Source organism: Pseudomonas sp. NY15181, assembly GCF_048068055.1.
In the GTDB taxonomy this organism is placed as follows: Bacteria; Pseudomonadota; Gammaproteobacteria; order Pseudomonadales; family Pseudomonadaceae; genus Pseudomonas.
Map to the genome: position 1 here is coordinate 114,157 of NZ_JBLUPT010000011.1, position 56,763 is coordinate 170,919.

Below are 56,763 nucleotides of genomic sequence, written 5' to 3' on the forward strand. Positions count from 1 at the left end.
AGCGTGCAGTTGCAACTGCAGCGTGCCGGCTTCCCGCTGTCGATGGCCTACCAACAGGCGGTGATCTTCACCGGCAAGGTGGTGGCGCTGGTAGGCGTGACCCTGGCCGCCGGGGTGATCACCTGGGCCTGGTCGCCGATCAAGTTCCAGGCCGACATGGGCATCCTGCTGACCTTCATGTTCCTCTGGAACATGCTCGGGGCGCTGCTGCTGATTCCGGCGCTGTCGCACTTCCTGTTGAACGACAGGAAGCGCTGATCGGGGCGCAGCGGCCGTAGGGCGTACAGCCGTTCGCGGTTGTACGCTGTTTCTCCTAGGGATGGTTGCGATAGCGTTCGGCCAAGGACTGCACGCGGGAGACGTAGGTTTGCGTCTCCGCGTAGGGCGGTACCCCGTTGTACTTGTCCACGGTCATTTCGCCGGCGTTGTAGCCTGCCAACGCCAGCGTCTGATTACCGTTGAAGCGCTTGAGCAGCCAAGCCAGGTAGCGCACTCCGCCGCGAATGTTCTGCCGCGCATCGAACGGATCGTCCACATCAAAGCGCTCTGCGGTTTCGGGCATCAATTGCATCAGCCCCTGGGCGCCGGCTATGGAAATGGCGTTGGGACGAAACGCCGACTCGGCATGAATCACTGCGCGCACCAGCGCCCTGTCGACACCGTAATGGCCCGACGCGGCTTCGATCTCCCGTCGATAGGAGCGGGTATCCAGGCGCAGCGAGGCGACCTTGAAGTCCTTCGGCATCCTGCACAGGTAGCAGCCCTTGATGAAGTTCACCTCAATGACATCGACCCGTGCGGAGATGCCGACAGGGCGTCGACTCACATACTGACGAACTCCGTTGTGAACGAAGGTATACACCTGAATCCGCAATGTGCGTGGATTGTCGCCCCGCTCGATCATCGGCGTGGCCTTTGACCTGGCGCCGATAACCGCACCAGCCTTGCCATTCTGGCCAGCCTTGCTGTTCTGGAGAGTACAGCGGGCGCCGGGGATGGCATGGCTGGTGTGGCTGATGGTTCCGTCCCGTGCCTCGCACTTGAACTGGGCGCTGGCGTATAGCGGAGCGACCAGCAGTGCCAGCCCGATGCAGCCAGGTAGGCTCCTGCGAGCCCATCGCCATGCTCTGGAACTCATCACACCGCTCCGCGCCGTGGGCGCCGATCAGGCTGCGAAACCTGATCCGGACAAAGAAAAAAGGCCAACAGGGGCGGTCGTTGCAGGGGGGATCGTGGGCGGGCCGCCGTTTCGTTCCGCTAGTTATAACCGTTCCTGCCAACCTTTGAGCTTGTGCAGACGTACGGCCTGTTGGTGTTCCAGGACATGGGGCTGGCCGAGATACTCGACGGTAAACCCACCAGGCCGCCTTTGCCCAAAGGTGGATTCCTGTGACGGGTGCGACCCTTTTCGTAGGAGCGGACTCCGTCCGCGATCGGCATCCGCCGTGAAGATATCGCGGATAAATCCGCTCCTACGCCACTCCCACGCCGGGCTCGCGATCATCCGCCATGCCGAATCAACCGAGAATGAAATACACCTTGCGCACCGGCGTGAGGTTTTCCCAGGTGCCCTTGAAACCCGCCGCCACCACGAAGGAGTCCCCCGGTCCGAAGGTCTTCGCCACGCCCTCGGCATCGGTCAGGCGCACCGTGCCTTCGAGGATGTGGCACAGCTCGTCGTAGTCGCACTCGCAGCGTTCGAGGTGCACGCCGGCTTCCCAGATGCCGGCGATGGCGTTCCTTGCAGGCGCCGCGAAGTGCCGCCAGCTGCGGCTCCGGTAGGGCGCATCGACGATGGCGGGGTCGTTGATCTCGCGCTCCTGGGGCACCAGCTCCGGATTGGCGAAGTCGATGACATGGCGGGGCAGGGTGGTGGACATGAGGGTCTCCATCAGGAATCGAAACCGACGCCGAAGGCATCGAAGGTCTTGAGCAGCAGGTCGCGGCGGCCGTTGCGGTCTTCCTTGGCCAGCGAGCGCTGGGCGAGCTTCACGCCGATGTAGCGCAGCGGCTCCGGCGGGAAGGGGAAAGGCTTCTGCGAAGTCATGCGCAGCTGGGTGCGCTCGGTTCGGTCGCCGGCCAATTGGTCGAGCATGTTCAGCGCGGCGAAACGGCTGGCCGATACGCCCTGGCCGGTGAAGCCCAGCGCATAGGCGACGCGCCCGCCGAGCACGCAGCCGGTGAACAGGGTGGTACGCGCCGAGGTATCGATGATGCCGCCCCAGGCATGGCTGAACTGCACCGGGCCGAGCTGGGGGAAGGCCTCGCGGAACTGGTTGGCCAGGCGCTCGAAGCTTTCGGGACGCTGGGTCAGCGCTTCGTCGCGTCGGCTGCCAAAGTGGTAGATGGCATCGAAGCCGGCCCAGAGGATGCGGTTGTCGGCAGTCTTGCGCAGGTAGTGGAACTGGTTGCCGGCATCGGCGATGCCGTAGCGATCGACCCAGCCGATGGCGCGTAGCTGTTCGTCGCTCAGCGGTTGGGTGACCAGCGAGTAGTCGTAGACCGGGATCACGCTGGAGGCCAGGTGGCCGAGCAGCGGTGGGGCGATGTTGGTCGCCAGGGCGATCTGCCCGGCTTCAAGCTGACCGCGGTCGCAGCGCAGCAGCAAACGGTCGCCGCGCTGGTGCAGTTCGTGGACGGGGGTGTTCTCGAACAGTTCGATGCCCTGTTCCAGGCACACGCGACGCAGTTCGGCGGCCATCTTCGCCGGGTTGAGCAGGGCGTAGTTGGGCTCGAAGACGCCGGCCGTGTACACCGGCGAATCCAGCTTCTGCGCCAGTTCCGCGCCTTCGAGCCATTCGCAGTCGATGCCGAAGCGCTGGTAGTTGCGCTGCATGCCGCGCAGGCCGTCGATCTGCCAGGGCTGGGTGGCGACGTTGAGCTTGCCGCGGCGTTCGAACTCTACGCTCATGCCGAAGCGGGCGAGGTCCGCTTCCAGTTCGTCGAGGTTCTGCCGGCCGAGGCGGATCAGGGTCTGCGCTTCCTCCGGCCAGCGCTTCAGGGCATTGCCTACGCCATGGGAAATGCTCGGCGCGCAGAAGCCGCCATTGCGCCCGCTGGCCTCGCCGCCGCAGCGACGCGCCTCGACCACCGCGATGCTCGCGCCGGGCCGGCGCTGGCGGGCGTGCAGGGCGGTCCACAGACCGGTGAAGCCGCCGCCGACCACGACCAGGTCGAAGCTGCGATCGGCCTCCAGCGCAGGGGCAGCAGGAGCGGGATCGAGGGTGTCGAGCCAGAAGGGTCTGGGCGTGGCGCGTGCAAGGGGGGCGGATGTCATCGGAAAACTCCGGCAGAATGTCGGAAGAAAAAGCGGCCAGTGGGCCGCGTCCGAAATCTTGTAACGCTCACGGGGGCCAGGCATACGGTCCGCCGCTCTTTGCGGGCACGCCCGGAGCACTGGAGCCGGCACAGACCGGCAGGGGAAACCGAATGAGTGATGAGCAGGGCTGGAGCGCCACCCTCGAAGGTGCGACCTACCGGCCCGACCCGGCGAGCGCCGCCACCCACGCCGTGGTGATGCGCTTTCACCAGGCCTGGCGCCGCCACGACATCGATGCGCTGATGGCGCTGTTCGATCCGCAGGTCGAGTACAACGACTTCTTTCAGGGCCGGCGCATTGCCCCGGAGGAGTTGCGCGACTTCCTGCAGTCGAGCATGCCGGCGGCGGGGGATGAATCGCAGGTCTATACCGACCGCCTGCGGGTGGATGGCGATACCGCGTTCCTGCAGTACCAGGTGACCTTGCGCGGCACACAGGGGCTGGTGTCCTACCGTGCCACGGAGGCGTACACCGTGCGCGAGGGCCGGATCATCCGCGTCAACGAGCACACGGCCCTCGTCGGCCAGCCGCAGAAACCTGCCAGCGAGGCGCCGGAGCGGATGGCCGGCAGCCGCCTGGGGCTTTCCGCGCGGCAATTGAGCCTGCTCGGCGGCGATATCCAGCAGTATTTCCAGCAGGGCCAGCCGTTCCTCAATCCGGACCTGGACATGCCGCAGGTGGCGGCGGCCACCGGCTATACGCGCAACCAGATTTCCTACTTCCTCAACCAGGTGCTGGGCCTGAGCTTCTACCAGTACCTGAACCAGCTGCGCCTGCGCCACCTGCTGAGCCAGCTGGGCGACGCCACCAGCGTCACCCGCATCGACGAACTGGCGCGGGCGGCGGGGTTCCGCTCGCTGTCGACCTTCTACCGGTGCTTCCGCGAGGAAACGGGGCTGTCGCCCAAGGCGTATCTGGAACAGCGGAGCGCGGTCTTGTAGGAGCAGGCTCCAACCGCCGTCCTTGGGCCCTCCGCGCGTGCCCGCATGCACGGCGCCTGCGTTATCAACCCCGCACCCGTCCCCCTATGCTCGGCCGACAAGCATTCCAATACGCTCAGGAGACCTTCGCATGCGCGACCAGCTCTATATCGACGGCCAATGGCAGGCACCCGCCCAGGGCGGCCGCTTCGAGGTGTACGACCCCTCCAGCGAAGCCGTGCTGACCGAGGTCGCTAGCGCCGCCGGCGAGGATGTCGACCACGCCGTGCAGTCCGCGCGCCGGGCTTTCGATGAGGGCGAGTGGGGACGCAGCACCGGCAAGGAACGCGCCGGCTACCTGCGCGCCATCGCCGACAACCTGCGCGGCCGCCGCGAGGACCTGGCCCGTCTGGAAGTGCAGGACAATGGCAAGCCGCTGCCCGAGGCGCAGTGGGATATCGACGACGCCATCGGCTGCTTCGACTACTACGCCGAACTGGCCGAGGGCCTGAACGACGAGGGCGAAGTGGTGGTGCTGCCGGACGAGCGCTTCGCCTGTCGTGTGCTGCGTGAGCCGGTCGGTGTCGCTGGGCAGATCATCCCGTGGAACTACCCGCTGCTGATGGCTTCGTGGAAGGTTGCGCCGGCGTTGGCGGCGGGCTGTACTGCGGTGCTCAAACCTTCCGAACTGACCCCGCTGACCGCCCTGGAGCTGGCTGCCGCCGCTGACGCCGTGGGCTTGCCCAAGGGCGTGCTCAACGTGGTCACGGGCCTTGGCCGCGACGCCGGCTCGCCGCTCTCGGCGCATCCGGGCGTGGACAAGCTGGCCTTCACCGGCAGCGTGCCGACCGGGCGCTCGATCATGCAGGCGGCGGCCCAGGACATCAAGAACGTCAGCCTGGAGCTGGGCGGCAAGTCGGCCTTCATCGTCTTCGATGACGCCGATGTCGAGGCGGCGGTGGAGTGGATCCTGTTCGGCATCTTCTGGAATCAGGGCCAGGTGTGCAGCGCCACTTCGCGCCTGTTGGTGCAGGACGGCCTGCATGACCGGCTGATCGAGCGCCTGGTGGAGGAAGCCCGCCGTATCACGATCGGCAACGGCCTGGAGTCGGGCGTGTTGCTCGGCCCGCTGGTCAGCGCCGGACAACACGCCAAGGTGCTGCAGGCCATTGAGGCCGGCGTGCGCGATGGGGCGAAGCTGGCCACCGGCGGCAAGCGCCCGACGCATCGGGACAAGGGCTGGTTCGTCGAGCCCACGGTGTTCATCGACTCGCCGCTGGAAAGCGCCCTGTGGCGCGAGGAAATCTTCGGGCCGGTACTTGCCGTGCGCCGCTTCAAGGACGAGGCCGAGGCGCTGCGCCTGGCCAACGACAGCCAGTACGGCCTGGCGGCGGCGGTGATGTCCGCCGACCCGGCGCGTTGCCGGCGGGTGAGCCGTGGCCTGCGCGCCGGCATCGTCTGGGTCAACTGCTCGCAGCCGACCTTCACCCAGGCGCCCTGGGGCGGCTACAAGCAGAGCGGCCTCGGTCGCGAGCTGGGCGTGTGGGGCCTGGAGAACTACCTGGAGACCAAGCAGGTCACCGAGTACCTCAGTGAACAGCCGTGGGGTTGGTACATCAAGTAAGCCGAGGCTCGCCGGCGGCGGTTTCTGTTCGACGACGGTCCGCGGGCTCTTCGTAAGAGCGAGCTTGCTCGCGAACCGATCTGGCGCCGGCCCTGCCGGCGGATCGCGGATAAGATCCGCTCCTACGAAAGCAGTGCGGGCCTTTACCAGTTGGAACGCGCCTGCTCCATTCGCTTCCCCCTCACCCCAACCCTCTCCCCAAGGGAGAGGGAGCAGTGCGTGCCGGCTGACGCTTATGTTTCATCTTGCACTGAACGGTCCCCTCTCCCGCTTGCGGGAGAGGGTTAGGGTGAGGGGCTCTTGACCTCTTTGGAGCGGACTTCGTCCGCGATTGGCGCGCTGCCAGACGGGCGCGGGAGATCAGATCAACCCCTTGCCCTGCAGATGCTCCCGCAGGTACTCGATGAACACCCGCACCTTGCGCGTGTTGCGCCGGTGCGGCAGGTAGAGCACATGCACCCAGGGCCCGAAGGCGCTCTGGTCACGCCAGCAGTCCGGCAGCAGTTCCACCAGCTCGCCCCGCGCGATGTAGGGCAGCGCGCTCCATTGCGGGAGGAACTGCAGCCCCTGGCCGTCCAGCAGGCAGGAGAGCAGGAAGTCGTAGTTGTCGCTGGCGACCCGTGGTGTCGGCTGGCGGATGCGGATGCGCTCGCCATCGCGCTGGACCCACCAGAAGTTCCGGTTCAGCAGGGGGTGGCGGAAGATCAGCCAGTCGTGCTGCTCGTAGTTGTCCAGGGTCACGTCCATGCCCTTGCCGGCCAGGTAGGCCGGGCTTGCGCAGAGCATCAGGCGGTTTTCGATCAATGGCTGGGCGATCACATCGGGCAGGTCGATGGGGCCGTCGCGCAGGGCGAGGTCGTAGCCGCCTTCCACCAGGTCGGCGAATTCGTCGGCCAGGTCCACCTCCAGGCGCACCTGCGGATGTTCGCGCAGGAAGCGGCTGCACACGGCATTGAAGAAGGCCGGGGCGAAGGACGGCGGGGCGGCGATGCGCAGGCTGCCGCGCAGCTCGGTCTGCAATTGCTCGACTTCCTCGCTGGCGCGCTGCAACTGCATCAGCGCCTGGCGCGCTCCCTCCAGGTAGATGTGCCCGGCTTCGGTCAGCGCCATGCGTCGCGTGGTCCGCTCGAACAGGCGCTGGCCCAGTTCGGCTTCCAGCTGCGCCACGCCCTTGGTGATCGCTGAGGGCGTCTTGCCCAGCTGTTCCGCGGCGCGGCTGAAGCCGCCGTGGTCGGCAGTGGCGACGAACATGGTGAGCGCAGTCATCTTGTCCAAGGATTGCTTCCTGATAGGAATAGAAGTTGTGCGGGAAGTCAGTGTTAAAGCCGCCGGGGCTTTTGCTTAACCTTCGTCACAGATCAACAATAACTAAGGATCTGCGATGAAACTACTGATTCCGACGCTGCTGTCCGCGGCTTGCGCTTTTTCCTCGATGGAAAGTATGGCGGCAGCCGATCTCATCCTCCATGGCGGCAAGGTCTATACCGCCGAGCCGGGGCAATCGTTGCAGCAGGCGGTGGCAGTGGAGAACGGCCGCATCCTCGCCGTCGGTTCCGATGCGCAGATCCTCAAGCTCAAGCAAGCCGGCACCCAGGTCATCGACCTGCACGGCAAGGTGCTGATGCCCGGCTTCATCGATTCCCATACCCACCTCGTCAAGGGCGGCCTGCAGATGCTCCAGGCCAACCTGAACAACGAGGATCTGCCGCTCGCCGAGCTGGAGAGCAAGCTGCGCGGGTGGCGTGACGACGGCCGCGCGCGTCGTGGCAAATTCCTCTATATCGGCGGCATTCCGACCCAGTACTGGGACCGGATCGACGAACTGCAGAAGCGTTTCAACCAGGGCGAGTGGGCCAAGCAGCCGATCCTCCTGGCGGGCGGCGACTACCACACCGGTTGGGCCAACAAGGCGCTGCTGGACCTGGCCGGCGTCGACGTCGCCAAGGTCAAGTCGCTGCAGGGCGAGGAGCAGGCCACCATCGGCCACGCTGCCGACGGCACCCCCAACGGCTTCCTGGTGGATGCCGGCCTCTACCCGGTACAGGCGCTGCTGCCGCTGCCGACCAATGACGAACTGCTCGCTGCGCTGAAAGGCGCCCAGCGCTACTACCACGAGTTGGGCATCACCGCCTGGATGGAACCCCTGGCGAACGAAAACCCCGGCGGCGATATCCATAACGACTCCGTCGGCGTGCTACCGGCCTACAAGGCGCTGTCGGAACAAGGCGGGCTGACCGCTCACGTCGCCGCCTTGCTGATGGCCGACTCCAAGGCCACCCCGGCCGACCTCGACGAGCTGGACAAGGTCCGCCAGCAGTTCCAGGGCGTGAACAATCTGACCCTGCCGGGTATCAAGATCTTCGCCGACGGCGTGGCCGAGATGCCGGCGCAGAGCGCGGCGATGCTCGAGCCCTACAGCAACTCGAAGAAATCCGGTGAGCTGCTGATCGACCCGAAACACTTCGGCGAACTGGTCAGCGCCGCCGACGCCCGTGGCTGGCTGGTGCACATCCACGCCATCGGCGACCGCGCGGTGCGCGAATCGCTCAATGGCATCGAGCAGGCGCGCAAGGATCGCCAAAGTGGCATCCCGCACTCCATCACCCACCTGGAGGTGGTCAACCCGAAGGACTACCCGCGCTTCAAGCAACTCGACGTCATCGCTTCGATGCAACTGTTCTGGGCCGCCGCCGACGAAATGAGCGTCGACCTGCTCAAGCCCTACGTCAGCGCCGCGACCTTCAAGACCATGTACCCGGCGCATTCGCTGCTGAAGAACGGCGCGACCATCGCCGGCGCCAGCGACTGGCCGATCACCACTCCCGATCCGTGGAAGGCCATCTACCAGGCGCTGGAACGCGTTGGCCCGAAAGGCGTGCTCAACGCCGGCGAAGAGGTCGACCGCATGACCATGTTCCAGGCCTACACCCTCAACGCCGCGCGCACCATCCGTCTTGAAGACAGCATCGGTTCGCTCAAACCGGGCAAGCAGGCCGACCTGATCCTGCTCGACCGCGACGTGTTCAAGGTCAAGCCTGAAGCGCTGCGTGACACCCAGGTGCTCAAGACCTGGTTCGCCGGCCGCGAGATCTATAGTCGTTCGTAGTCTTCAAGAGCGGACGCCCTTTGATTCACCCGGAGCGCTCCGGCGCTCCAGCCTCGTTAAAAAGTAATTGCAGGAGCTTTGCCGTGATTCTTCACACCTTCACCACCGACATCCGCGACCCGCTGCAGCGTGGCCGGCAGATCGGCGAAACCTTCGCCGAGCAGATCCGCCAGACTGTGGCGCTGTACCTGGACTTCTTCCCGCGCGTAGGTGTGGAACTCGACAAGGTTCGCTCCATTGGCGAAGGCAGCCTCAGTGCGCTGGCCGACTGGTGCCCGGCGCTGGCGCAGGAAGTCGAAGGCCTCGCCCTGGGCGTTGGCCTGCCGCTGTGGCAGCTGGCCGCGCTGAACGCACGCACCGAAGTGCTGGCGGTGATGCCGCAGCAGCCGGTGGAGGGCGAGTGCTCGACCTCCATTCATGCCCCCGCCGGCGCCACCGCGCCGCGCAGCCTGCAGACCTGGGACTGGCACGACAGCCTGGTGCCCCAGGGCCTGCTGCTGCAGTTCCCCGGCGCCACCGGCCTGACCGCCAAGCTGTTCACCGAGTTCGGCATGCTTGGCAAGATCGGCGTGAACAGCGCGGGGCTGGGCGTGCACTTCAACATCCTGCACCACGCCAGCGACAACGGCAGCGCCGGCGTACCGGTCCACGCCATCGCCCGCCGCGTGCTGGAAGAAGCCACCAGCGTCACCGAGGCCATCGACATGGCGCGTTCGGCGCGGGTCAGCGCTTCCACCGTGCTCAGCGTGTTCACCCGTGAAGACGTGCGCGCCCGCGCCGCCAGCATCGAGATGAGCCCGGCGCACACCTCCGTGGTTGTTCCCCGCGAGGACGGCTGGCTGCTGCACACCAACCACTTCCTCGACGGCGAACTGAGCTGGGGCGAGCGCACCGCCGACGTGTCCACCACCTACGCGCGCCTGGACCACCTCAAGGCCGGCACCGCCGGGATGACCGGCGCGGCCCTGCGCGAGCGCGCCGCCGCCTTCTGTGGCGCCGAGGGCGACCAGGCCATCGTGTGCTTCCACCCGGACATGTCCGAGCCGGACACCGAGCGTTGGGAAACCCTGCTGAGCGTCGGCATCGACACCGAGGGCTGCGCCCTGGAGTACGTCGCCGGCACGCCGAAGAAGCTGGCGGACGAAGGTTTCCTGCGCTTCTAAGAACGTGTTTGCGGACGTTCGTCTGGAGTTCGGTGGTATCGGCCCTGAAGCGCCCTCACCCTAACCCTCTCCCGGAGGGAGAGGGGACTGATCGGTGCAGGTTGAAGCAACTGTATCAGCCGGCACGTGGGGCTCCCTCTCCCTCTGGGAGAGGGCTGGGGTGAGGGAGGTATCCGAGCGCCGATATCAACATCGAGGCAGATCAAAAAGGCTCCAACGCAACTTACAAGTTCCAAAACCTACGCCACCGTGGCGGCCGTTGGGCCGCTGCGCGGGTTTCGTGTTGCCACAAAAACAAGAGTGAACCGCCATGATCGATCACACACCCGCCACACCGGGGTCCCGTTCGGCTTTTCGCACCTTCTGCGTCTCCGGCATGGGCACCGCGCTGGAGTTCTACGACTTCATCATCTACGGCTACGCCGCCGCGCTGGTCTTCCCGCAACTGTTCTTCCCCGGCATGGATCGCCTCACCGCCGTACTGATCGCCTTCGCGGCCTTCGGCGCGGGCTTCTTCGCGCGCCCGCTGGGCGGCGTGGTATTCGGCCACCTGGGTGACCGCTACGGCCGGCAGAAGGCGCTGGTCGCCACGCTGCTGTTGATGGGTAGCAGCACCCTGCTGATCGGCTTCCTGCCGACCCATGCGGCGCTCGGCGCCGCCGCACCCGTCCTGCTGGTGCTGCTGCGCCTGGTGCAGGGCTTCGCCGCTGGCGGCGAGTGGGGCGGGGCGGCGTTGTTCGGTATCGAGGTCGCACCCAAGGGCCGTCGCGGCCTGTGGGGCAGCTTCACGAGCATGGGCATCGGCATCGGTGGCATCTTCGGCTCGGCCGTGTTCGCCATCGTCAGCTTCGCCTTCAACGATGACCTCACCGGTATCGGCTGGCGCATTCCGTTCTGGCTCGGCGGCGTACTGGTGCTGATCGGCCTTTACGCGCGCCTGCAGAATGCAGCGGAGCCGCAGCCCAAGGCCGCGCCCAAGGCCGAAGCGCGCATGCCCCTGATGGAAGCCTTCCGCCGTCGCCCCCGCGAGCTGCTGCTGTGCATCGGCATCGCCTTCGGCTACGTCACCATCGCCTACATCGGCAGCACCTTCTTCCTCGCCTACGCGACCGATATCGGTTACAGCAGCAGCGAAGCCCTGCTGTTCGACTTCTCCCTGTCGGTGGCCATCGTCGTCTCGGCGCCGTTCTTCGGGCACCTGTCGGACCGCTTCGGCCGTCGTGCCGTGATGATTTTCGGCGCGGCCATCATGGCGCTGGGGCTGTTCGCCTTCTTCCCGATGATCGGCGTGCACAACCTGGCGCTGGCCCTGCTGGCCTATATCGCAGTCGGCTTCTTCATGGGTGCGACCCAGGGGCCGATCCCGGCGTTCCTGGCCGAGCAGTTCCCGCGCGAGATGCGTTACTCGGGAATTTCCTTCAGCTACCAGATCGGCGCGGCACTGGGCGGCGGCACGGCGTCGAGCATCGCCACCGCCATCCTCATCGCCACCGGGCGCAATCCCTTCGGCGTGGCGCTGTATGGCGCGGCGGCCCTGACGCTGGTGGCGTTCTGCTCCTGGATGCTGCGTGAAACCTCGCGCCTGCCGATGGAAGTGATCGACCGTGACGACGCCTCGCTAGGTACCGCGCAGGCGCCGGCGGTCTGAATCAGCCAGCTCAACTGACCGCGCGTGTCCGGGTGCCCGGTACGATCCCGAGCACCAGGGCACAGCCGGCCAGGATGGTCAGCGCGCCCAGGCCCTGGACCAGCGACAGGCTTTCGCCCAGCACCAGCGCGCCGACCAGCACGGCCACCACCGTGACCACGAATTCCACGCTGATGGTGCGCGTCGCCCCGATACGCGCCACCAGCTGGAAATACACCACGTAGTTCACCGCGCTCAGCACGCAGCCGCACAGCAGCAGGTAGAGGAAATCCATCGGCTGCGGCGTGCCAGGCACCGGCACCCAGATCAGCAGCGGCAGGGTCAGCAGGCCGCCGACAAGGAAGGCCCCGCAGGTCACTTCCCAGGGGCCGGCCGTGCGCAGGCGCAGGCTCGCATAGTTGCTGCCGAAGGCCGCGCAGATGGCGCCGAACACGGAAGCCGCGCAGCCGAGGATGAAATCGTGGGTCACCGGCACCGCCGGGAAGCCCACCAGCAGCACCATGCCGAAGAAGCCCAGGAGCAGCCCGCCGAGGCCGCTCCAGGTGATCCGCTCCAGCCCCCAGACGCGCCCGATGAGCATGGAGAACAGCGGAATCCCGGCAACGAAGATCGCCGCCATGGCGGTACCGATGCGCGGGGTGGCGTAGGTCAGGCCGATCAGTTGGCCGGCCACCGTGGTGGCGCCCACTACGCACAGCGGTTTCCATAGCCCGTCGAAGTTCATCTTGCGCCCGGACAGCTTCGCCACCGCCAGCAGCGTGAAGCTGGCGATCAAGGCGCGGAAGCTCACCGCACCGACCCAGCCGAACCCGGCAATGGCCTTGAGCAGCACCAGAAAGGACAGCCCCCAGCCGATCGCGAGGAACAGGTAGGCGGCAAGGTCGCGCGGTTGCATGGATTTTCCAGGGCGAGAGGGTGGGCCGTCGAAGCGCGGCGGCGAATCGGGCTATCTTGCCGGTCGCCGACGATCCTTGGGAAGGCGACGCACCGACGTTTTTCTATCTGCCGGCGGCGCGTCCCCAGCGCTCGCGCGGTGGCTCATGGCAGAGCCTTGCGCTGGCGCGCCGCCCAGTTCTGCCATGCCTTTCAACGAACGGATCGCTGCAGTTACACCGTTTCCCGGGGCGCGATCTCCCTGCGCCGCCCCTGTATCCCGCTCACAAAGCCTTCATTTCAGCGATATCACGCACCACCTGATCCGCGGAGTGGTCGAACATCGCCTGCTCCTGTGCGTCCAGAGGCAACTCGATTACCCGCACAAGCCCTTGCTCCGCCAGTACACAGGGGACACCCATGGCGATGTCCGTTCGCCCGTACTCGCCCTCGAGAATCGCGACCGTCGGCAAAATGCTGTTGCGCCCATTGGCGATGGCATCCACCATCTGGGCAATGGCCACGCCCGGCGCATCGCAGGCGCTCCCCAGCTTCTTCAAACCCAGAATCTCGCCGCCGCCCTTGCGGGTGCGCTCCACGATCCGCTCGATCTGCTCGCTGGACAGGAAGTGGGACAGCGGCACCGAACCGACCGCGCAGTAGCGCATCAGCGGCACCATGCTATCGCCATGCCCGCCCAGCACCAGCGCTGTGATATCCCGGGCAGAAAACCCTGTCTCCTCGGCAATGAAACACTTCATGCGCGCGGTATCCAGCACCCCCGCCTGGCCGAACACCCTGTCGCGCCCCAGCCCACTGAGGGACCAGGCCCGATAGGTCAGCACGTCGACCGGGTTCGACACCACCAACACCGTCGCCGTCGGGGCATGGCGATTGACGTCCCGCATGATGCCGTCGAGAATTGGCAGATTGATGCTCAGTACATCCTGGCGCGACTGACCCGGCTTGCGGGGCACGCCCGCGGTAATCACCACCAGGTCGGAGTCCTGCAGCATTTCGGCATCGGACCCGCCATGAACCCGGGTATCGGAACCGGACTCGACAGCCGCCTGCCAGACGTCCAGCGCCTTGCCCTGTGCAAGCTCACCCTGCACATCGATCAACATCAATTCGCGACAGAGCTCTTCCCGGGCGATGATCTGAGCCGCCGCCTCGCCGACCATCCCCGCACCCACAATTGATAGCTTGTTCACCTCACACCTCCGCGTGGCGAGCGCCACCAGAGACACGCCCACCTGTACACAGAAGTATTACCCGCTAACGCTAAAAGGCCACCCGGAGGTGGCCGAAGCCGTGGCTGATGGGCTGTCCTTGGCCCTGGGCATCTTCCAACCCGAGCCAGGCGGCCACCGACTTCCTCGGCCAGCTGCGCCGGCACGTTGCGAGCAGCCTGGGCAGCGGCGGCGCCAGCCTGGAACAGGTGGCCGGCAGCATGAACCTCGGCGTGCGCACCCTGCAGCGGCGCCTTGCCGAACATGAGCTGGACTTCAGCCAGCTGGTCGAGGACGTGCGCCGCTCCCTGGCGGAAGGTTACCTGGCCGGAACCGGTTACAGCCTCACCGAGATCGCCCTGTTGCTGGGCTATTCCGAGTCCAGCTCGTTCAGCCGCGCCTTCCGCCGCTGGCACCAGCTCACTCCGCTGCAGTTCCGCCAACGCGCCCACGCCTGATCCCTGCCGACTGGCAACGGCGAATACTGTCCGGTCATCGGGCATTGCTGTCATTTACGCCTTTGCCAAAGACTAATCCCGATCCATGCGCCGCAGTCTCCTTACGTGCAATCGCTGGGAGAGACCCTTGAACACACTGCCCTCGTGAGGATCGCCAAAATGCAGCAATACCGTGCTGCGCACGCTGGTGGGCAGACAGGGCTGATTTGCATGCAGCGAGCGCATGCCCCAGAAGAAGTAGAGATTGCCGGGAGTCAGAGGCACGATTTTCGCCGATAGCCATTGCTGCACGTTCGGCCTTCGCCATATCTGCTTCAGCAGATTCTCTACCAGCAGTTTTTCAAGGATATTGACGACCGCGAAGCGCCTCGCATCGCGCATATTCGGAAACATCACCAAATGCCCCGGCGGTTCACTCGGGCCGTTGGGGATCAGAACCGGCAGCAGTACGGTGACGACGTAGGAGTCGTAGTGAAAGTTGTGCGCATGTCGCAGTCCGTGCGTGCCAGTCAGCACGCGCAGGACCGGAAAAATCCGGTCGCTGGGCGGCCTCGTGCGCATCTTCCGTTCATAAAGGCAGCGCATCAGCGCGCGCAGGCCCGCCTCCTCGAACAGCGGACGGAGGCAGGTGCCGGCGGTCCATTCCATGCCCTCAAAACTGAAATACTGGCCGTTGTGCTGCTCAATCTGATGGGTAATGAAGCTTCGCAGTTGCGCGAGAATCGCATCCGGCACGATATGGTGCAGGATACCTACCCCTGATTCGTCCATTGAATTGGCCAGGGCTTGCGCGCTGGCCGCGCTGAGCGTTGCGAATCCATCCGGCGGCGTACAGTCGTTCAACTCGGTCATTGAAGTCCCTCCGCCTGGATTCAAAATGAACTATGAACCCAAGCTCCGCGAGAAGAGGATCGTGGCGGAAAACTGTGTTGTCTTCCGTACGAACTCGCTCAGATCGAGGTGTCATCGTGGACCGTGCCCGCCAACGTCTTCGTTCGCGCCAACCCTGTGCTCGATATCGAGCACGGAGAACTTGCCAGCGCTGCCTGCTCGGCAGCCCGCACTACAGCGTCCTATGAACGGATTCCGTGGAACCGGGACGAACCGCAGTACGTAGGGCAACAAGTCCGTGGTACGCGAGACAACCGACAGCACTGTCTGACGTGACGGCCATACTGTGCGGAGTTCCTGCCAGCACGGCACCAGGGCCGCATACTCCGAGCACAATCGGCAGCGCATCACTTGCAGCGCAGGTAACAGACATCAACAGCAGATGGCGGCCTGTCATCGATCGCCTGATGACGAACGAGTATTTCGGGCCAGCCAGATTGAAAAGACCTGTGCAAAGAAGCAAGCCTTCGAAGAAGGCAGCAGAGCTGTCAGCACTGATAGCTGACAACCTCTTAAGCTGAACCTGTGGAAATTGCGATCCTAAGAAAGCTAGTTACCGCGATTCCAGATGTCAACATCGCTCGTCGGCAGGCGAACCTCCAGTTTCAGAGAACATCCAGCCGAAGATCACGCCTGCTTCCGTCGGATAACAGGCGCCGTGCTCACTGGGCCCGCCGAGAATCGCCTGCCGAAATCACGCCTTCCACCCAGGGTCATGCCACGCGCGGTAGTCGTTGCGGCTGAGATCTGTTTGCCGGGTTCCGAATGGCACCGGATGTCAACGACTCTGTCATGACGTGGCAAGCCGTGCTGCGCGCCGTCGAATAATTTCCATCCCAGCGGTGGGTGGGAACTTTCCCAGGGCGTCTGCAGTAGCACCGGGCTTCATTCGTGCCCACCGCCACTCGAACAACAAATACAAAGAGGTGTGGACTCATGGGCACGAACAAGGGTGGCGCCAAGGGCGTCGGTCGTCGTAGTTTTCTGCGTGAAGGCGGGGCATTCAGGCTTTCCCTCCTGAGCAGCGCCCTGGTCGCCCTGTTTGGTGCCAGCAGTCTGCAGGCGGCCACTCCGGCCAGCTCGCTCGGCGCAGAACTCACTCCGTTCGGCGCGGAAAAGGCAGGCAACTCCAGTGGCACCATCCCCGCCTGGGATGGCGGACTGACCAAGGCGCCGGCCGGCTGGAAGCCCGGCCACGGCGATCCCTACGGCGCCGACAAGCCGCTGTACAGCATCGATGCCAGCAACCTGGCCCAGCACGAGGCCGAGCTGCCGCCGGGCCAGGCAGCCCTGGTCAAGACCTATCCGGGCTATCGCCTGGATGTCTATCCGACCCATCGCAGCTGCACCTTCCCCAGCGAGATCGCCCGGCGCACCCGCGAGTTCGCCGGGCAAAGCCGGATCGCCAGCAATGGCTGGCAGCTGGAACAGGCAGCGGGCGCGTCCATTCCCTTCCCGGTGCCGCAGAGCGGTCTCGAGGTGATGTGGAACTACAAGCTGCGCTACATGGGCAAGGGCCGCCGCGCCCAGGTTTCGTTGTTGATCCGGGAGAAGGGCGGGGCGCTGTCGGAGTTCAAGCAGTGGATCTACGAGTACTACCCCTACAACGACCCGGCGGTGAAGACGCCGGCCGATACCGGTGGCTACGACTCCAAGCTGCTCTCCGACGTGCTCTCGCCGTCCTCCCGCGCGGGCGAGATGTACCTCGTGCACAGCTACCTCGACAAGCCGCAGGACTCCTGGATCTATTTCCCCCGGCCAGCGCCGCGTGCGCCGGGCTCCGTCCTTCGCCTATGACAACCCGATCGCCGGCACCGACGGCCTGTACTTCGTCGACCAGGTGGACATGTTCACCGGCGCGCTGGACCGATACGACTTCAAGCTGCTGGGCAAGAAGGAAATGGTGGTGCCGTACAACTCCTACAAGCTGGTGGACAAGTCCAACAAGTATGCCGACCTGATCGGCCAGGACTACCTCAAGCGCGACGCGCAGCGCTATGAACGGCATCGCGTCTGGGTGGTGGAAGCCACGGTCAAGGCGGACAAGCGCCACTCCTTCGCCAAGCGCGTGTTCTTCATCGACGAAGACAGCTGGGCGCTGCTGCACGTGGACATGTACGACGCCAAGGGCAACCTCTGGCGCGTGCAGGAAGGCAGCCTCTGGGCCGATCCGGAGCTCCAGGCCTGTACCGGGTTCGAGTACACCAGCTACGACCTGATCGCCCGGCGCTACATCGCCGACAACTTCACCCAGGAAGGCGAGGTGCTCGACGTGACCGCCGGCCTCGAAGGGCGGGTGGACGACAAGATGTTCAATTCCAACGAGTTGCGCCGTCGCGGCGAACGCTGATCGTTCGAGGACACAGCATGCATGACAACAACAAAGGCGCGGCCCCGACCGCGCCAGGGGCCTCGTGCGCCCGCAATAACCTGGCGGTGGCCGTGATGGCGGCGTCGGCCCTGCTCTGGGCGCAGCCGAGCCATGCGTTCCGTTTCGGCAGTGAAGAGGGCATCTCCGGCAGTTTCGACTCGACGCTTTCCTATGGTTTTGCCCAGCGCCTGCAGTCACCCGACTGCAACCTGCTGGGAGGCGACAACGGCGGCTGCAACAACGGCAGCAATACCGAACTGGGCCGCTACTACAACCTCTCCAAGGGCAACGGCTATGCCAATGCCGACATCAACTACAGCAACGCTGATGACTTCGACGAAACCCTTCGTCCCCGGGCCGGTGGGGCAAATGCCGCGTCCGAGTCCGCCGAGAGTCTTTCGTGACCCACTGCCGTTGATGCTGGAGCAGCACCATGCCGACCAAAGCGTTTCTCAAGGGTTTCAAGCACGAACTGGCCAACCGCTCATTTGCGCTGATGACCGTCAGGCGAATGGCGGGCCGCCTGGAAGGGGATGAGTGGTTTTCCTTCTGGAAGACCTACTGGGATCTGGAGGTCATCAATGCCCGGCGCTATGAAGCGGCAGCCCTGGTCTGGGGGCTGAATCCTGTTCCGGGGATTCCCACGAGGCTCAAGGCCTGGCTGGTTTCTTCCGTTCCACGCTTTCTCATGGTGGCGCTGGTGAGGTTCGTTTACCGGGAAACCCTCGCGTACGCGGACTGGCTACGCGAATTGCGCAAGACGGGTCCGTCGGAGGCGTCGGCCTTCCTGGATTTCATGGTTGAGCAGGAAGAGTTGCAGGTCGAGATGATGCGCATGGCCCTGGCCGGCCGGCATGGGGAGATCGCAGGTTACGCCGAAGACTTCTTCCTGAAGTACGGCCGCTCCATCCCGAAGGTCGGATTTGGCGCCAGCCCCGTGACCGCAGGGAATTGACGAGGGGGAGCCAGGAGTCGAGCTCCTGGCTCCCGCGCCGGTCAGCCGCGCACGAAGGCGAGCAGGTCGGCGTTGATGGTATCGGCCTGGGTAGTCGGCATCCCGTGCGGGAAGCCGGAGTAGGTCTTCAGCGTGCCGTTCTGCAGCAGCTTCGCCGAAAGCAGGCCGGAGTTTTCATAGGGAACGATCTGGTCGTCGTCGCCATGCATCACCAGCACCGGAATGCTGATGCTCTTCAGGTCCTCGGTGAAGTCCGTTTGCGAGAAGGCGACGATGCCGTCGTAATGCGCCTTGGCACACCCCATCATGCCTTGCCGCCACCAGTTCAAGATGATGCCTTCCGAAGGCTTCGCTCCGGGTCGGTTGTAGCCATAGAAGGGGCCGGCGGGGATGTCGTGATAGAACTGCGCGCGGTTGGCCGCGAGCTGGGCCTGGAGGTCGTCGAAGACGTCCTTGGGCAGGCCGCCGGGATTGTTCGCCGTCTTCACCATCAGCGGAGGGACCGCGGCGATGATGGCGGCCTTGGGCACCGGGTCCTCGCGATGCCGGGCGATGTAGTGGACGACCTCGCCGCCCCCCGTGGAGTGGCCGACATGAATGGCCCCCTGGGTGCCGAGATGCTGCACCACCGCGGCCACGTCATCGGCGTAGTGGTCCATGTCGTGGCCGTCCCATACCTGGCTCGACCGACCATGTCCGCGACGGTCGTGTGCGACCACGCGAAAGCCATTGGCCAGGAAAAACAGCATCTGGGCATCCCAATCGTCGGCACTGAGTGGCCAACCATGGTGGAAGTGGATCACCTGGGCATCGCGCGGGCCCCAGTCCTTGTAGAAGATCTCTACGCCGTCCTTTGTCGTGACGTATCCCATGTTTGCATCTCCTGTGTTGGGTGGAGTTCGGCATGCAGCAATCAGCATTGCTGGTCATTGCCGCTCGTTACGGGAGTTCTTCTCCGTTCTCACCGGACAGGTGGTGGTTCGAGCGAGGTGTCGGGCCGCGTTGGCAGTGACACCTGCGCTTCAAACCGCGCTGTCCAGGCTCCCCCGGGAACGGCGCGCTTTCCGGGGCGTGGCCGGTCAGCGCTTGTCGGGGCCTCTTCCATGAGCGGCGTTGGCGTTGTCGCTCGCGCTGCACGAGGCGCCTCAACGCTTGGCCGTTAGATCACTCTAGGATTAAAGTAAACTTTAAGGTCAATGATTTTTTGGGGTGCGGCATGAGGATTGGAGAGCTGGCGAAGCTCAGTGGGTTGGCGCCGTCGCGCATTCGCTTTTACGAGGCGAGCGGGCTGATCCACTCCGTCGAGCGAAAGGCGAACGGTTACCGTGACTACAGCGAGGACGCCGTCTGGATACTGGAGATCATCACCGGTGCCCAGAGCGCAGGGTTCTCCCTGGAGGAAATCCGTCATCTGCTGCCGCTGAACGCAAATGGCTGGCAGCACGGCGAGTTGCTGGCCGGCCTCAAGCGCAAGGTGGCGGAAATCGAGGTACTGCAGCAGCGCTTGAAGCAGAGCAAGGCGCAGTTGCTGGTCGCCATCGAGAGCATCGAGAGCAAGCCCGAGGGAATGCAGTGCGTGGACAATACGCAACGCGTGCTGAACCGGCTGCGTGAAGAAGGGTGCGTTACCGCCAAGGCCCGCAAACAACCCGAAACCGCCAGTGCCGCCCTGGTGGGAGCCGATGAGCAGTAAGAATCGCCCTTGAAAAAGTCAGGCCCATGCATGGGCCTGACGTCAACCGGAACGGCGTGCCCTGCGAGCGTCAGTCCTTCCCGATCAAGGCGGCAAGCGGCTTGGGGGCGTACAGTGCGCTCTGGAATTGCGGAACGTACTCGTACTTCATCATCTTCCCCAGTTTCAGCGGCTTGATGTACGCCGAGAGACTTCCGTCGCCGAGAATCAGTTTCGCCGAGTCACCATCGGTGCTGCTTGCATGGCTGAGTTGTCGCGAAACCGCGTACCCATAGGTCAACTCGCCATTCTTGTCGGTATTGGTGAAGCTGTTGGTCACCAGTTCGTCGTCCTTCGAGAGCCCGGACAGTTTTTCGCCCTTGAAGACGACATCCACTTTGCCGGTCAGGCTATCGATGATGTCGTAGGAGACTGTACGCTCGTCCTCCCTGACGTTGATGCCGGTAAGCCACTTGGGCAGGTTGTAGCCCACAACCCCACGAACCCTTGCCAGTTCGGTGTTCACCGGGAGCTTGAGTACATACCCCCAGTAATCCTTGGACATCGACTGGCCGATCAGCGTAATGGGACCAAGATTGGCGTTGCCGGGCTTGTTGGTGATCACCGAGAGTGCGACTTCGTTATAGCTGTCATTGTCGCAGTAGTGATAGGAGTAGGCGGTGAAGGCGACCAGGCCGCGCCCCGGCCACACCTGCAGTGGCTGCACTTTCTCCAGGACGCTGGCCGGCATCAGTTCCTTCAATTTCTCGATGTCGGCCGTAAAGACCGCCGTCACTTTGCTGTTCTTGTAGTAGAAGTTCGGCGAATAGGATTCGAAGCCGATATCCACCCTGGTCTTGGTCAACCCCTTGAACCAGCTCAGGTCGACATCCGGCGCCTCGGTGGCAATGACCGAGAGGGGTGGGTTTGAACGGTATCGGTCATACAAGCCGCCCTTGACCACGGGCACTTCATGACCGGCGATATTGATGAGCGTACTTTCGGCCTGACTGTTCGTTGCCGGAACTTCAGCCCAGGCGGAAATCGCCAGGGCATTCACGAAAAGTCCGGCTATTGCGGCAACACTTCCGAGTTTCATGGTTCAACTATCTCCAGAGTCATGCGTGGCGCTTGCGGCACGTTGTTGAGCAGCTTGCCGGCGGCACCCTAACCTTGAACTGAGCTTTAAGGTCAAGGGCCATCTGCTGACTCTCCGGGCGTTGGATTTCGGGCGGCAATTGAGGGGAGCGCATCACGCGAGAAACCCTCTTGACATTAAAGTTGGCTTAAAGGTTATGGTGCCGCAGTCGCCAATCCTGGAGCCTGCGATGACAGCGTTCACTCCGTTGACCTTGCCCAATGGGGCCGTTATTTCCAACCGCCTTGCCAAAGCCGCCATGGAAGAAAACATGGCCGACAAGGACCATGCACCCTCGGAGGCCTTGATCCGCCTCTATCGCACCTGGGCCGAGGGAGAGACCGGCCTGATGATTACCGGGAACGTCATGATCGATCACCGCGCCATGACCGGACCGGGTGGCGTGGTGCTGGAGTCCGAGCGATTCGGCGAGCGTTTCCGGGCCTGGGCGGACGCCGCACGCTCCCACGGTGGAGAGGTGTGGATGCAGATCAACCATCCCGGCCGCCAGATGCCCGCCGCCTTGAAGCAGGACACCATCGCACCGTCGGAGGTGCCCATGGACCTGGGGAACTTCTCCAAGCAGTTCATACCGCCGCGGGCGATGACTACAGCGGACATTGCGGAAGTCAAAGCCCGATTCGTCAAAACGGCTCTGCTCGCCGAACGCTTCGGTTTCACCGGCGTGCAGATTCACGCCGCGCACGGCTACCTGATCAGCCAGTTCCTCTCGCCGATCACCAACAAGCGCACCGATCAGTGGGGCGGCTCGATCGAAAACCGGGCTCGACTGTTGCTCGAGGTGGTCAAGGAAGTCCGCGCGGTCGTGGGGCCCAGGTTTGCCGTCGCAGTGAAGCTCAACTCCGCGGACTTCCAGCGCGGCGGGTTCAGCACGGACGATGCGAAGAAGGTCATCGAGCTGCTCAACCCCCTGGGTGTGGACCTGATCGAGCTGTCGGGCGGCAGCTATGAAGCACCCGCCATGCACGGACAGGCCCGCGATGGCCGCACGCTGGCCAGGGAAGCCTACTTCCTGGAGTTCGCCAAGGACCTCTCCGGCGTCGCGCAAATGCCGGTCATGGTGACGGGCGGCGTACGCCGGCTACCGGTGGCGGAGCAGGTCCTGGACAGCGGCATCGACATGGTGGGAATGGGCACGGCGCTGGCCATCAACCCCTACCTACCCAGGGAGTGGCGGGCGGGAATCGCGAGTGCTCCGGCGCTCCGGCCGATCACCTGGAAAAACAAGGTGCTGGCATCGATCGGCTACATGGCGATGGTGAAGCACCAACTGCGCCGCCTGAGCCTCGGGAGGGGCACCAACCCGGATGTCGCGCCGGCACTGGCCCTGCTGGAACAGCAGTTGGATACCCAGGTCCGTACCTGGCGGTATCGGCGTTGGGTCAGGCGTATCGCCGCCTGATCCTTTGCCTGGGGGCGATCACCTGATCGCCCCTTGTCTGCGCCCGTGAGCCATCGGGACTGCTGCCGAAAGTTCTCCCATCGATGGTTTTCCCTGGGGCGCCGGGCTGTCCCCTTTAGCCCCCCTGGCTGTCCGCCAATGCCCTCCGCCACGAAAGGCGCCTGACTTAACGTTGCTCCCTGCCCATCACAACAAGAATCCGTGCCGCCACCCGGCACGGTAGAAGAGGGGAGCAATATGCCCAAACCCGGAACACCGCTGCTGCCGGCTGCCTTGCTGGCCCTGGCCGGACTGCTCGGCGGCTGCGGAGAAGACGCCGCACCACCTACCCCCCGCAACACCGCCACCCTGGCGCCCGCCGATCCCGCCCTGGCGAAGATCTACGACAGCAGTTGCAAGCTGTGCCATGCCAACCCGGCGTCCGGGGCGCCGTTGGTTGGCGATGCCAGGGCCTGGAGCCCCCGGGTCGCCCAGGGCACAGACAGCCTGCTGGATCACAGCATCAACGGCTACAAGGGCATGCCGCCGATGGGGATGTGCATGCAGTGCTCGGAGGACGAATTCCTCGCGCTGATTTCCTTCATGTCCGGCCAACACATCCAATAAGCACAGGGTCCTCTCGATGGCTATTCATCTCACCCGCCGCCAGCTGCTGCAGCGCGCTGGCGTTGCCGGCGCGTTCGCGGCGTTTTCCAGCCTTCCGATGGCGGCCGAGCTGGCTCGCACGCCGCGCCTGATCCCCTGGCGCAACTGGTCCGGCGCGCAGAGCTGCCTGCCGGCGGCACGCCTGGCGCCGCAGAGCCTGGACGAACTGGTGCAGGTCATCCGCCAGGCCGAGGGCAAGGTGCGTCCGGTGGGCTCGGCGCATTCCTTCAGCCCCCTGGTGCCTACCGATGGCACGCTGGTCTCGCTCAGCTACTTCAACGGCCTGCTCGGCCATGACCCGAAGACGCTGCAGGCGGAATTCGCCGCCGGCACGCCGATGTCGCAGATGGGCGCGGCGCTCAAGGCTGTCGGCCAGGCGCTGCCGAACATGGCCGACATCGACTACCAGACCCTGGCCGGGGCGATCTCCACCTCGACCCACGGCACCGGCGTCGGCTTCGGCTCCTATTCCTCCCATGTCACCGGCCTGCAACTGGTGACCGCCAGCGGCGAGGTGCTGGACTGTGACGCGCAGCGCCACCCCGAGGTGTTCAACGCGGCGCGGGTGTCCCTCGGTGCCTTCGGCGTGGCCACCCGCGTGCGCCTGCAGAACCGCGAAGCCTATCGCCTGCGCGAGCGGCAGTGGATCGCGAAGACCGAAGAGCTGCTGGAGGACGTGGAGAAGAACACCTGCGAGAACCAGCACTGGGAAATGATGGTGATCACCCATTCCGACTACGCGCTGTCCGTCGCCCTGAACGAGACCAGCGACCCGGCGACGCCACCGCTGGACCCGGCCGAGGAGGGCGGCAACGGGTTCGTCAGCATCATCGAGGGCCTCGACAAGTACGGTAGCGACTTCCCGGCCGCGCGCCGGGCGCTGCTCAACAACCTGCGCCACATCGCCAGCTTCGACGACCGTGTCGGCGACTCCTACGAGATCTACGCCAACGTGCGCAACGTGCGCTTCAACGAGATGGAGTATTCCGTCCCGGCCGAGCACGGCCCGGCCTGCCTGCGCGAGATTCTCAAGCTGATCAACGACAAGGACCTGCGCACCTGGTTCCCCATCGAATACCGCTACGTGAAGGCCGACGACATTCCTTTGAGCATGTTCGAGGGCCGCGACAGCTGTTCCATCTCCGTACACCAGCACTACAGCATGGACCACCACAACTTCTTCGCGGCCATCGAACCGATCTTCTGGAAGTATGCGGGGCGGCCGCACTGGGGCAAGCTGCACACGCTGAACGCGCGGAGCCTGCAACCGCTCTACCCGCGCTGGAAGGAATTCACCGAGGTACGCCAGTCGCTGGACCCGCAGGGCAAGTTCCTCAATGCCCACCTGGCCTCGATCCTGGGCGTGGCCTGACAAGCAAGGAGAATGCATGAAGCGACGCCACTTCATCGTCGGCGCGGCCGGAGCGGGCGTCCTGCTCGCCGGTGCCGGCGCCTGGCTGCGCCCGAGCGACAAGGGCGCCCCGTACACCGACTACTTCGCCCGGCTGAACCGCGAGCTGCGCGAGCACGGGCCGATGCGCCCGGTGATGCTGATCGACCTGGACCGGCTGGATCACAACGTCGACGTGGTGATGCAGTCGGTGCGGCGCACCGGCAAGCAGCTGCGCCTGGTGGAGAAGTCCCTGCCATCGCCGCAACTGCTCGACTACATCGCCAAACGCGCCGGCACCCGCCGGCTGATGTCATTCCACCAGCCCTTCCTCAATCATGATGCCGAGCGTTTCCCCGATGCTGACCTGCTGCTGGGCAAGCCGTTGCCGGTGCGCTCGGCGCAGGCGTTCTACGAGAACCATCGCGGCCCCTTCGATCCTACGACCCAGCTGCAATGGCTGCTGGACACTCCCGAGCGCCTGCAGCAGTACCTGGCGCTGGCCCAGGGGCTGAATATCCGGATGCGGATCAACATCGAGCTGGATGTCGGATTGCACCGTGGCGGCGTGGCCGATCACGCGACCCTGGGGCGGATGCTCACGCTGATCGGTGCGAATCCGCAGCATCTGGAGTTCGCCGGCTTCATGGGCTACGACCCCTTCGTCGGCATGGGCGTGCCCGGTATCCTCGGCTCGCCGGAGGAGCTCTTCCGCAAGGTCATGAAGCTCTACGACGGCTTCGTCGATTACGCCCGCACGCAGCATGCCGCGCTCTGGAAACCGGGGCTGACGCTCAACACCGCCGGCAGCCCGAGCTACCGCATGCACGAGCACGAACGCACCAGCAGCGAGGTGTCGGTGGGCTCGGCGCTGGTCAAGCCGACCCACTACGACCTGCCGTCGCTGGTGGAGCATCAGCCGGCGGCTTTCATCGCCACGCCGGTGCTCAAGAGCACCGGGGCCGTGAGGATTCCGGCGCTGGACGACAAGTCGGCGTTGCTCTCCTGGTGGGACCCGAACCAGCGCGAGACGTTCTTCATCTACGGCGGCAACTGGATGGCCGAGCCCGAGTCGCCCGCCGGCCTGCAGTTCAACGGCCTGTACGGGCGCAGCTCGAACCAGGAGATGGTCAACGGCTCCGCTGCCGTGGGCCTCAAGGTGGACGACCAGGTGTTCCTGCGGCCAACCCAGTCTGAATCGATCCTGCTGCAGTTCGGCGACCTGCTGGCGGTGCGCGAAGGGCGCATCGTCGAGCACTGGCCGGTCTACAACTGAGCTTCGGTTGAGCGAAACAAAAAACCTCAGGTCGCGACCTGAGGTTTTTTTCTGCCCGCGAACCTGTCAGAGGGTGAAGGGCAGGTTCAGCTTGACCCACAGCATCTCGCCCTCGGGGCGGTTCTCAACGGCGTATTCCTTGGCCCAGCGCGCCTCGATGCTGGCGTACTGGAGAAAGGTCAGGTAGGCGGCGGGGCCGATGGCGAACACCTGGCCGCGCACGCCGTCGTCCACCTTCTCGCCCATGAAGGTCACGGTCTTGCCGTACTGTTCATCGTCGGTGGTCTGCTTGAGGTAGTAGCCATTCACGCCCAGGCGCAGGTTGTCGGTCACCCGGTAGCTGGCCGAGTAGTCGAAGTGGAACAGCTGCCCGGAGCGGTAATCGGTATCGGGGTTTTCCTGGTTGAAGCTGTAGGTGGCCTTGGCCGACAGCTCGGTACGCTCGCTGGGCAGCCAGGTCGCGGAAAGCAGCGGCTTGTAGGTGTAGAAATTGTTGCCGGTATTGGCCAGGCGCATGGGGTCGTAATCACCGGTGGGCAGGGTGATTTCCAGTGCGGCGCCGACGGTCAGGTTCTTGCCCAGGTCCCAGAGGATGATCGGCGCGACCGTGGTATCCCCCTGGCTGTTGCGCTCTCCCTGCATGCCGAACATCTCGACCTGCTGGCGCATGTAGGGCTGCGCGACATAGCCGCCCAGGCGACCGCCGAACACCCGCAGCGGGCTCAGGTAGTCCAGGCGGGGAATGATCGCGTCGGAGGTGATCTTCACCCCCGGCACCTTGCCGCCGAGGGAGCTGATGTCCAGGTTCTTCGCCTCGTAGTGGTTGTAGTAGAGGTTGAAGGCGAACATGTTGTCCGGAAGGTTGTCGACGTCCAGCGGCAGGACGAAGAAGCCGTCGGTGCCGGGGCCGATGTTGTCGACCCCGTTTTCGGTGGCCTGGACCGGCAGCGAGAGGGACGCGGCAATGGAAAGGGAGACCGCCAGCGGCAGCCTGGGGAGACGGATAGTGTTCATGCGTAAGCTCATTGTTCTTGTTGGCGGACGGTTCCGGGGCGTGCCCCGGACCGCGCCATAGAAATAAGCGCTGGTGGCTCGGCGAAGCAGGGCATTGCGGGACAATCAGGGGGGCTTTGCCGGACAGCCTGCAATATTCTGTTACGCCCGTGCCTGGCGGGCGTGGGAACGCGTTATGATCGCGACGCCGCGCGCCACCCCAGAACAAGAACCTCGGGCGCCCGGATTCGGGAATCGCCTTCATGCCCAGCACCCCCCTCGATGCCCAGCTCGACCTGGCCCTGGTTTCCCCCTTCCTGCTGCAGACCCTCGCCGAAGTCGCCAGCGACAAGGGCGTGAGCAGCGAGCGCCTTTGCCTCGGCCTCGGCTTCACCGTCGAGGAACTGCAGGACCCGGCCCAGCGCATCTCCTACCGCCAGGCCGTGAGCATGATCCAGCGCGCGCTGGCGGCGCTGCCGGAGCGCGGCCTTGGCCTGTGGGTGGGCAACCACAACGTGCTCGGCACCCTCGGTCTGCTCGGTCACGTGCTGTCGCTGTGCAAGACCCTGCGCGATGCCTTCGAGATCGGCCGGCGCTTCCAGCACACCACCGGCAGCATGGCGGTCTGCAATCTGCTGGAAGGCCCCAAGGAGAGCTTCGTCGAAGTCGAATGCCGTCTGCCCTACGCCGATGTCCAGGTGTTCGCGGTGGAGGAGTTCTTCGCCAGCCTGCTGGTCTACAACCGCACGCTGATCGGTACCGAGTTCCAGCCCCTGCGCTTCGAGTTCACCCATGCCGCGCCGAGCTACGAGGCCGAGTACGTGCGCCTGCTCGGGCCTAACCTGCGCTTCGGCTGCCTGCACAACCGCATGGTGATCGCCAGCCACTGGCTCGACCTGCAGCTGCCCAGCCACCAGCCGGTCGCCCTGCGCCAGGCGCTCAAACTGCTGGAGGCGGAGTGCGCCCAGGTGCAGGGGAAGATGGGACTGCTGGAGACGGTGGAGCGCGCCATCCTCCGTGACCTGCCCCACGGCAGCCACATCGACAAGGTCGCCGCCGACCTCAACATGAGCAGCCGCACCCTGCGCCGGCGCCTGGGCGAGCACGAGGTGACCTTCGATGCCCTGCAGGAGCAGGTACGCCGGGCGCGGGCCATGAGCCTGCTGGGCAACCCGGACATGCCCATCGAACGCATCGCCGAAGAGCTCGGCTACAGCGACGTGCGCGGCTTCCGCCGCGCCTTCAAGCGCTGGACCGGCCAGAGCCCGTCCGCCTGCCGTGGCGAGGTGGCGGGAACGGCGCACTGAGGCGGCCGGCATCCTCTTGAGATAAATGCTGCGCGTTGCGTCGCCACTGGCAGCCTTGCATCGCGAGGTCATCGCCTATGCTTTGAGCACGTGAAGGACGAGCCGGGAAGGATGCTATGGCTACGGTGCTGCTCGCCGACGCCACGCCCATTGTGCGTAGCGCGCTGCGAGATCTGCTGGAGGATATGGGGCACGAGGTCGTGCAGGAAGCCGCCGACGTGCCGACGGCGCTCACCTTGACGCGCGAGTGCAAGCCGCAACTGGTGATCCTTGAGATCGCGCTGCCGGGCTCCGACGGGCTCGACCTGTTGCGCCGCCTGCGGGCGCGCGATGCCTCGCAGAAGGTGCTGGTCTACAGCCGCCAGAACGCCGCGCACTTCGCCCCCCTGTGTTTCCAGTCGGGCGCCAGCGGCTTCGTCAGCAAGCAGGAGGACATGGCGATCCTGCGCAAGGCGATCGCCGACGTCCTGGCGGGACGCGGCCATTTTGCCCGCGAGCACATGCAGCCGGGCGGAGGCAGCGAACTGGATTGCCTGACGCGGCGCGAGTCCGCCGTGCTGCGGCTGATCGCCGAGGGCAAGACCAATCTGCGTATCGCCGAAGAGCTGCGCATCAGCTTCAAGACGGTCAGCACCTACAAGGCGCACCTGCTGGAAAAACTCCATGTCAGCTCGAACGTCGAGCTGGCCGAAGTGGCTCGGCGCAATGGTCTGGTGGCCGGCCACGAGCCTGCGGCGGGCGCCGTGCTGGCCACTGCGCTCCCGGCGGAGCTGGGCCTGCTGCGCCACCTGGTGGACGCGGCTCCCAACCCGATGTTCGTACGATCGACAGAGGGGCAACTGCTGTTCTGCAACCAGAAATTCCTCGACTACTACCGCATCAGTGCCGAGGAGGCCCTGGGCTCGGGATTTGCCGATGCCCACTGGTTCCCTCCCGCCGTGCGCAAGACGCTTCCCGACGGTTTTGTCCGCGTCGCCCGTGAAGGCGTGCCGATGGCGGTCACCACGCGCGTGGAAATATTCGGCGAGGCCAGGGTCATGCACTACTGGATGGTGCCGTACCGTGATGCCCAGGGGCGGGCAAGCGCAATCCTCGGCGGGTTGCAGGACGTCACCGAGAGTGAAGGGCAACTGGTGACGCTGCGCGATCAGTTGCTTGCCGTCGAGGCGCATGAGCGCCGTCAGGCAGAATTCTACGAGGCCTCGCTGCAGGAGCTGGCCGGGCGCGTCGCCGCGCTCGGGCTGCACCCGGCCACGCCTGGACTCTCCGCGCTGAACGTCCGCCTGGAACGGTTGCGACGCCTGTGCCAGTTGCCGGAGAAGTCGGTCGCCACGGCCACCCAGGCCTGCGACCTGCCAGCCCTCATCGAGCGCTGCCTGGCCGGCCAGCCGGAAACGCTGTTCGGCGTTCAACGCATCGATGCACGGCGCGTCTGGCTGGACACCGGCGCGTTCACCGAATGGATGGCGACCGCGCTCGGTCTGCTGCAACCCGATATCGACCATCTGGCGCTGATCCACCTCGACATGCGCGTCCGAGAACAGGGCCGGGTCCACGCAAGGTTTGAGCTGAGCGGTCAGCCCGCACCGGAAAGCATCATCGATCTCAACCACTGCAGGCGGATGGCGGAGTACCTGGAGGGAAGCTTCGCCCACGGGCGGCATGATGATCGCGTGGAAATCGAGCTCGAACTGATGCTGCCCCAGGCAGGTCCGGCATGAGTGATTGAGGAATAACTCTGATGGCGGTACCCGGAGGACTCTGAGTTCGCTCGCGCCGAGCGCTTAATAGCATGTGTGCAACTCGAAAACTTTCCGGAGTTGCCACCATGACCCGCTTCTCGAACGCCTCCGTTACCCGCCGCCCCTGCGTGCTTTCCTCGCTGGTGCTGGCCCTGTTGCTCGCCAGCGGTTCGGCCCTGGCCGAACCGGCCAGCGCACCGCAGCAAGCCGTCCCGTCGTCCCAGCCCGGCCATGCCCGGGAGGTGATCCAGCCCCTGGTGCTGCTGGCCCATCAGCAACTGCTGGAGGGCGACCTTGCCTCCGCCCAGGCCTTGCTGCGCCAAGCTGGCGCCCAAGGGCAGGGTGGCCCCCGCGCGCTGGCCGAACAGGCCTTCATCGAAGACGCCAGCGGCCGTCACATGCGCGCCCGGCAGTTCTACGACGCCCTCAAGGGCAGCGACCAGGCGGCAGTCATTGCCGTCCCCGCTGCGGTGAACCTGGCCGAGCTCGGCCGCTTCGAGTCATCGCTCAAGGCCTTCGATCAACTGCAACGGCAATCGGCCAATGCGCAGGTGAAGGCCTATGCGGGGCTCTGGAAACTCTGGCTGGCCGCCCGCACCGCCAGTGATGCCGGGGTGAAGCCCGAAACCACCAAGGCACGGGTGCAGAAGCTGGCCCGTGCCATCCAGCCGGCCACCGCGCAACAGCGCGCACTGCTAGCCCTGTATCAGGGCAAGACCGACGTCTCGGCAGTCTTCGCCGAAATCGACGCTCTGCAAGCCCCCGATGCGGTGAAGCGCGACCTGCGCACCGAAGCCGGGCTCTTTGCCGGCGCCTATCTCGATTACGTCCGCCAGGACCATGCCTCTGCGCTGCGCACTTACCAGCGAGCCCTCCAGCAGTCCCGCCTCACGGCGATGGAGCGCCCCCTGCTGATTCAGACCAGCCGCGCCCTGCAGCTGTCCTCGCGCTGATTCATTCCCCCGGATTTTCACTACCCACCCCAGGGTTGCCCCCTGGAAGGAGCCCCTCATGAACAGGATTTATCGTGTCGTCTGGTCCAAAGCCCAGCATTGCTGGCATGTGGCCTCGGAATTCGCTCGCAGCGCCGGCAAGGGAGGGCGCGCACTGGCCGTGCTCAGCCTCGGCGCACTGAGCGGCCTGTATGGCCTGGATTCCGAGGCTGCCGCCGGCTCCGCCACGGAGCGATCCATCGCCGGTAATCCCGGCCTGTACGTCAACGACAGCAACGACTCGGGCTGCGTGTTCGTGCATGACACCGGTGTCAGCGGCGACATGGGTTGGAAGTACGACGGTAACAACAGCAACTGCAAGCCCAACGACAAGGCGACCCAGACCGGTCGGGTGCTGTTCTACGGCACCGGCAGCCAGGCCGACGGCACCAACTCGCTGACCCTCGGCAACGAGCTGTACGTCAACGGTGGCCGCATCGGTCTGAACAACAAGATCGACGGCAGCAACTCCCTGGCAATCGGCAACGTGGGCACTGATGCGCTGGGCAATCCCACCGGTACTCGCGCTACGGGCGTAGATTCAGTCTCCATCGGCAACAACGCAGTGGCCAGCCAGCAGAACGCGTTGGCACTGGGCACCGGTGCTCAGGCGCAAGCCCAGGATGGCGTCGCCATCGGCTCCGGCTCGATTGCCCAGACCAAAGCCGGCGTGGCCGGCTATGTCCCTGTAGGTGCATCCCAGGCTCAGGTCGACGCCATCAATGCCACCGGCAGTACGCTGGGCGCCGTGGCCGTCGGTGATGCCGCCAGCGGCAAATTCCGCCAGATCACCGGCCTAGCCGCCGGTACCCAGGACAGCGATGCGGTCAACGTAGCGCAACTCAAGGGCCTGGTCGGCAGCGCCACCGCCGATGGGGTGATGTACGACGACGGAAGCCACAACACGGTGACCCTGGGCGGCAATACCTACGACAACAGCACACACACGGGTGGCACGACGATCACCAACCTGGCCAATGGTGTGAAGGACAGCGACGCGGTCAACGTTTCGCAACTCAATGAGCTGGCCAATACCCCGCTGACCTTTGTCGGCAACGCCGGCTCGGTGCAGAAGAAGCTGGGCGAAGCCATGGTCATCCAGGGGACTGCCAGCACAGCGGGCAGCTACTCGGGCAACAACCTGCGGACCGAGGTGGATGGCGCCGGCAACCTGCAACTGCTGATGGCCGATGACCCCGTGTTCAACTCGGTGACCACCGGCAATACGCGGATCGATGGCAACGGCCTGACCATCAATGGCGGTCCGAGCGTGACCTTCAACGGCATCGACGCCGGCTACCGGAAGATCATCAATGTCGCCCCGGGTGATATCAGTGCGAACTCGTCCGAAGCGGTCAATGGTTCGCAGCTGTATTCCACCAACCAGCAGGTGGAACAGAACACCACGGACATCAGCAACGTGACCAACACCATCAACAACTACAGCAATGGCACTGCCGGCCCGGTCCAGCGCACGGGCACGGACCAGTTGTCCCTGATCGCCGCTGGCGGCGATGCGTACAACCCGGGGAACGCGCAAGTGCTGACTAACGTGGCCCAGGGTGCCGTCAGCCCGAGCTCTGTCGATGCGGTCAACGGTTCCCAGCTCTATGGCCTGGCCAACTCTACTGCCAACGCCATGGGGGGCGGTTCGACGGTCAACCCGGACGGTTCGATTTCCGCCCCGACCTATTACGTCGATGGCACGACGGTCAACAACGTCGGGGACGCCATTACCCACATCGACGGCCGCGTCACCCAGAACACCACCAACATCACCAGCCTGCAGCAGGATGCGCTGCAATGGAACGATGCACTGGGTGCCTACGATGCCAGCCATGGCTCGGGCGATGCGCAGAAGATCACCCACGTAGCCGCAGGCGACATCAGCGCTGACTCGACCGATGCCGTCAACGGCTCGCAATTGAACGCGACCAACCAGCAGGTGGATGCCAATACCAACAAAATCACCAACCTGGATGGCCGGGTGACCAACGTGGAAGGCGACGTGACCAACCTGCAGGGCGACGTGACCAACCTCGACGGCCGTGTCACCAACATCTACGACACCGGCACCAAGTACTTCCACGCCAACTCCACCGGCACCGACTCGGTCGCCTCGGGCGTGGACTCGGTGGCCATTGGCATGGGCGCGCTGTCCAGCCATGACGGCAGCGTTGCCCTGGGCGCCGGCTCCGTCGCCAACGGCAGCACCCTCGGCCACGAAGCCTACCTGGTGGGTGGCACCGCCACCGGCGAGGTCAACATCGGCGACCGCCGCATCACCGGCGTCTCGGCGGGCGCGGACGATACCGATGCGGTCAACGTGTCGCAGTTGAAGGCGACCACTGCCGCCTCGGTGGCCGACGCGGTGATGTACGACAACAGCACCCACAACAGCATCACCCTGGGTGGGGGCACCTACGACAACAGCACCCACACCGGTGGCACCACCATCACCAATGTGGCCAACGGCGTGAACGACAGCGACGCGGTGAACATGTCTCAGCTCAACGAGACCAACACCAACGTCGCCAACGTAGACAACCGCGTGACCGACGTTAAAGGCGACGTGACCAACCTCGACGGTCGTGTCAGCAACATCTACGACACCGGCACCAAGTACTTCCACGCCAACTCCACCGGCACCGACTCGGTCGCCTCGGGTGTGGATTCGGTGGCCATTGGCATGGGCGCGCTGTCCAGCCATGACGGCAGCGTTGCCCTGGGCGCCGGCTCCGTCGCCAACGGCAGCACCCTCGGCCACGAAGCCTACCTGGTGGGTGGCACCGCCACCGGCGAGGTCAACATCGGCGACCGCCGCGTGACCGGCCTGTCGGCTGGCGCCGACGACACCGACGCGGTCAACGTCGCCCAGCTCAAGGCCATCACCAGCGGAGCTGTCGCTGATGCGGTGATGTACGACAACAGCTCCCACGACAGCATCACCCTGGGTGGCGCGACGTACAACAGCGTGACCAGGACTGGCGGTACCAAGATCACCAATGTCGCACGTGGCGAGAACGACAGCGACGCGGTGAACATGTCCCAGCTCAACGAGACCAACGCCCAGGTCAGCAACATCGACGGCCGCGTCACCACCGTCGAGGGCAGCATCACCAGCATCAACAATGGCGGTGGCATCAAGTACTTCCACGCCAACTCGACCAAGGCCGACTCGGTCGCCAGCGGTGCTGATTCCGTGGCCGTGGGTCCGAACGCCAAGGCCGGCGGCAAGGGCTCCGTCGCCATGGGCGAGAGCGCCAGTGCCACGGCCGATGGCAGTGTGGCCCTGGGGCAGGGGGCCAGCGACAACGGCCGCGGCGCGGAAAGCTACATCGGCAAGTACTCCAACGCGGCCAACGCCAGCGTCGGCACCGTTTCGGTGGGCAATGCCACCACCGGAGAAACCCGCACCCTCAGCAACGTCGCCGATGGCAAGCAAGCCACCGATGCGGTCAACCTGCGCCAGCTCGACGGCGCCGTGGCCGAGTCCAAGCAGTACACCGACGACTCCATCCAGAACGTCAACACCCAGGTCGCCAACGTCACCAGCAATGTCAGCAACCTCGACAACCGGGTGACCCACGTCGAGGGCGATATGAGCAAGGTGCAGAACGGCACTGACGGCATGTTCCAGGTGAACAACACCTCCAACCTGCCGAAGCCGAAACCGACGGGTCGGGATTCGGTTGCCGGTGGGGCAGGGGCGGAGGCGGCAGGGGCCAGCAGTGTCGCCATTGGCACCCAGTCCAAGGCTACGGGTGAAAACTCGGTTGCCATGGGTAATGGCGCCAGTGCCTCGGCGAGTAACTCGGCGGCCGTGGGCGCCGGCTCGGTGGCCGATCGCGCCGGCAGCGTCTCTGTCGGCAGCGCAGGCAACGAACGGCAGATCACCAACGTGGCCGCCGGCACCGCGCCGACCGATGCGGTGAACTTCGGCCAGTTGCAGCAGAGCATGGGGGACATCTCCAACCAGTTCTACGACTACACCGACTCCCGCTACAACGCGCTGCGCCATGACCTGAAGAAGCAGGACGACATCCTCAGCGCCGGCATCGCCGGGGCCATGGCCATGGCGACCTTGCCGCAACCCTACGTACCGGGCGCGAGCATGGCCGCCGTCGGCCTGGGCAACTACCGCGGACAGGGGGCGCTGGCCGTCGGCGTCTCGCGGATATCCGACAACGGCAAGTGGGTGACCAAGCTGCAGGCCACTTCCAGCACTCAAGGTGATGCCGGCGTTGCCGCCGGTGTCGGTTACCAGTGGTGAGTTTTTCCATCCGGGCCCGGCTGCGGCCGGGCCGTCCCCAGGAGGTCAAAATGAACGCTTTCAATTTCCCCGTCGTACGTACCCTCGCCATGGCCTGCGCCGGACTGCTTCTGGCGGCCTGCGGCAACCTCAGCACTGTCGACCAGCAGGGCCACAGCAGCGCACCGAAGTTCCCCGCCATCGGTGATTCCTACCGTCCGCAGGGCAGCTACGTGAACCTGGAAAACCTGTTCAAGGTTCAGCCGGGCATGGCCAAGGCGCAGCTCTACGAGCTGCTCGGCGCCCCGCACTTCAACGAAGGCCTGTTCGGCGTACGGGAGTGGGACTACATCCTGCGTTTCCGCCGTGCCAATCAGGCTGACCTGGTCTGCCAGTACAAGGTGCTGTTCGACAAGGACATGCAGGCGCAGAGCTTCCTGTTTCTGCCCGCCGACTGCCTCACCCAGCTCAAGCCAGCGCCTGTCGCCGAGCCCGCCGTCCTACCGGCGCAGCGCGTCACCCTGGCCGGCGACGCCACTTTCGCCTTCGGCAGCGCCAGCCTGAGCGACGCCGGCCGCGACAGCCTCGGACGCCTGGCCATGCAGTTCAAGGCGCAGCATCCGCAACGGATCAGCATTACCGGCCACACCGACCGTCTCGGATCGCCGGCCTACAACCTCGACCTGTCCCGCCAGCGCGCCGAGGCCGTGCGTGACTACCTGGCCGCCGCCGGCGTGCCGGCGGCGCTGATGCAGGTACGCGGTGTTGGTGCGGCCGAGCCGGTTGCTACGTGCCCGGAAGCACCGCGTGCACAGTTGATCCGTTGCCTGGCGGCGGACCGCCGGGTCGTCGTCGAATCCAGCGCCAGCCTGGCGCAAACCCATCAGGAATGAGGAACGAGCCATGACTACCCACAGCAAATGGCTGACCGCGATGCTCCTGCCGCTCTGCCTTCTGTCCGGCTGCAAGGGCAGCGACCAGACCGCCGCAACCACCGTCACACCCGCCAAGGCCCTCGGCACGCTGGAATACCCGGCGCTGCCGGTGATCCGTAACGCTCTGTTCAGCATGACGCCCCTGGTGGACGGCAAGCGCAATCCGGCGGTGATGCAGCATATCTGCGGCCTGGCCCGCGGCGAGACCAGCCAGGCGGAGGTCGATCGCTTCGTCGCGGCCAGCAGTGAAAACAGCGAGAACCTGAAGAAGAAGGGCGGCGTGACCGCATTGCTGGTCAGCGGCAACCGTACCGGGCAGCAGATCGCCTGTGCCGCCTACCTGGCGACCGCGCCGCTGATCCAGGTCGACGGCAACGAGTTCCTCGCTGATGGCAAGAGTACTGATGGCAAGCTGCGGATCGACCAGGCGCGGCTGGCCGAGGTCATGGCGGTGCGCATCGCCCTGGCCCGCACCGACGCGGAGTACTTCAGCCTGATCGCCGACAAGCTGCAGCAGACCCCGGGCCTGACCGACGCCCAGTACCAGGCGCGCACCCGCGAGCTGTTCTCCGAGCTTGCACCGGCGTTCCTCCAGCGCGTCAAGCAGCAGATGCCCTTGCCGGGTACGCGTTTCGATATCAAGCGCCTGGATAGCCAGCGGTTCGCCTTCGGCACTTCCAATGGCGGGGAGTACGAGTACAGCAACGATGGCATGACCCTGCGCCAGGACAACATCACCTGGTACGGAGAGGGCCAACTGATGGGCCAGCGGCGCATGCTGAAGATCGCCTACTACCCCGAAGCCGTCACCCAGCGCATGGACTAGTCGCCAGCCGCGAACATGCCGTGATCGGCCGCAAACTCACGGCGAGGAGCACCCGCTCCTCGCCGTGAGTCATTTCTTCCTACGGTTTTTGTCATTCGTGTCAGCGGGTTGGCGACGCAAGGGCACCGAGGGAAAAACGCTCGGCAGGAACCGGGCGCACAGCAGCGTGCGGCACGAGCTGGGCCTGGTCTGCAATGACGAGGACTAAGCCTGCGGCCTACTGCTCAGTCGGTACAGATATCCAGGATGGCCCGCGCCGCCGCCGCGGTGCCGCGCGAGGCCTGCATTTGTGCGCGCACGGTGGTCAGGCGTTGGTGCATGGCCTGGTCTGCAAAGAGTTCGGCCAGCGCCTTGGGCAAGGCGGCGATCGGGTCTTCGTAGCGCGGCAGGTAACACGCCACACCGACCTCCTCGGCACGCCGGGCGTTGTCGTGGCCGTCCCAGCAGTAGGGGATGATCACCGACGGTAACCCGTGGTAGAGCGCCTCGCAGAAGCTGTTGTTGCCGCCGTGGTGAATGAACAGCTGGCATTCGCGCAGCACCGCCGGCTGCGGGAACCAGCTGTCGAGGTAGACGTTGTCCGGCACCGTGTCGTAGTGCTCGCGGTAGGCGCCAACGTTGATCAGGAAGCGGTAGGGCAGTTGCGCCACGGCGTCGATCAGCTTCTGCATCATCGCCACGTCGGCGGCGCCGAGGCTGCCGAAGCTCACATAGATCAGCGGTGCGTCATCGTGCCGGGGGAACTGTGGCGGGATGTAGGGCGCCTCGCTGCGCACGCAGCCGTCGAGGTACAGGTAGCGTTCGGCGGGCAGCGGGTTGGCGCGCTTGTAGCGCACCGGCGTGGGCGACAGCAGCAGGTTCAGCCAGGGCGAGTCTTCGAGGAACTGGCCGGGGGGCAGGGCGGGGTGGCCGCACTCGGCGAGGAAGCGGGCGAAACGCTCGTGGGTGGGTTTCACCGCCTGCAGATAGTGCTCGCGGAAGGTTGCGCAGGCCTGCGGATCGCTGCTGCTGGCCCCTGACAGGTAGGGCGGCACGGCTGGGTCCGGCAGTTCGGTCTCGGCGCAGGAGACCATGCGCACCCAGGGGCAGCCGGCGGCGGCGATGGCGGGGAAGGCCACCACGTTGTCCAGCACGATGGCGTCGGGCTTGAGCCGGGCGAGCAGTTGTTGCAGCGGTCGCTCCGACTCGATGGCGGTATCGATGATGGCTTCCCAGGCCGGCGCCACGTAGCTGTCGATCTGCGCCAGTGGCGTCTGGTCGAAGTAGGGCACGTTGCGCTCGATGAAGCGCTCCCAGTAGTGCTGGTGGTCGGCGGCGGACAGCGGCGAGTCCAGTTGCAGCGGGTACTCGGCGAAACCGTACTCGGCGAAGATGCCCTGGAAGTGCGAATGGCAGATGAACACCGGGCGCGCGCCGAGTTCGCGCAGCGCCTGGGCGATGCCGATGCAGTTCAGCGCGGCGCCGAAGCTGGCTTCGGGGAAGAAGGCGATGGTTCTTGTTCTTTGCGTCATGGGCACGTCCATGGACAAACAGGCACTGCGTGAAACTGATACTGCATTTTTTCGCTAAAAAAAACACATGACGCAAAAAATAGTCAGCGACGAGCTCCGGTGAAGGACTGCGGAATCCCTCGATTGGCCGTCTGCGGACGCTGCGCCGCGGACAGCCGCAGGTGCAGGCGCATCAGGTCGGCGGCGACTTCCAGCTGGCCGCGTTCGATCTGCTCGATGATCCGCAGGTGCTCGCGCAGCGCTTCCTGCAGGCGGTGCACGCTGACCATCGGCAGCAGGTTTGGCAGGCGGCGCAGGCGCTGGTGCTGCAGCAGGGCGTCGCCGACGAAGCGGTTGCCGCAGCTCTGGGCGACCAGCTCGTGGAAGCTGATGTCCAGCTCGCGGAATTGCGCGACGTCGAAGCGCTCGATGGGCGCCGCCAGCAGCTCTTCCATGGCGCCACGCAGTAGCGCCAGGCGCGCCAGGTCCGGGTCGAAGCCGGGGGCGAGCAAGGCTTCGGGTTCAAGGATCAGGCGGTAGCGCAGGCTGTCTTCCAGCGCCGCGAGGTTGTTCAGCAACGGGCGGAACGACCAGCTCTGCCCGGCTCCGCGCTCCAGCACCTGGTCTTCGCTGAGCTGCGCCAGCACCTTCTGCGCGGCGGCGCGATTGATGTCGTAGCGGCGCATCAGTTCGCTGGCGCTGAGGCTGTTGCCCAGCCTGCCGGCCATGCGGTCACGCAGCACCGAGGCGGCCAGGGCCTGTTCCTCTGCCTGGGGCAGGGCGGGGCCGAGCACCTGGGCGGACGGGTCGGCGCAGAGTCGATAGCCCTTGCCTGGTTCGTGGGCCACCAGGCGCTGCTCCAGCAGCAGGTCGAGACCGGCGCGGATCAGCGTGCGCGACACCCCGAAGGTGCGCGCCAGTTGCTGCTCGGACAGCGCGGCACCGTCACCCAGGCCGCTGTCCTGGGCGTGCTCGATGATCCGCCGGGCCAGCTCCAGATGATTGGTGCGCGGTTTTTTTTCGGTGTCCTTGCTCAAGCCGTTCTCTCTCCGACAGGGGTTTCGGCGATGCGAGCCCCTTATGCCACAGGGAAGGGGGTGCAACAAGGATGCAAGAAATAGTTGACTTCGCCAGTCGTTCGGTTTTTATTTTGAAAAAAAGACATGTAGTACGCTTTTCGCTCCGCTGCCTTCGAAACAACAACAACCATCGCTAGGTGCGCAAGATGAAGCTGAAGACCATGCTCTACGCGGGGGCTACCCTCGCGCTCACGCTGTCGGCCACCACCGCCAGCGCCAAGGACCTCGTGATCTCCATCTGGGACGGCTACATGGCCCCGGATGCCCTCGAGAAGTTCCAGAAAGCCACCGGCCTCGAGGCCGACAAGTCGCTCCACGCCACCAACGAAGAGATCATGGGCAAGCTCATGGCCTCCGGCGGCGAAGGCTACGACGTGGTGTTCGTCTCCTCGCCCTTCGCCGAGATCCTGCACAAGCAGGGCCTGCTCGCCGACATCGATCCGGCCAAGGTGCCGAATCTCAAGAATCTCTACCCCGAAGCGCAGAAGCTCGAATACGACCCGGGCAACCACTTCTCCGTGCCCTACACCTGGGGCACCACCGGCATCTGCTACCGCTCCGACAAGGTCAGCCCGGCGCCGGCTTCGTGGAGCGACCTGCTCAAGCCGTCCGATGCGCTCAAGGGCAAGACCACCATGCTCGCCACTGACCGCTGGCTGCTCGGCGCGGGCTTCCTGGCCAACGGCTGGTCGGTGAACGACGGCAACCCGGACCAGATCAACGCGGTGCGCGACCAGCTGATCGCCACCAAGAAGCGCCTGCTGTCCTTCGACGACACCACCTTCTACTCCAAGCTGGCTTCGGGCGAGGCGCTGATGGCCCACGCCTGGGACGGCTGGTGCAACTACGGCACCCAGGCCAACGAGTCGATCAAGTTCGTGGTGCCCAAGGAGGGTTCCGACCTCTGGGTGGACACCATGGTCGTGCTCAAGAGCTCGAAGAACCCCGAGGCGGCCTACCGCTTCATCAACTACATGCTCGAACCGGCCAACCATGCGTGGGTCGCGGAGAACATCCTCTACAAGGTGCCCAACCAGGCGGCGATGGCGACACTGAAGCCTGACCTGCTGGCCAAGTACCCCAACCTCACCACCACGCCGGCCGAACTGGTCAAGCAACAGCAACTGCGTGACGTGGGCGGCTCTACGCAGAAGGCGTATACCCGCGCGGTGACGGAAATCATGGCTGCACAGTAGGGCCGGCTGCGCGTCGGCGATGCTGCGTTGAGAACAAGCGCGGGCTTGCTCATTTAGCGGCCTAAACTCCGCGCCCACGCTTGTTCTCGCCTTGCCTCGCTCTAGCTCGCTCGCCCCGCAAGTTCACTGCATTTAATCACCCTGAACCACCCCGCCCGGCGGGGTTGGGGGAACTACGCATGACCGCTTTGTCCGCCGACCGAAAACTGTCGGCCTGGCTGCTCGCGCCCGGTCTGGGCTGGCTGGCCCTGTTCCTGCTGCTGCCGTGCCTGCTGGTACTGCTCTACAGCTTCCTCGAACGCGGTGCCTATGGCGGCATCGACTACGTGTTCACCTGGGAGAACTACCGCCGCGCGGTGGACCCGCTGTACCTCGACATCCTCCTGCGCTCGGCGAAGATCGCCGGCCTGGCCATGCTGTTCGCGGTGCTCATCGGCTACCCGGCGGCCTATGCCATCACCCGCGCCACGCCGCGCCGGCAGGCGGTGTACCTGTTCCTGGTGATGCTGCCGTTCTGGAGCAACTACCTGATCCGCACCTACGCCTGGATCGTGCTGCTTAACCGCGAGGGCCTGCTCAACCGCCTGTTCAGCCTGCTGGGCTACAGCGGCGAGCCGATCAGCCTGCTGTACACCGACGCCACCGTGGTGCTCGGGCTGGTCTACAACTACATCCCCTTCGTCATCCTCGCCATCTACAGCTCGCTGTCGCGCATCGACAACGAACTCTGGGAAGCCTCGCGGGACCTCGGCGCCTCCGGCTGGACCACCTTCCGCCGGGTGATCCTGCCGCTGTCGGTGCCGGGTGTGGCGGCCGGTGCGGTGTTCGTCTTCGTGCTGTCGATCGGCAACTTCATCACCGCCGACCTGCTCGGCGGCAAGCAGGTGCAGATGGTCGGCAACCTGATCTACGCGCAGTTCCTCACCGCGCGGGACTGGCCGTTCGGCTCGGCGCTGAGCTTCTTCCTGATCGGCATCATGTTGCTTCTGCTGTTCATCCAGGCCCTGGTCTCGCGCCGGGCCCAGGGCGCTGAGGGCGAACGCCATGCGTAATTCTTCCGGTATCGCACTCGGTGCGCACCTGTGGCTGGTGTACGCCTTCCTTTATGTACCGATCCTGGTGCTGATACTGTTGTCGTTCAACGCCAGCGGCCTGCCCACCGCCTGGGGCGGCGCCTCGCTCAAGTGGTACGCCAAGCTGCTGGCCAATGCCTCGATCCAGCATGCCGCGCTGAACACCCTGATCGTCGCGCTGACCTCCACTTTCATCGCCTGCGTGCTCGGCACGCTGCTCGCCCTGGGCGTGGAGATGCGCGCCCGCAACAGCGGTGGCAGGAAGGGCGGCAATATCGCCGACACCCTGCTGATGGCGCCGATGATCATCCCCGACATCGTACTGGCCATCGCGCTGCTGAGCTTCTTCAACCTGCTGAAGATGAGCCTGGGGCTGCACTCCATCATCCTCAGCCACGTGGTGTTCAACATTGCCTTCGTCTGCGCGGTGGTGCGCACCCGGCTCAAGCACTTCGACTACTCGATCCTCGAAGCCAGCATCGACCTGGGCGCCGGCTGGTTCACCACCGCGCGCCGGGTGCTGCTGCCGGCGATCTTCCCCGGCGTGCTGGCGGGGGGGCTGCTGGCGTTCACCCTGTCGGTGGACGAATTCATCATTGCCTTCTTCAACGCCGGCTCCGGCAGCGCCTCCACCACGCTGCCGATGCAGATCTACTCGATGATCCGCTTCGGCGTGACTCCCGAGATCAATGCCCTCGCCACCCTGGTGATGCTGGTCAGCTTCACCGCGCTGTTCGCTTCCCAACGTCTGAACAAGGTGCCCAAAGCCCATGACTAAGTCTTCCGACCTGCTCGTGCTGGACCAGGTGAGCAAATCCTATGGCGAGGGCCTGACGGCGGTGGACCAGGTGTCCCTGGCGATCCGCGAGAACGAGTTCTTCGCGCTGCTGGGCCCGTCCGGCTGCGGCAAGACCACCCTGATGCGAATGATCGCCGGTTTCGAGACGCCCAGCTCCGGCGCCATCTACCTGGGCGGCCAGGACATCTCGCCGCTGCCGCCGAACAAGCGCCCGCTGAACCTGATGTTCCAGTCCTACGCGCTGTTCCCCAACATGACCGTGCGCGGCAACATCGCCTACGGCCTGGAGATGGAGAAGTTGCCCGCCAGCGAGATTCGCCAGCGCGTGGACGCGGTGCTGGAAACCGCGCAGCTCGGCCAGATGGCCAACCGCCGGCCGGACCAGCTTTCCGGCGGCCAGCGCCAGCGCGTTGCCCTGGCCCGCGCGCTGGTCAAGCGCCCGCGCGTGCTGCTGCTGGACGAACCGCTCGGCGCACTGGACAAGAAGCTGCGCGAGAAGATGCAACTGGAGCTCAAGCGCCTGCAGCACGAGAGCGGCATCACCTTCATCATGGTTACCCACGACCAGGAAGAAGCCCTGGTCATGTCCGACCGCATGGCCGTGCTGCGCGACGGCAAGGTCTGCCAGTGCGGCAGCCCCAGCGAGCTGTACGAGAACCCGGGCAACCGCTTCGTCGCCGACTTCATCGGCGTCAGCAACCTGATCGAGGGGCGCCGCGTCGGTACCAATCGCCTGCAGGCGGGGGATCAGGTGCTGAGCATCGAGACCACCGCCGAGTCCAGTCCCGAGAGTGTGACCCTCGCACTGCGCCCGGAACGCCTGCGCGTGCTCACCGACTCGACCCCCGCCACCGACAACCAGATCTTTGGGGAGGTGGCGGAAGTGGCCTACCACGGCCTGGACACCAACCTGCACGTGAACACGGCACTTTCCAGCAAGCCGCTGATCGTTCGTGTGCCGTCCTCCGACTACGACTTCTTGCGCCTCGCCGCCGGCATGCCGGTGCGCCTTGGCTGGGATGCGCGGCATGCCCGCGTGCTGACTCACTGACTGCCTAGAACAACAAGACCTACAGGAGAGCACCATGAGTAGTGAACGCAAGGTCATCGCATTCTTCCCCGAGGCCGCCTACGGCCCGGCCCTCAACTCCGTCGGTATCGCCCAGGCCTGCGAGGCACTGGGGCACAAGGCGGTGTTCCTCACCGACCCGGGCATGACCGGGGTCTACTCGGCCTACGGCTTCGAGGAGCACTACGTGAACATGTCCGAGCCGATGCCGGCCGAGGAGATGGCGCGCTACTGGACCGACTTCATCAACGGCCACATCCCCAACTTCCGCAAGGCGCCCATCGACCAGCTCGATAACTACGTGAAGGAGTGCTGGGAGGCCATCGTCTCCACCTCCAAGTGGGCGCAGAAGGAGCTGCCGGCGATCCTCGACAAGATCAAGCCGGACCTGATCTGTGTCGACAACGTGATCCTCTTCCCGGCCATCAAGCACTACGGCAAGCCCTGGGTGCGGATCATCTCCTGCTCGGAGAACGAGGTGCATGACCCGGATATCCCGCCGTACCTGTCGGGCATGAGCGTGGACGACAAGGCGGGCCACGCGCGCTTCCAGAAGCGCTTCGAGGAAGTGATCGCGCCCATTCATGCCGACTTCAACGACTTCCTCGCCCAGTGCGGCGAGCGGCCGTATCCGCTGGGCACTTTCTTCGAGGAGTCGCCCTACATGAACCTGCTGCTCTATCCGGACCCGGTGAAGTTCGAGCGCCGTCATCCGCTGCCAGCGCGGCAGTTCCACTATCTGCAGGGCTGCGTGCGCACCGACAAGCCCTACGAGATTCCGCAGTTCAAGGCGCACAACGACAAGCCGCTGCTCTACGTGAGCTTCGGCAGCCTCGGTTCCGGTGACGTCGACCTGCTCAAGCGCCTGGTCACCGCCATCGGCAAGCTGCCGTACCGCGCGCTGTTCAACGTCGGCGAGCACGTGGAGAAGTACACCGACCTGCCGGACAACGTGATCGTTTCCAACTGGTACCCGCAGCCTTCGGTGATCGCCCAGGTCGACGCGGTGATCCACCACGGCGGCAACAACAGCTTCACCGAGTGCCTGTTCTTCGGGAAGCCGGCCATCGTCATGCCCTACGTCTGGGACGGTCACGACAACGCCATGCGCGCCCAGGAAAGTGGCCACGGCCTGCGCATGGACCGCTACGACTGGAGCGAGGAGGACCTGGCGCGAAACCTCGCCCAGTTGCTCACCGACTCGCGCATGGGCGAGCGCCTGCAGCGCACCAGCGACTACATGCGTTCGCGCAAGGGCCCGGAAGACGCCGCGCGCATCCTGGACAAGGTGATGAGCAATGCCTGAATTCAAAGCCGATTCGTCCGCGCCGCACATCCTCGGCGCCCGCGACTACGACGACCTGGTGGACTGGGGCGTGCAGTCCGACGCCCTCGAAGGCGTCTCGCACTCCAGCGGTCGCCTGCTGTTCAAGGGTCCGAACAACAGTCCCGAGACCGGCCTGTGGGTCTGCACCCCCGGCCGCTGGCGGCTGTCGATCCCCCGCGACGAGCTCTGCCACTTCGTCTCCGGGCGCGCTACTTACCGCTCGGACGAAGGCGAGGTGATCGAGGTCGAGCCCGACACCCTGGTGCTGTTCCCGGCCGGCTGGACCGGCGAATGCACCGTGCACACCACCCTTCGCAACCTCTACATGCTGGCCTGAGTTCGTAGGGTGGATAACGCCTTAGGCGTTATCCGCCATCGATCCTGCGCCGAATCCATCGGCGGATAACCGCAAGCGGTTATTCGCCCTACGCCTTATCCGGCCGCCTTAGTGGGTGGCCATTGCTGGAGAAAGACATGAAGACCCCCGTTATCTATCGCCCCCTGCAGGTCACCGAACTCAAGGACTGGGGCGTGATCCCGACCATGCTCGAAGGCGAGTCCCACGTCAGCGGCGTGGTCCTGCACAAGGGGCCCGAAGGCCAGTCCGAATGCGGCATCTGGCACTGCACGCCGGGCAAGTGGTTCTGCCACGTCACCAGCGACGAGTTCTGCCACTTCCTCGAAGGCCGCTGCACCTACGTGCACGAGTCCGGCGAGGTGATCGAGATCGAGCCGGACACCGCGGCCTTCTTCCCCAAGGACTGGAAGGGCGTGTGCACCGTGCACGAGACCATCAAGAAGGTCTACATGATCCGGTGATGCCATGAGCCTGACCCTGGAAACCAACCGTGCCGAGGCCCGCGAGATGTTTCTCGCAGGGCTCGGCCATGCCGGCCGGCCTATTCACGCGCTCCCGGCCGACGCCTCGGCCCGACGCTACTTCCGCCTGGAAGGGCAGGGACTGCTGCTGATGGACTCGCCGCCGGGCGCGGAACCGCTGGCGCCCTACCTGCGAGTGGCGCAATTGCTGCGCGGCTGCGGGCTGTCGGCGCCGAAGGTGCTGGCCTCGGATGTCGAGCTGGGCCTGGCGCTGGTGGAGGACTTCGGTCACGCCACCTATACCCGGTTGCTCGCCGTCGGCCACGACGAGGCGGCGCTGTACCGCCTCGCCGTGGATGCGCTGGTGCGCCTGCATCGGGCCGGCCCCCAGGCCGCCGAAGGTGTGCCGGCCTATGACGGCCGGAAGCTGGGCGAGGAGGCGGCGCTGTTCATCGACTGGTATGCGCCGTTGCTGGTGGGGGCGCGGAATGCCGCCCAACTGCGCGAGGCCTACCTTGATGCCTTCGCCACGGCGTGCCGTGAAGTCGCCATGCGCCGCGAGGTGCTGGTGCTACGCGACTACCACGTCGACAACCTGATGCTGCTGGCCGACCGCGAAGGCGTCGGCGCCTGCGGCTTGCTGGACTTCCAGGATGCCCTCTGCGGCTCGCCCGCCTATGACCTGATGTCCCTGCTGGAGGACGCCCGTCGCGATGTGTCCGAAGCGATGCGGGTGTCATTGCTCGCTCACTACCTGTGCCAGCGCCCGGAGGTCGATGGCCGCCGCTTCATGGCCGATTACCAGGCACTGGCCGCGCAGCGCCACGCCAAGGTGCTGGGCATCTTCGTGCGCCTGGCCCGGCGGGATGGCAAGACCGGTTACCTGACCCACCTGCCGCGGGTGCTCGGACTGTTCCAGCGGGCGCTGGACAGCGAGCTGCTGCGCCCCTTGCGTGACCTGCTCGATGCCGAACTCCCTTCCTGGCGCCAGCCGCTGACCGGCGAGCTGCTCGCCGAACGCCTGGCCGCCCACTGAATCCTTGCGGAGCATTCCATGACCGAGTTTCACAGCGTCTTCCACCCCGACTCGCCCCTGCGTTTCATCGGCCCGCACTACCAGGCTGCGACGAGCCGCCGTCTGCGCGACATCATCAATCCCGCCGACCTGACCACGGTAGGCCGCATCGCCCTGTGCGACGCCGAGGATGTGGATGCCGCCATCGATGCGGCCAACGCCGCCCAGCGCGAGTGGAAGCGCATCGATGCGAAATCCCGCGCGGCGATCCTGCATCAGTTGGCCAATGCCATCGAAACCGACCAGGGGACCCAGCGCGAAGTGGCGCGGCTGATGACCCTGGAGATGGGCAAGCCGTTCCCCGAAGCCATGGGCGAACTGGCCAACTGTGCGCCGATCTTCCGCTACTACGCCGAGATGGCTCGCGACGAGGCCGGCAAGGTGGCCGGCACCACGCAGCTCGGCTCGTTCCAGCACGTGCGCTACGAGCCCTATGGGGTGAGCGTGCACATCATGCCGTTCAACTTCCCCATCCTGCTGATGTGCTGGACCCTGGCCGCCTCGCTGGCGGCGGGCAACGCCTGCATCGTCAAGCCGGCGGAAAGCACCACGCTGTGCACGCTGAAGTTCATGGAGCACTTCAAGGTGCTGCCGGCGGGCATGGTCAGCTGCGTGCCGGGCGATGCCAGCACCGCGCAGCGCCTGGTGCAGTCCGAGCGCACCCACGCCGTGGCTTTCACCGGCAGCGTGGCCGCCGGCAAGGCGGTGGCCGTGGCCTGCGCCGAACGCATGAAGCCGGCGGTGATCGAGGCGGGCGGCAGCGACCCGATGATCATCTCCCGCCACGCTCCCCTGGAAGTGGCGGCGGCCGGCGCGGTGACGGCCGCCTTCCACCTGACGGGGCAGATCTGCACTTCGGCCGAGCGTTTCTTCGTAGTCGATGAAATCCATGATGAGTTCGTCGCTCGTTTCGCCGAACGCACCCGTGCGCTGCGCATCGGCCACGGCCTGGAGCGTTCGGAGATCGGCCCGCTGGTCAGCGAAGCGGCCCGCGCCAAGGTTATCCGCCTGGTGGATGACGCCGTGGCCAAGGGCGCCACGCTGGTCTGTGGCGGGCGGATTCCTCCACAGCTGCCGGTGGGTTGGTACTTCGAGCCGACCATCCTCACGGATGTCACTCCGGCCATGGCGATCTTCCACGAGGAGTGCTTCGGCCCGGTGGCAGCGATCTGCAAGGTGAAGGATTTCGACGAGGCCGTGCGCTTGGCCAACGATTCCCCCTTCGGCCTGGGCGCCTCGCTGTTCTCCACCGATCTGGCCGAGGCGATGGAGGCGGCGGACCGCCTGGAAGCGGGCATGGTCTGGGTGAACAACCCGCTGATCGACAATGACGCCTTGCCCTTCGGCGGCTGGAAGATGTCCGGCATGGGCCGCGAGCTGGGCCGCCAGGGCCTGGATGCGTTCCGCCGGTCGAAAATGGTGATCATCGACCACCAGCCGCAGATCCATTCCTGGTGGTACCCGTACGCCGACGAGGTGTTCTACCAGGGCTGAGAAGTCGTTCAAGGTTTCGTCGAGGCGCGTGCAGGCCGTCGCATGTCCGGGAGGTGCTGCGACTGGCCTGTGATAAATCAGCGCCCGTTTTTCGAGCCGCAGTAGCGGCTCGAACCTGGACAGGCGCCGAGGAGGCCCTATGAACTATTCGACTCTGGCGGTGATTCTTGCCGCCGGGCAGGGCACGCGCATGCGCTCGTCGCTGCCCAAGGTAATGCACTGCGTCGGCCACCGGCCGCTGCTGGGCCATGTGCTGGCCACCTGTGAAGCTGCGCGGGTGAACCAGGTGGCAGTGGTGCAGGGTCCGGACGCGCCGACCGTGGGCGAGTACCTGACGCGCCATGCGCCTGGGGCGCGGCGCTACGTCCAGCGCGAACGCCTGGGCACCGCCCACGCGCTGCTGGCAGCGCGTGCGGCGCTGGAGGAACACAGCGAAGGCTGCGTGCTGGTGCTGTTCGGCGATTCGCCGCTGGTCAGCGTCGAAACCCTGGGCAAGCTGCGCGCGGCCCTGATCGAGGGGGCGGCGGTAGCGGTGGCGGGCTTCACGACCGAGCGTCCGGGCGGCTACGGCCGGTTGCTGGTGGAAGACGGCAACCTGCGGGCGATCCGCGAAGCCAAGGACTGCACGGCGGAGGAGCTGCAGGTGCGGTTGTGCAATGGCGGTGTCATGGGCCTGCGCGCCGATCATTGCCTGTGGTTGCTGGAACGCATCGGCAACGCCAACGCCCAGGGCGAGTACTACCTGACCGACGCGGTGGAAGTGGCGAACCGTGCGGGGCTGCAGGTGACGGCGGTGGAGGTGGATGAAGAAGACATCCTCGGCGTCAATGATCGCGAGCAACTGCACGCCGCCGAGCAGGTATTCCAGCGCCGCCGCCGCCAGCAGGCGATGCGCGCCGGGGTGACCCTGGCCGACGCGCAATCGGTGTACTTCAGCGCCGACACCGAGCTGGATGCCGACGTGCTGGTGGAGCCCTGCGTGGTGTTCGGCCCCGGCGTGCGGGTGGCCGCGGGCGTGCGCGTACCGGCGTTCAGTCGGCTGGAGGCGGTCAGTCTGGAGTGACGGCCAGTCGCGTCCCTGGCGTGGTCATTCACGGTCGGCGCGCGGGGGGAAATCCCATTCGCGGATAAGATCCGCTCCTACGAGAGCCCATCCACGGCAAACCCATGTCGCTGGAAGGTAGGGCGTATAACGTTCGACGTTATACGCCGTTTGACCGCGATTTCAGGCAGATCCGGGTTCAGCCCTGGCGCTGGCGACAGGTACGGTGAATCGGCGTACAACCGCGAACGGTTGTACGCCCTACGATGCCGGGGGATGTCCAGCAGTCGGTAAGGGGGAGGGAAGCGCCAGGGGTAGGCTCAGCGGCCCGGCAGCATCGGGGTGAGGTGCAGGATGCTCAACAGGTGCGGGACGCGCAGCGGGTAGCAGGCCTGCAGGCGCACGCGCGCCTCGGACAGCGTCATGTGGCGGGAGAACGAGCGAAGTACGGTCTTGCCCAGGCAGTGACCGTCCTTGAAATGCACGAGGAATTCATTCATGGCAAAGCGACAGCGGAGAAACACGCACAAAGTGGCGCACAGGCCGCGAATGATAGCGACTCTCGCTGTCTCGGCGTTGCCATAAATCATCCTTTGCCGGGCTGCTCCGACGGAACGACCTGGCCGATCCGACGACCGGCGGGTCGGAAGCCGGTCAACGTTCTGTTGCGTAGTCCAGGCGCATACCGAAGGCATGCATGAAGAACGTCGCCAGCTGCATCTCCAGCATCTGTGCGTTGAGCGATGCCAGGTGCGAGGGTTGGCGCCGCGTACGCCGACTGACGGCGGTGAACTCCTCATGGACGATGCCCTGGGTCTCGGGGTCGGCGATGAGGCGATAGCAACTGTCCGGCAAGTCATCGCGCTGCCGGGCGAGCAGGCTCAGTTCCGGGTGGCCGTCGGCGTTGGTGACCAGTTCCACGCTACAGCGCAGACCTCGGTCGCGGGCGAAGCGCGAGGCTTCTTCGAAAGCGGGCAGGGCCTTCTGCAGGACCTGGATCTCGAAGGCGAGGAAGAACTGATCGTCGAAATCGACTTCCGGGGTATTCCGGGTTGCCTGGTTATGCATCGCCGGCCTCTCCTGTGTCGATGAATCAATGAAACCCTTGCGACCGTCGGGATCGCCTGAGCTTCGTCATCGCGGCATCGCAGCAACTACAACCCTCACATCGGTCAGCCGGCAATGCCATTTGCCTGAACGAAAGGCCATCTCACTTAAGCGCCACCGGACTGTCAACGAGCAATCCCGCATAAGGCTGCAGGTGGAAATAGCCAAGCGCTCTGCCGCATGGCATGGCACCGGTGCAGGGCAGGAATGGCGTATTGTCGGAAGGGTGTAAAGCTGGCGTTACACTTCGAGGCCGCCCGGCCGGACTTCGGACGGGCGGCGAACACCATGGCGGTCAGAACGCGAAGTCATCCATGGCCAGGGCGGCATCGCTGCCGTCGATGATGCTCTGCGCCAGCCCCGGTGCGCGGGTGAGGATGTGCCCGGCGTAGAACTGCGCGGTGCGCAGCTTGGCGCGGTAGAACGCGGTATCCCCGCTGCCTGCAGCCAGATGCTGCTGGGCGATCCGTGCGGCACCTGCCAGTTGCCAGCCGCCGGCGACGATGCCGAACAGTTCCAGCAACGGTACGGAGCCAAGCGCCACCAGCCGTACCTGATGGTCGTAGTGGTTGACGACGAAGGTCACGGCGTCATCCAGGGCGTTGACGGCCAGGAACAGGTGATGACGTATGCCCGCCAGCTGTGTGTCCTCGTCCGGCAGGCCTTGCTGGGCATCACGCATGCGCGCGATCAGCTCGGCCGCCGCTTCGCCCCGGTCGCGGGCGATCTTGCGGCCGATCAGGTCGCTGGCCTGGATGCCGGTGGTGCCTTCATAGATCGGCGTGATCCGCGCATCGCGCAGATGCTGGGCTGCGCCGGTTTCCTCGATGAAGCCCATACCGCCGTGGACCTGCACGCCGAGGGAGGCGATGTCCACGGCGTTTTCCGTGCACCAGCCCTTGATCACCGGAATCATCAGTTCGACGAAGGCCTGCCGCTTGCGGCGCACAGTTCCGGAGGGGTGGCCGTGGGCCTCGTCCATGGCGAGCGCCACTTCGCAGGCCAGGGCGCGCATGGCCTCGATGCGCGAACGCATCGACATCAGCATGCGGCGCACGTCGGGATGGCGCAGGATGGCTACCTTGTCGCGGCTGGCGCTGCCGGTTTCGCCGCCCTGGATACGCTGGCGGGCGTAGGCCACGGCCCGTTGGTAGGCACGTTCGGCCAGGCCGATGCCTTCCATGCCGACCGAGAAGCGGGCGGCGTTCATCATGATGAACATGTATTCCAGGCCACGGTTCTCTTCGCCCACCAGCCAGCCGGTGGCGCCGCCGTGGTCACCAAAGGCCAGCACCGCGGTGGGGCTGCCGTGGATGCCGAGCTTGTGCTCGATGGACACGCAGCGCACGTCGTTGCGCTCGCCCAGGCTGCCATCGGCGTTCAGCAGCACCTTGGGCACTACGAACAGCGAGATGCCTTTCACGCCCTCTGGCGCGCCGGGCACGCGGGCCAGCACCAGGTGGACGATATTATCGGTGAGGTCGTGCTCGCCGTAGGTAATGAATATCTTCTGCCCGAACACCTTGTAGGTACCGTCGCCTCGCGGCTCGGCGCGGCTGCGCACGGCGGCGAGGTCGGAGCCGGCCTGGGGTTCGGTGAGGTTCATGGTGCCGGTCCATTCGCCGCTCACCAGTTTCGGCAGCCAGGTCTGCTTCAGTTCATCCGAGCCGCGCAGCTCGATGGCCTCGATGGCGCCGCGAGTGAGCATCGGGCAGAGGCCAAAGGCGACGTTGGCGGCGTTCCACATTTCCTCCACCAGCGCCGAGACCAGCCTTGGCGCACCCTGGCCACCGAAGTCAGACGGGCAGGAGAGGGCGTTCCAGCCGTTGGCGACGAACTGTTCGTAGGCATTGCGCCAGCCCGCGGCGGTACTCACCTGGCCATCCTGCCAGCGTGCGCCCTGGCGGTCGCCGACGACGTTCAGCGGCGACAGCACGCCCTGGGCGAAGCGGCCGGCTTCGTTGAGGATGGCCGCCACCAGTTCGGCGTTCATGTCCTCGTGACCGGGCAAATCGGCGAGGGCATCCAGCAGGCGCAGCTCGCGCAGGATGAACTGCATGTCTCGCAGCGGGGCGACGTATTCACTCATTTCGGAACTCCTGTGCAGCCAGCTGCGTGGCTTGGTTGTGTACGAAGGTCCACATTCAAGCGGACACACGTTGAATGCAGCGCCACTCCCTTCGAGTGGGGCGTGCAATCAGCGCTAAAGAATGGACCTGCGCCGAGCGTCGGAAGTTTTCAGCATTGACGCGGATTTGTGTCTGGGAGGGTGCGTTTGGGCGGGGAAGGTCGCAAAGCAAGGGGCGCTCCGTGAACGGAGCGCCCCTTGGCAGTCAGCGAATGCCCGAGTTGCGCAGTGCGGCGGGGGTGAAATCGTTCGATGTGTACTTCTGGTCGTACTGGGTACCCTGCTTGGCCTCGTTGATGAGGTTCATCACCAGGTAACGACCGGCGATCAGGTCATAGAGCGCCTGAGCCGCGTAGAGGCTGATGCCTTGCTGGTAGTCGGTGGCCTGGTGGCCTTCAGCGACGCGCCAGAGCTGGCCACGACTGTCGTAATGGTCGACTTCGGCCAGCGCCCAGGTGTCTTCGTCGAAGTACATGTGGCGCTTGGCATAGACGTGCCGTGCGCCGGGCTTGAGCGTACCTTCCACCTCCCAGACCCGGTGCAGCTCGTAGCGGGCGTGGTCGGGGTTGAGATGGCCGGGGCGCACCAGGTCGGCAAGCTTCAGCTTGGGCGACATCATGCGGTAGCTGTTGTAGGGAATGTAGATTTCCTTCTTGCCGATCAGCTTCCAGTCGTAGCGATCCGGCGCGCCGTTGTAGAGGTCGGAGTTGTCGGCGGTACGCATGCCGTCGGCGGCGCTGCCCGGACCGTCGTAGGCCACTTCGGGGGCGCGGCGGACGCGGCGCTGGCCGGCGTTGTAGGTCCACGCCTGGCGCGGCTCCTTGAGCTGGTCGATGGTCTCGTAGGCAAGGTTCACCGTACCGGTCAGGCGTGCCGGGGCGATGACCTCCTGCTTGTAGTAATACATGATGTTGGAGGATTTTGACGGATCGTTGTCGCCCATGGATTGCGGGAAACCAACGCTCTCCTTGAAACCGACCGGGGTGAAGTCGCCGTTGACCTGGGGAACGACCTGGGCGGTATAGCGCAGGAAGTTGCTGCCGCGATAGCGGGTTTCGTGGTTCCACACCAGCTCGACGCCGCTCTTGGGAATGGGGAAGGGCGTGTAGTGGGTGTCGAAATTCGACAGGCCGTTGCCGTCGTTGATCAGTTGCACCTGGGTGGCGCCTTTCTTGATCGAGTCATAGACGGCCTGCGGCGCCGCAGCGCTGCGGTGGCTCGGGTAGACGGGAATCCTGTAGCTGTCCGGGTAGCGCTTGAACAGCGCCAGTTGGCCGGGTGTCAGCTTCTCCTTGTACTGCTCGGCATTGGCGGCAGTGATCACGAACAGTGGCTTTTCGCTGGCGTAGGGATCGCCGAGGAAACCGTTCTGTACCGTTGCGGCGCCCGGCTTCAGTCCACCGGTCCAGGCGGGGATGCTGCCGTCGGCATTGCCCTCTTTCTGCGCGCCCATCGGCGTGAGGCTGGATCCGAGCTTGTCCGCTTCCTGTGGGGATATGGCTGCCACTGCAGCGCTGGCCAGCAGCGACAGCGCCAGCGCTCCGCTACCCAGGATCAGGGGGTTCTTCATAGTGATGCGTCTCCGTGGTTACGGGTTAGAAGTTCACGCCAAGGCTCAGCGAGACGAAGTCGCGGTCGGTCATGGTGTTGTATTTGCCATCGAAGTAGTTCGTGTAGCTGACGGCGGCGGTGTAGGTGTTCTGGTAGTCGGCGTTCAGGCCGAGGCTGACCGCCTTGGCGCCTTCCTCGAAGTTCGGCCCGGTGCCTTCGACGTCGTGGGACCAGGCGAGGTTGGGCGACAGGTTGATGCCGGCGAATACGTTCGGGTAATCGAGTTGCCCGCGAACGCGGTAGCCCCAGGAGTCGGTGGTGTAGAAGCCGTGGCTGTTGCACTGCTGCGCCGGGTTGCTGGCGTTGGCCAGGCCGATGTTGGTGCCCTTGCAGGTTGCCTCGCCGGTCGGGCCGGGCAGGATGCCGGAGCCGAAGGCCGGGCTGCGGCCGAAGCGCAGGTCGGTGCCGTCGGTATCGCCCAGGCCGTTGATGCGGTTGTAGCCGACCTCGCCGACCAGGGTCAGACGGTCCGCGCCCCAGACCTGGTTGAACAGCTTGGTCACGGTGGTCTGCAGTTGCAGTACCGGCTTGCGGTCATAGCCGTTGACCACGCCGCCGGCTGGTACGTCGCTGGAGAACCCGGTGGTATAGAGCGGGGAGAGTGAGGCTCTGCCTACCGGAGTCAGCGTGGCGCTGAGCAGGTCCGCCGTGTTCAGTTGCAGCGGCATGTTCGGCCGGTAGCTGGCTTCACCGCCCCAGGAAATCCCCGCCAGGTTGGTGGCGAAGCTCAGGCCGTAGAGGCGGATATCTTCCGGATAGTCGATGAAGTACTTGGTGTCGCGAATCGACGCCAGGGAGTTGGCGGCGTTCGCATTGGTGGTGCGCACGGTGCTGAGGAACGGGTTGCGGCTGTGGTACTTCATCGCGTAGGCGCCGAACTCGGTTTCGTTCAGCTGGGGCACGAACCAGCGCAGGGCGAGGCCGTACTGGCCGCTGTCGCGGGCATCGTTGTCCTTGGCGCGAGGGATATAGGCATCGTCGAGACCATTGGCCAGCGCGGCAGCGCCACCCGTGTTCCGGGCATCGCCCGGCGCCAGGTCGTAACCGGCGGCGACCAGTCGGTCGTCACAGCCCTTGGCCACGCCGTCACTGCCGAAGAAGGTGCCGCAGTTGTCGGTGACCGTCTTGTCCCACTTGATCTGGTAGAAGGCTTCCGCGGTGATGTTCTCGGTAAGCCCCTGGGAGAGATAGAACAGCTGCACCGGCACCAGGCCTTCCTTCACTTCCGAACCCGGACGGCGCAGCGCGGCGACGTCGATCGGGTTGATCGAGCTGATGCCGTTCTGGATGAAGGTGCTCTCGCCCCAGTTCACCACCTGCTTGCCCAGGCGAACGTTACCCGGCAAGTCGCCCAGGTTGTAGTTGTGATAGACGAAGGCGTCCATGAGCATCGCCCCCGAGCTCTTGGCGGCCTGGTCGCGACCGTGGTCGTCGATGTCGTAGAAGCGCTGGTGGCCGTCCTTGAGTTCGAAGTCGTACCAGTACTTGCCGCGCAGGAAGGCGCCGCTGTCCTTGTACTTGAGCTCGAGGTCGTGAATACCCTTGACGACGGTGGAGATGTTATCGCCGCTCTTGAAGTTCAGGCGGTTGTCGTCGGTGGTGCGCGATGCGGACTTGCCGCCATGGACACCCATGGAGTTGAAGTTCGAGATGAACTGCTTGTCCGGTGAACTGGTGGCCCAGCTGGTGCCGAAGGTCAGCGATGAGTCCAGCTTGCCTTCGATCTCCCCGATATTGAAGTCGACTGCGTTGGCCTGCCCACCGCAGGTCACGGCGACGGCGATGGCCAGCAAGCGCGGCTGGAACGCGCCGTTCTTTCTTGTTCTTGTAGTCATGCGGTACTCCAGTGAAACGCTCGATGAGTCAGTGGAGTGGCCATGCTATGAAGTCGTACAGCGGCCCTGAATTGCCTGTTCAGGTAATTTCACGCATTACCCACGCACTCGTTGGTGCAGGCTTTGGGGCATCCGGCATTGGCGGGGAGAAGAAAGGTAACCGGCGCTGTAACCGTTTGGATCAAATACCTCGAATGGCTGATGGTAAAGCGGCGCGCCGAGGCCAAGGATCGGATCATCGTCATTCCGGTGTTCGACCCATGACATTTCCCACCCTGTCATCCCTGGTTTCCGTCCCGGCCATTCATTTGCCGCGCGAGCGCCTGAGCTGTCAGGTCATCGCGGCGCCCCGCCTGTGTCTGCTGGCGGCGCCCGCCGGTTTCGGCAAGACGGCGCTGCTGCGTGAAAGCCTGGCGCAGATGCCGGCGGAAACGGGGCATGCCTGGGTAGCCCTGCATGGGCGCTGCC

At 65.1% G+C, this 56,763-nt stretch carries 50 protein-coding genes (2 of these 50 cut by a window edge); 33 read left to right on the forward strand and 17 right to left on the reverse strand.

The window, feature by feature from the left end:
- On the forward strand, positions 1–258 hold the 3' portion of the coding sequence (locus ACNFBT_RS22860; RefSeq protein WP_416753019.1) for an efflux RND transporter permease subunit. 2,178 nt of this gene lie to the left of the window's left edge; only the last 258 of its 2,436 coding nucleotides appear in the window; its start codon lies beyond the left edge, outside the window; its stop codon occupies positions 256–258.
- 55 nt (positions 259–313) lie between these two features.
- On the opposite strand, the gene ACNFBT_RS22865 is transcribed toward ACNFBT_RS22860, so the two are convergent.
- The 3 genes from ACNFBT_RS22865 to ACNFBT_RS22875 all read right to left on the reverse strand — a co-directional run bounded on the left by ACNFBT_RS22865 (position 314) and on the right by ACNFBT_RS22875 (position 3,277).
- Positions 314–1,138, reverse strand: a complete 825-nt coding sequence (locus ACNFBT_RS22865) for a lytic transglycosylase domain-containing protein (RefSeq protein WP_416753020.1) — start codon at positions 1,136–1,138, stop codon at positions 314–316.
- Positions 1,139–1,517: 379 nt separating this feature from the next.
- Positions 1,518–1,880: a cupin domain-containing protein gene (locus tag ACNFBT_RS22870; protein WP_416753021.1), complete on the reverse strand. Its 363-nt coding sequence runs from the start codon at positions 1,878–1,880 to the stop codon at positions 1,518–1,520.
- 11 nt (positions 1,881–1,891) lie between these two features.
- Positions 1,892–3,277 (reverse strand): NAD(P)/FAD-dependent oxidoreductase, encoded by a 1,386-nt coding sequence (locus ACNFBT_RS22875; RefSeq protein WP_416753022.1) that lies wholly within the window; start codon positions 3,275–3,277, stop codon positions 1,892–1,894.
- Between the two features lie 239 nt (positions 3,278–3,516).
- Between ACNFBT_RS22875 and ACNFBT_RS22880 the strand changes: the two genes are divergently transcribed.
- Both ACNFBT_RS22880 and ACNFBT_RS22885 read left to right on the forward strand, forming a co-directional pair.
- Positions 3,517–4,260, forward strand: coding sequence for a helix-turn-helix domain-containing protein (locus ACNFBT_RS22880; protein WP_416753128.1), 744 nt, complete (start codon positions 3,517–3,519; stop codon positions 4,258–4,260).
- Positions 4,261–4,390: 130 nt separating this feature from the next.
- Positions 4,391–5,863: an aldehyde dehydrogenase family protein gene (locus tag ACNFBT_RS22885; protein ID WP_416753023.1), complete on the forward strand. Its 1,473-nt coding sequence runs from the start codon at positions 4,391–4,393 to the stop codon at positions 5,861–5,863.
- Positions 5,864–6,223: 360 nt separating this feature from the next.
- On the opposite strand, the gene ACNFBT_RS22890 is transcribed toward ACNFBT_RS22885, so the two are convergent.
- Positions 6,224–7,138 carry a LysR family transcriptional regulator gene (locus tag ACNFBT_RS22890; protein ID WP_416753024.1) on the reverse strand — a complete coding sequence of 305 codons (915 nt, stop codon included), beginning with the start codon at positions 7,136–7,138 and terminating at the stop codon, positions 6,224–6,226.
- A 106-nt stretch (positions 7,139–7,244) separates the two neighbouring features.
- Here ACNFBT_RS22890 and ACNFBT_RS22895 point away from each other — a divergent pair, with 106 nt between their 5' ends.
- From ACNFBT_RS22895 to ACNFBT_RS22905, 3 genes are all read left to right on the forward strand, one after another.
- Positions 7,245–8,969, forward strand: a complete 1,725-nt coding sequence (locus ACNFBT_RS22895) for an amidohydrolase (protein ID WP_416753025.1) — start codon at positions 7,245–7,247, stop codon at positions 8,967–8,969.
- 83 nt (positions 8,970–9,052) lie between these two features.
- The gene (locus ACNFBT_RS22900; RefSeq protein ID WP_416753026.1) at positions 9,053–10,132 is read left to right on the forward strand and encodes a C45 family autoproteolytic acyltransferase/hydolase; all 1,080 of its coding nucleotides are present in this window, start codon (positions 9,053–9,055) and stop codon (positions 10,130–10,132) included.
- Between the two features lie 310 nt (positions 10,133–10,442).
- Entirely contained in the window at positions 10,443–11,780 is a 1,338-nt protein-coding gene (locus ACNFBT_RS22905) for an MFS transporter (protein WP_416753027.1), read from the forward strand.
- A gap of 10 nt (positions 11,781–11,790) precedes the next feature.
- On the opposite strand, the gene ACNFBT_RS22910 is transcribed toward ACNFBT_RS22905, so the two are convergent.
- Both ACNFBT_RS22910 and ACNFBT_RS22915 read right to left on the reverse strand, forming a co-directional pair.
- A complete protein-coding gene (locus ACNFBT_RS22910; RefSeq protein WP_416753028.1) occupies positions 11,791–12,675 on the reverse strand; it encodes a DMT family transporter in 885 nt (294 codons plus the stop codon).
- A 262-nt stretch (positions 12,676–12,937) separates the two neighbouring features.
- Positions 12,938–13,867, reverse strand: a complete 930-nt coding sequence (locus ACNFBT_RS22915) for a malate dehydrogenase (protein ID WP_416753029.1) — start codon at positions 13,865–13,867, stop codon at positions 12,938–12,940.
- Between the two features lie 107 nt (positions 13,868–13,974).
- Here ACNFBT_RS22915 and ACNFBT_RS22920 point away from each other — a divergent pair, with 107 nt between their 5' ends.
- Positions 13,975–14,343, forward strand: coding sequence for a helix-turn-helix transcriptional regulator (locus tag ACNFBT_RS22920; protein ID WP_416753030.1), 369 nt, complete (start codon positions 13,975–13,977; stop codon positions 14,341–14,343).
- Between the two features lie 72 nt (positions 14,344–14,415).
- On the opposite strand, the gene ACNFBT_RS22925 is transcribed toward ACNFBT_RS22920, so the two are convergent.
- On the reverse strand, positions 14,416–15,195 hold the full coding sequence (locus ACNFBT_RS22925; RefSeq protein WP_416753031.1) for a hypothetical protein: 780 nt from the start codon (positions 15,193–15,195) through the stop codon (positions 14,416–14,418).
- A gap of 975 nt (positions 15,196–16,170) precedes the next feature.
- On the opposite strand from ACNFBT_RS22925, the gene ACNFBT_RS22930 reads away from it, so the two are divergent.
- Genes ACNFBT_RS22930 through ACNFBT_RS22945 form a run of 4 tightly spaced genes read left to right on the forward strand, consistent with a single transcriptional unit; the run spans position 16,171 to position 18,560 of the window.
- Positions 16,171–17,031, forward strand: coding sequence for a DUF1329 domain-containing protein (locus ACNFBT_RS22930; RefSeq protein WP_416753032.1), 861 nt, complete (start codon positions 16,171–16,173; stop codon positions 17,029–17,031).
- Positions 17,003–17,584 carry a DUF1329 domain-containing protein gene (locus ACNFBT_RS22935; RefSeq protein ID WP_416753033.1) on the forward strand — a complete coding sequence of 194 codons (582 nt, stop codon included), beginning with the start codon at positions 17,003–17,005 and terminating at the stop codon, positions 17,582–17,584. Before ACNFBT_RS22930 ends, ACNFBT_RS22935 begins: the two co-directional genes overlap by 29 nt.
- Before the next feature lie 17 nt (positions 17,585–17,601).
- On the forward strand, positions 17,602–18,009 hold the full coding sequence (locus ACNFBT_RS22940) for a DUF1302 family protein (RefSeq protein WP_416753034.1): 408 nt from the start codon (positions 17,602–17,604) through the stop codon (positions 18,007–18,009).
- A gap of 29 nt (positions 18,010–18,038) precedes the next feature.
- The gene (locus ACNFBT_RS22945; RefSeq protein ID WP_416753035.1) at positions 18,039–18,560 is read left to right on the forward strand and encodes a hypothetical protein; all 522 of its coding nucleotides are present in this window, start codon (positions 18,039–18,041) and stop codon (positions 18,558–18,560) included.
- 41 nt (positions 18,561–18,601) lie between these two features.
- Here ACNFBT_RS22945 and ACNFBT_RS22950 read toward each other — a convergent pair whose 3' ends face one another.
- The gene (locus ACNFBT_RS22950; RefSeq protein ID WP_416753036.1) at positions 18,602–19,432 is read right to left on the reverse strand and encodes an alpha/beta fold hydrolase; all 831 of its coding nucleotides are present in this window, start codon (positions 19,430–19,432) and stop codon (positions 18,602–18,604) included.
- A gap of 344 nt (positions 19,433–19,776) precedes the next feature.
- Between ACNFBT_RS22950 and ACNFBT_RS22955 the strand changes: the two genes are divergently transcribed.
- The gene (locus tag ACNFBT_RS22955) at positions 19,777–20,253 is read left to right on the forward strand and encodes a MerR family transcriptional regulator (protein ID WP_416753037.1); all 477 of its coding nucleotides are present in this window, start codon (positions 19,777–19,779) and stop codon (positions 20,251–20,253) included.
- Between the two features lie 70 nt (positions 20,254–20,323).
- Here ACNFBT_RS22955 and ACNFBT_RS22960 read toward each other — a convergent pair whose 3' ends face one another.
- Positions 20,324–21,331, reverse strand: a complete 1,008-nt coding sequence (locus ACNFBT_RS22960; protein ID WP_416753038.1) for an acetoacetate decarboxylase (ADC) — start codon at positions 21,329–21,331, stop codon at positions 20,324–20,326.
- A 229-nt stretch (positions 21,332–21,560) separates the two neighbouring features.
- Here ACNFBT_RS22960 and ACNFBT_RS22965 point away from each other — a divergent pair, with 229 nt between their 5' ends.
- From ACNFBT_RS22965 to ACNFBT_RS22980, 4 genes are all read left to right on the forward strand, one after another.
- Complete coding sequence (locus ACNFBT_RS22965) at positions 21,561–22,793, forward strand: NADH:flavin oxidoreductase/NADH oxidase family protein (RefSeq protein ID WP_416753039.1); 1,233 nt, start codon at positions 21,561–21,563, stop codon at positions 22,791–22,793.
- A 237-nt stretch (positions 22,794–23,030) separates the two neighbouring features.
- A complete protein-coding gene (locus ACNFBT_RS22970; protein WP_416753040.1) occupies positions 23,031–23,399 on the forward strand; it encodes a c-type cytochrome in 369 nt (122 codons plus the stop codon).
- A 97-nt stretch (positions 23,400–23,496) separates the two neighbouring features.
- Complete coding sequence (locus ACNFBT_RS22975) at positions 23,497–24,810, forward strand: D-arabinono-1,4-lactone oxidase (protein WP_416753130.1); 1,314 nt, start codon at positions 23,497–23,499, stop codon at positions 24,808–24,810.
- Positions 24,811–24,895: 85 nt separating this feature from the next.
- Complete coding sequence (locus ACNFBT_RS22980; protein WP_416753131.1) at positions 24,896–26,104, forward strand: DSD1 family PLP-dependent enzyme; 1,209 nt, start codon at positions 24,896–24,898, stop codon at positions 26,102–26,104.
- A gap of 66 nt (positions 26,105–26,170) precedes the next feature.
- Here the strand turns inward: ACNFBT_RS22980 and ACNFBT_RS22985 are convergent, their stop codons facing one another.
- On the reverse strand, positions 26,171–27,118 hold the full coding sequence (locus ACNFBT_RS22985) for a SphA family protein (RefSeq protein WP_416753041.1): 948 nt from the start codon (positions 27,116–27,118) through the stop codon (positions 26,171–26,173).
- Positions 27,119–27,360: 242 nt separating this feature from the next.
- On the opposite strand from ACNFBT_RS22985, the gene ACNFBT_RS22990 reads away from it, so the two are divergent.
- From ACNFBT_RS22990 to ACNFBT_RS23015, 6 genes are all read left to right on the forward strand, one after another.
- On the forward strand, positions 27,361–28,404 hold the full coding sequence (locus tag ACNFBT_RS22990; RefSeq protein WP_416753042.1) for an AraC family transcriptional regulator: 1,044 nt from the start codon (positions 27,361–27,363) through the stop codon (positions 28,402–28,404).
- 116 nt (positions 28,405–28,520) lie between these two features.
- Positions 28,521–30,125, forward strand: coding sequence for a response regulator (locus ACNFBT_RS22995; protein ID WP_416753043.1), 1,605 nt, complete (start codon positions 28,521–28,523; stop codon positions 30,123–30,125).
- A 107-nt stretch (positions 30,126–30,232) separates the two neighbouring features.
- Entirely contained in the window at positions 30,233–31,099 is an 867-nt protein-coding gene (locus ACNFBT_RS23000; protein ID WP_416753044.1) for a hypothetical protein, read from the forward strand.
- 58 nt (positions 31,100–31,157) lie between these two features.
- Positions 31,158–35,411, forward strand: coding sequence for a YadA-like family protein (locus tag ACNFBT_RS23005; RefSeq protein WP_416753045.1), 4,254 nt, complete (start codon positions 31,158–31,160; stop codon positions 35,409–35,411).
- A 50-nt stretch (positions 35,412–35,461) separates the two neighbouring features.
- A complete protein-coding gene (locus ACNFBT_RS23010) occupies positions 35,462–36,283 on the forward strand; it encodes an OmpA family protein (RefSeq protein WP_416753046.1) in 822 nt (273 codons plus the stop codon).
- A 10-nt stretch (positions 36,284–36,293) separates the two neighbouring features.
- Complete coding sequence (locus ACNFBT_RS23015; protein WP_416753047.1) at positions 36,294–37,151, forward strand: hypothetical protein; 858 nt, start codon at positions 36,294–36,296, stop codon at positions 37,149–37,151.
- 224 nt (positions 37,152–37,375) lie between these two features.
- Here the strand turns inward: ACNFBT_RS23015 and ACNFBT_RS23020 are convergent, their stop codons facing one another.
- Positions 37,376–38,662, reverse strand: a complete 1,287-nt coding sequence (locus ACNFBT_RS23020; protein ID WP_416753048.1) for a glycosyltransferase — start codon at positions 38,660–38,662, stop codon at positions 37,376–37,378.
- Between the two features lie 83 nt (positions 38,663–38,745).
- Positions 38,746–39,678 carry an FCD domain-containing protein gene (locus ACNFBT_RS23025; RefSeq protein WP_416753049.1) on the reverse strand — a complete coding sequence of 311 codons (933 nt, stop codon included), beginning with the start codon at positions 39,676–39,678 and terminating at the stop codon, positions 38,746–38,748.
- Between the two features lie 188 nt (positions 39,679–39,866).
- On the opposite strand from ACNFBT_RS23025, the gene ACNFBT_RS23030 reads away from it, so the two are divergent.
- The 10 genes from ACNFBT_RS23030 (at position 39,867) to ACNFBT_RS23075 (ending at position 49,635) form a co-directional block, all read left to right on the forward strand.
- Positions 39,867–40,916, forward strand: a complete 1,050-nt coding sequence (locus ACNFBT_RS23030) for a polyamine ABC transporter substrate-binding protein (protein WP_416753050.1) — start codon at positions 39,867–39,869, stop codon at positions 40,914–40,916.
- A gap of 179 nt (positions 40,917–41,095) precedes the next feature.
- A complete protein-coding gene (locus ACNFBT_RS23035) occupies positions 41,096–41,968 on the forward strand; it encodes an ABC transporter permease (RefSeq protein ID WP_416753051.1) in 873 nt (290 codons plus the stop codon).
- A complete protein-coding gene (locus ACNFBT_RS23040; RefSeq protein ID WP_416753052.1) occupies positions 41,961–42,767 on the forward strand; it encodes an ABC transporter permease in 807 nt (268 codons plus the stop codon). The genes ACNFBT_RS23035 and ACNFBT_RS23040 overlap by 8 nt, the downstream gene beginning before the upstream one ends.
- Positions 42,760–43,839, forward strand: a complete 1,080-nt coding sequence (locus ACNFBT_RS23045; RefSeq protein ID WP_416753053.1) for an ABC transporter ATP-binding protein — start codon at positions 42,760–42,762, stop codon at positions 43,837–43,839. The genes ACNFBT_RS23040 and ACNFBT_RS23045 overlap by 8 nt, the downstream gene beginning before the upstream one ends.
- Positions 43,840–43,873: 34 nt before the next feature.
- Positions 43,874–45,163, forward strand: a complete 1,290-nt coding sequence (locus tag ACNFBT_RS23050) for a nucleotide disphospho-sugar-binding domain-containing protein (RefSeq protein ID WP_416753054.1) — start codon at positions 43,874–43,876, stop codon at positions 45,161–45,163.
- Positions 45,156–45,521, forward strand: coding sequence for a cupin domain-containing protein (locus tag ACNFBT_RS23055; RefSeq protein ID WP_416753055.1), 366 nt, complete (start codon positions 45,156–45,158; stop codon positions 45,519–45,521). The genes ACNFBT_RS23050 and ACNFBT_RS23055 overlap by 8 nt, the downstream gene beginning before the upstream one ends.
- Positions 45,522–45,658: 137 nt before the next feature.
- Positions 45,659–46,003, forward strand: a complete 345-nt coding sequence (locus tag ACNFBT_RS23060) for a cupin domain-containing protein (RefSeq protein WP_081518261.1) — start codon at positions 45,659–45,661, stop codon at positions 46,001–46,003.
- Positions 46,004–46,007: 4 nt separating this feature from the next.
- The gene (locus tag ACNFBT_RS23065; RefSeq protein ID WP_416753056.1) at positions 46,008–47,039 is read left to right on the forward strand and encodes an aminoglycoside phosphotransferase family protein; all 1,032 of its coding nucleotides are present in this window, start codon (positions 46,008–46,010) and stop codon (positions 47,037–47,039) included.
- A gap of 18 nt (positions 47,040–47,057) precedes the next feature.
- Positions 47,058–48,572, forward strand: a complete 1,515-nt coding sequence (locus ACNFBT_RS23070; protein WP_416753057.1) for an aldehyde dehydrogenase family protein — start codon at positions 47,058–47,060, stop codon at positions 48,570–48,572.
- A 139-nt stretch (positions 48,573–48,711) separates the two neighbouring features.
- Entirely contained in the window at positions 48,712–49,635 is a 924-nt protein-coding gene (locus ACNFBT_RS23075) for an NTP transferase domain-containing protein (protein ID WP_416753058.1), read from the forward strand.
- 299 nt (positions 49,636–49,934) lie between these two features.
- On the opposite strand, the gene ACNFBT_RS23080 is transcribed toward ACNFBT_RS23075, so the two are convergent.
- The 5 genes from ACNFBT_RS23080 to ACNFBT_RS23100 form a co-directional block, all read right to left on the reverse strand.
- Positions 49,935–50,114, reverse strand: a complete 180-nt coding sequence (locus ACNFBT_RS23080) for a hypothetical protein (RefSeq protein WP_152223748.1) — start codon at positions 50,112–50,114, stop codon at positions 49,935–49,937.
- A gap of 154 nt (positions 50,115–50,268) precedes the next feature.
- Positions 50,269–50,682: a hypothetical protein gene (locus tag ACNFBT_RS23085; protein WP_416753059.1), complete on the reverse strand. Its 414-nt coding sequence runs from the start codon at positions 50,680–50,682 to the stop codon at positions 50,269–50,271.
- Between the two features lie 334 nt (positions 50,683–51,016).
- The gene (locus tag ACNFBT_RS23090; protein ID WP_416753060.1) at positions 51,017–52,810 is read right to left on the reverse strand and encodes an acyl-CoA dehydrogenase; all 1,794 of its coding nucleotides are present in this window, start codon (positions 52,808–52,810) and stop codon (positions 51,017–51,019) included.
- A gap of 244 nt (positions 52,811–53,054) precedes the next feature.
- Entirely contained in the window at positions 53,055–54,419 is a 1,365-nt protein-coding gene (locus ACNFBT_RS23095; protein ID WP_416753061.1) for a DUF1329 domain-containing protein, read from the reverse strand.
- 25 nt (positions 54,420–54,444) lie between these two features.
- Complete coding sequence (locus ACNFBT_RS23100) at positions 54,445–56,295, reverse strand: DUF1302 domain-containing protein (RefSeq protein ID WP_416753062.1); 1,851 nt, start codon at positions 56,293–56,295, stop codon at positions 54,445–54,447.
- 260 nt (positions 56,296–56,555) lie between these two features.
- Here ACNFBT_RS23100 and ACNFBT_RS23105 point away from each other — a divergent pair, with 260 nt between their 5' ends.
- A protein-coding gene (locus tag ACNFBT_RS23105) for a LuxR C-terminal-related transcriptional regulator (RefSeq protein ID WP_416753063.1) crosses the window boundary here: on the forward strand, positions 56,556–56,763 show its start. The gene runs 2,210 nt beyond the window's last position; only the first 208 of its 2,418 coding nucleotides appear in the window; the start codon lies at positions 56,556–56,558; its stop codon lies off the right edge, out of view.

Coding starts and splice junctions, on each gene's coding strand:
- ACNFBT_RS23090 (WP_416753060.1), bottom strand. CDS start 52,810: ATGAGTGAATACGTCGCCCCGCTGCGAGACATGCAGTTCATCCTGCGC.
- ACNFBT_RS22875 (WP_416753022.1), bottom strand. CDS start 3,277: ATGACATCCGCCCCCCTTGCACGCGCCACGCCCAGACCCTTCTGGCTC.
- ACNFBT_RS22870 (WP_416753021.1), bottom strand. CDS start 1,880: ATGTCCACCACCCTGCCCCGCCATGTCATCGACTTCGCCAATCCGGAG.
- ACNFBT_RS23035 (WP_416753051.1), top strand. CDS start 41,096: ATGACCGCTTTGTCCGCCGACCGAAAACTGTCGGCCTGGCTGCTCGCG.
- ACNFBT_RS23055 (WP_416753055.1), top strand. CDS start 45,156: ATGCCTGAATTCAAAGCCGATTCGTCCGCGCCGCACATCCTCGGCGCC.
- ACNFBT_RS22910 (WP_416753028.1), bottom strand. CDS start 12,675: ATGCAACCGCGCGACCTTGCCGCCTACCTGTTCCTCGCGATCGGCTGG.
- ACNFBT_RS23095 (WP_416753061.1), bottom strand. CDS start 54,419: ATGAAGAACCCCCTGATCCTGGGTAGCGGAGCGCTGGCGCTGTCGCTG.
- ACNFBT_RS23075 (WP_416753058.1), top strand. CDS start 48,712: ATGAACTATTCGACTCTGGCGGTGATTCTTGCCGCCGGGCAGGGCACG.
- ACNFBT_RS23010 (WP_416753046.1), top strand. CDS start 35,462: ATGAACGCTTTCAATTTCCCCGTCGTACGTACCCTCGCCATGGCCTGC.
- ACNFBT_RS22880 (WP_416753128.1), top strand. CDS start 3,517: ATGCGCTTTCACCAGGCCTGGCGCCGCCACGACATCGATGCGCTGATG.
- ACNFBT_RS23005 (WP_416753045.1), top strand. CDS start 31,158: ATGAACAGGATTTATCGTGTCGTCTGGTCCAAAGCCCAGCATTGCTGG.
- ACNFBT_RS22925 (WP_416753031.1), bottom strand. CDS start 15,195: ATGACCGAGTTGAACGACTGTACGCCGCCGGATGGATTCGCAACGCTC.
- ACNFBT_RS23030 (WP_416753050.1), top strand. CDS start 39,867: ATGAAGCTGAAGACCATGCTCTACGCGGGGGCTACCCTCGCGCTCACG.
- ACNFBT_RS22940 (WP_416753034.1), top strand. CDS start 17,602: ATGCATGACAACAACAAAGGCGCGGCCCCGACCGCGCCAGGGGCCTCG.
- ACNFBT_RS23070 (WP_416753057.1), top strand. CDS start 47,058: ATGACCGAGTTTCACAGCGTCTTCCACCCCGACTCGCCCCTGCGTTTC.
- ACNFBT_RS22965 (WP_416753039.1), top strand. CDS start 21,561: ATGACAGCGTTCACTCCGTTGACCTTGCCCAATGGGGCCGTTATTTCC.
- ACNFBT_RS22950 (WP_416753036.1), bottom strand. CDS start 19,432: ATGGGATACGTCACGACAAAGGACGGCGTAGAGATCTTCTACAAGGAC.
- ACNFBT_RS22960 (WP_416753038.1), bottom strand. CDS start 21,331: ATGAAACTCGGAAGTGTTGCCGCAATAGCCGGACTTTTCGTGAATGCC.
- ACNFBT_RS22920 (WP_416753030.1), top strand. CDS start 13,975: ATGGGCTGTCCTTGGCCCTGGGCATCTTCCAACCCGAGCCAGGCGGCC.
- ACNFBT_RS22885 (WP_416753023.1), top strand. CDS start 4,391: ATGCGCGACCAGCTCTATATCGACGGCCAATGGCAGGCACCCGCCCAG.
- ACNFBT_RS23080 (WP_152223748.1), bottom strand. CDS start 50,114: ATGAATGAATTCCTCGTGCATTTCAAGGACGGTCACTGCCTGGGCAAG.
- ACNFBT_RS23040 (WP_416753052.1), top strand. CDS start 41,961: ATGCGTAATTCTTCCGGTATCGCACTCGGTGCGCACCTGTGGCTGGTG.
- ACNFBT_RS22930 (WP_416753032.1), top strand. CDS start 16,171: ATGGGCACGAACAAGGGTGGCGCCAAGGGCGTCGGTCGTCGTAGTTTT.
- ACNFBT_RS23060 (WP_081518261.1), top strand. CDS start 45,659: ATGAAGACCCCCGTTATCTATCGCCCCCTGCAGGTCACCGAACTCAAG.
- ACNFBT_RS22955 (WP_416753037.1), top strand. CDS start 19,777: ATGAGGATTGGAGAGCTGGCGAAGCTCAGTGGGTTGGCGCCGTCGCGC.
- ACNFBT_RS23100 (WP_416753062.1), bottom strand. CDS start 56,295: ATGACTACAAGAACAAGAAAGAACGGCGCGTTCCAGCCGCGCTTGCTG.
- ACNFBT_RS23015 (WP_416753047.1), top strand. CDS start 36,294: ATGACTACCCACAGCAAATGGCTGACCGCGATGCTCCTGCCGCTCTGC.
- ACNFBT_RS23065 (WP_416753056.1), top strand. CDS start 46,008: ATGAGCCTGACCCTGGAAACCAACCGTGCCGAGGCCCGCGAGATGTTT.
- ACNFBT_RS22905 (WP_416753027.1), top strand. CDS start 10,443: ATGATCGATCACACACCCGCCACACCGGGGTCCCGTTCGGCTTTTCGC.
- ACNFBT_RS22990 (WP_416753042.1), top strand. CDS start 27,361: ATGCCCAGCACCCCCCTCGATGCCCAGCTCGACCTGGCCCTGGTTTCC.
- ACNFBT_RS22975 (WP_416753130.1), top strand. CDS start 23,497: ATGGCGGCCGAGCTGGCTCGCACGCCGCGCCTGATCCCCTGGCGCAAC.
- ACNFBT_RS22995 (WP_416753043.1), top strand. CDS start 28,521: ATGGCTACGGTGCTGCTCGCCGACGCCACGCCCATTGTGCGTAGCGCG.
- ACNFBT_RS23050 (WP_416753054.1), top strand. CDS start 43,874: ATGAGTAGTGAACGCAAGGTCATCGCATTCTTCCCCGAGGCCGCCTAC.
- ACNFBT_RS22865 (WP_416753020.1), bottom strand. CDS start 1,138: ATGAGTTCCAGAGCATGGCGATGGGCTCGCAGGAGCCTACCTGGCTGC.
- ACNFBT_RS22985 (WP_416753041.1), bottom strand. CDS start 27,118: ATGAACACTATCCGTCTCCCCAGGCTGCCGCTGGCGGTCTCCCTTTCC.
- ACNFBT_RS22945 (WP_416753035.1), top strand. CDS start 18,039: ATGCCGACCAAAGCGTTTCTCAAGGGTTTCAAGCACGAACTGGCCAAC.
- ACNFBT_RS22970 (WP_416753040.1), top strand. CDS start 23,031: ATGCCCAAACCCGGAACACCGCTGCTGCCGGCTGCCTTGCTGGCCCTG.
- ACNFBT_RS23020 (WP_416753048.1), bottom strand. CDS start 38,662: ATGACGCAAAGAACAAGAACCATCGCCTTCTTCCCCGAAGCCAGCTTC.
- ACNFBT_RS23085 (WP_416753059.1), bottom strand. CDS start 50,682: ATGCATAACCAGGCAACCCGGAATACCCCGGAAGTCGATTTCGACGAT.
- ACNFBT_RS23045 (WP_416753053.1), top strand. CDS start 42,760: ATGACTAAGTCTTCCGACCTGCTCGTGCTGGACCAGGTGAGCAAATCC.
- ACNFBT_RS22895 (WP_416753025.1), top strand. CDS start 7,245: ATGAAACTACTGATTCCGACGCTGCTGTCCGCGGCTTGCGCTTTTTCC.
- ACNFBT_RS23000 (WP_416753044.1), top strand. CDS start 30,233: ATGACCCGCTTCTCGAACGCCTCCGTTACCCGCCGCCCCTGCGTGCTT.